We start from the raw sequence: 44,157 nt of genomic DNA, 5'->3' as shown, positions 1-44,157 counted from the left end.
AATGCAGGATTATACTGTTTATGTGACTAATTTCTAGTCATGAAAAGCCCCTGGGGTTTCCTCTAATAAACTGATTTGTTTACTTACAGCAGCAGCTGACACATCCAACGCTTTTGCGGCAGCACTAAAATTGGCACATTGAGCTACCTTACAAAATGTCTGAATTAAGCCCAGGGTATTCATGTTGTATTCCTAAACATATCGCCAATTATCTCATGATAAGTATATAATAGCGCACCATATAGAACTTAGACTACTCCAGGAGCAGAAATGCGTGCATCCCAATGGTTTTTAGCGACCAAAAAAGAAACACCCAGCGACGCTGAAATCACTTCTCATCAATTAATGCTAAGAGCAGGTATGATTCGTAAACTGGGCTCAGGACTTTATACCTGGATGCCTCTTGGACTTAGAGTACTGCGCAAAGTAGAACAGATTGTTCGCGAAGAAATGAATCGCTCTCTTGCGATGGAAGTGCTTATGCCGGCTGTACAACCTGCTGAATTATGGCAAGAAACAGGGCGTTGGGAAACTTTTGGCGGACAATTACTGACAATGAGTGACAGCAATGAAAGAGAATATTGTTTCGGACCTACCCATGAAGAAGTCATCACCGATATTATGCGTAACGAGCTGCAATCGTATAAACAATTGCCCGCTAATTTTTATCAGATCCAAACCAAATTCCGTGATGAAATAAGACCTCGTTTCGGGGTGATGAGAGCACGTGAATTTATAATGAAAGATGCCTACTCTTTTCACGTAAGTCAGGAGAGTTTGCAGTCGACCTACAATGACATGTATCAGGCTTATAGTCGGATATTTGATCGCATGGGATTAAAATACCGAGCTGTTGAAGCAGACACTGGCGCAATTGGCGGTTCAGCGTCCCATGAATTCCAGGTACTGGCCGATTCAGGCGAAGATTTGATTTTTTATAGCGATATGAGTGATTATGCTGCCAATGTTGAACAGGCAACCAGTCTAAAACCAGCCAAGACTACAAGTACTGACGAACCCATTCAGCTTGTTGATACCCCCAATAAAAAAACCATTGCGGAAGTAGCACAGTTCTTGAATGTTGAAAGCAATCAAACCATCAAAACCTTGATTGTTCAAGGCATAGAACACCCAATGGTCGCATTGGTACTAAAAGGAGACGATGAGCTCAATGAAGTAAAAGCAATAAAACATCCTCTGATTCATTCGCCATTAATCATGATTGATGAGGAAGCTATTTTAAAAGCGTTGAACGCTCCTGTAGGTTCGTTAGGACCAGTTAGCCTGAACATTCCGATAATAGTAGACCATCATGCATTAGCAATGCCTTCTTTCATTTGTGGGGCCAATCAATCAGACAAGCACTACATCAATGCTGCCTGGGATAGAGATGCTCGTTATGATGAAGCCTTTGATTTACGTAATGTAAAAGATGGGGACATCAGCCCTGATGGAAAAGGTACTCTTCGTTCTTGCCGTGGTATAGAGGTTGGTCATGTATTCCAGCTGGGCGATAAATACGCAAAAGCCATGAATGCTTCCGTCATTAACGAACAAGGTCAACTACAGACCATGTTAATGGGATGTTATGGTTTAGGAATTAGCCGCGTTGTTGCCGCAGCCATAGAGCAACATCATGATGAGTACGGCATCATCTGGCCCCAAGCGATTGCGCCGTTTCAACTGGTGATAGTTCCTATCAATGGACATAGATCGCAACAGGTTAAAGAGCAGGCAGAAAGTTTATACCAACAATTTGCCGCTTTAGGCATAGATGTGTTGCTTGATGATAGAAACGAAAGACCAGGCGTGCTTTTTGCGGACAATGATTTAATTGGTATTCCTCATCGTTTGGTGGTCAGCGATAGAAATCTGGAACAAAGTTGTGTGGAATATAAAGCAAGATCAGCCAGTGAATCACAACAGCTAAGCATCAATAGCGTAGTGGAATTCATTAAACAGTCGCTGACGTAATAGCGTTGAAACTGGCTAGTTCTTCATGCCAAATCTACGTCCCGCGCCCTATGCGCGGGATCTATTAATTTAAAAACACTCACCAGTTCTTCGTCTGTATCTACGTGATAGACGTTGCTTGCCGTCCCCTGCAACAGGACCTCTCTTTAATTGTTTTTGCTTCTTTTTATATTTCTTCGCGATTAACAGTCACGCAGCAAAGTGCAGTAATACTTGGTTTAGCTGCTTTGGAATCATCTTAACGTAAAAGAGGTGATGTAAATTTCCTATAAAATGAACTATATTTATCCAAAAGGAAACTATGGTACAATAGATGCTGCAAGGCACAAGACCGTAGTAAACAATGGAACCCAAAATGCAGAACTTTTCCTGTTATCTCATAGGCGATGATCATTTACTGATCCAGTGTGCGGAAATTCTTTTGAAAAAAGAGTGTCGCATTTTAGGAATCATTTCAGCACTTGATGCCGCTCAAAAAATGGCTGAATCGCACAATATCAAGCACTACACTTGTTTACATGAGGCAACTGAATCGTTACTTGCAACCGATTTTGATTATTTATTTAGTATTATCAATAGCACCATTATACCCAAAACACTCATTGAGCGTGCACGCCACCTAGCCATTAACTTTCATAACGCACCACTGCCCCGATACGCCGGTGTTCATGCACTGTCATGGGCTATTTTAAACAATGAATCAGAACATGGCGTCACCTGGCATGTAATGAATGAACAGATTGATGGCGGAGACATACTCAAACAAATCCACTTTGCTATAGATGCACAGGAAACAGCATTGAGCTTAAGTTTAAAATGCTACGCTCATTCACTGTCTTTATTTAACGAACTGATTGATGAGCTGAAATACGCATCCATTACTCCAATCCCCCAGAACATCTCACAAAGCAGTTATTACAGTTTCAGGCAAAAGCCACCAGGTAACGGATGGCTGAGTTGGGAACAACCAGCGTGCGACATCATGAGGATAGTACATGCATTGGATTTAGGCCACTATCATCATAATCGCCTGGCCACACCAAAAATTCAAATTGGCAACACCATGTATCTTGTTGCACGGATGCATTTGCTTGACAGGATATCAGAAGAGCGTCCAGGGACAGTAGTAGCATTGCATCCTCATGCCTGGCATATTTGCACCAAGACACAGCTCATCAGTTTAGAACAAGTAATGCTGCTTGATGGAACGCCTTGCACACTTTCAAATGTAGCCGCGCAGCATCAGCTCAAAAAAGGGGCTCATTTCTCCTCCCCTACCCCACATCAACACAATCAATTTCATTATTTTAGTGAACAATACGCACCCGCAGAGCTTTACTGGGTACAGGAATTAAGAACGTTTCAACCAGCACACTTACCATTTCAACCACAAAATAACGAGCAATGCACTCATGATACCTTAATTCCCATTTCGCAGCTCGCTGTCAATAACACACTGATATCACAATGGCCGAAATTACCAGAAAATGTTGAGGCCGCGGATGTGCTTATAGCGACCTTGTTTATTTATCTGTATCGGTTGGGAAATAAGGAACAATGCAGTATTTGGTTACGTGAACCACACACATGCGAGTTACCTGATGAGCTCACAGAATTTTTCGCACCATTCGTCCCCTGTTCATTACCGATTGATAACTCTTATACTTATGAGCAAACCATCCAACAGATTCATCTGATGCGAACATCATACAAAAAAAGAGGACCTTTTTTACGCGATGTCTATTATCGTTACCCTGAACTTGCTCAAGCGGAACATCAATACTCTTTAGCCCTTTATGTAGGCACAGACGAGCAATGCGCTTCAACACAAAGCTCCTCTAGTGCTTCGGTGCTTATTACAATTGCATCAGATACAAACACCATCACCTGGCGGATTAAAGAATCGTTGATGTCCCCAGAAGCGCCACTTACTTCGGTGATAAAAAATGCAACACAGCACCTAAACTACCTGATGCACAATTTAAAGATGACGCTTTATCATCCCATTGATACACTGTCGCTGATGGACGAGAGCGAACGTCACCGCATGCTGAATATGGGAATACCCAAGCCCTTTGCGTATCCTCGAGATAAAACAATAGTCCAGGTATTTGAAGCGCAGGCTCAAGCCACCCCAAATCACACTGCGGTGGTGTATGGAAAAAAATCACTAACCTATGAGTCACTGAATCATCAAGCCAATCAATTAGCACGCTGTCTGCAAAGCCACGGCGTCATGCCCCATACTTATGCAGCCATATGTACTACTCAGGAACTTCACTTAATTATTGGTTTATTAGCTATCTTAAAAGCAGGGGCAGCATACATTCCAATCGATGCAAGCTATCCCAAACAGCATATTTATTCCATATTGCATGATAGTAAACCCAATCTGTTATTGGCATCTCATCACCTTAGCCAACGTATTGAGGACGACTGTACTGAACTGGATATTCCTATTGTCCTTTTTGATGAACTGGCCTTATTTATGGAAAAACAATCATCAATAAATTTGGACCATGTAAACATACTCCCCTCAAGCATTGCACATATTATTTACACATCCGGCACCACAGGCAAACCGAAGGGCGTGATGATTCCCCACCAAGGCGTCACTCGCCTGGTAAAAAACACCAATTACATTGAACTTAAGGAACACGATAAGGTGGCACAAGCTGCCAGTATTAGCTTTGATGCAGCAACGTTTGAAATTTGGGGGGCTCTTTTAAATGGTGCGGAACTTGTTGCTGTACCTCATGCGGTCTTGCTCGATCCCTGCAAGTTTGCCCCTTTTTTAGAAAGAAAACGCATTACTGTATTGTGGCTCACTTCCGCTTTATTTAATCAACTTGCAGCTCAGAACGTCGCCATGTTCCGTCATCTCACCTACCTTCTTGTAGGAGGTGATGTGCTGAATAAAGAGCGTATTATGAGTGTGATTCAGTGTGAACAAGGCGCTCCTGAATATGTTTTAAATGGATATGGCCCTACAGAAAGCACCACGTTTACTACAACCTATCCCATCACCAAACAGGATTCATCACATGAAACCATCCCCATTGGAACACCCATTGCTAACACCTTTGTGTATGTCCTTGATGAACAACTGCAACCTACTCCGGTAGGTGCTATTGGCGAGCTTTATATCGGTGGTGATGGATTAGCTCACGGCTATTTAAATCGACCGGAATTAACATCACAAAAATTCATTCAAAACCCTTTTCAGACCAGTACTGTTTCTATTCTTTACAAAACAGGGGACAATGTTCGTTGGCTGCCCAATGGGGCCATTGACTATTTAGGACGCCAAGACAATCAAATTAAAATAAGAGGCTTTCGAGTAGAACTTGAGGCGATACAGGCTCATTTAATACATCATCATGCCATCAGCCAATGTGCCGTCATTGCCCAAGAATGTACCAATCGAACTAAAATTTTGGTTGCATTTATTGTATGTACTGAGGAAGTTAACGATGAGGAAATTCGTACCTTCTTAAAAAATGAACTCCCCGTATACATGATTCCAAACTTCTTCGTTCGTCTGGATAAGCTGCCTTTAACACCTAATGGCAAAGTCAATTATAAAAAATTACCAGCACCGGATATCACCAAAACGTCTTTGGGGAACACTTATTGTGCGCCTGTAACCCCTATAGAGCACACATTAGTGGATCTTTGGAGCTCGTTACTGGGCATTGCAAGGATTGGTGTAGAAGATAATTTTTTTGATTTAGGCGGCCATTCCTTATTGCTGACTCAATTGTTATTAAAAGCTAAAGAACTGTATCACACCGATTTTTCTCTGCCTGAATTCCTTGAAAATCCAACCATCAGACACTTAAATCAATTGATTAACGGAGATACATCGACACGCAGTACCACCAATCAAAACATGCTATATGATAGATTTTTACCCAAAGAATTATCCATATCTGCGTCTATTTCACGAGCTTATACAACAAATAATGTGTTACTGACGGGAGCATCTGGTTTTCTTGGCGCCCACCTACTGCACAGTTTGTATCACAACTCTAAAGCAACCATCTATTGCTTGATTCGAGCCCAAAATGAACACGAAGCTGTAGAGAAACTCAATGCAACCATGGCCAAATATCATTTTGATTTACACTGTAACGAACGAATTATTCCCTTGGTAGGAGATTTAGCAAGTCCTCATTTAGGTCTCTCTCCTACTCATCTGTCACAACTGTCTGAATCGATTGATGTCATTGTTCATAATGGCGCTGCAGTAAATCATCTGTACCCCTATGAGCAGCTGCGCGCAACTAATGTACGAAGCACTCTTGACCTCATCGCTTTTGCCATGCAAAACAAAGTCAAACCCATCCATTTTATTTCTACGTTATCAGCTGCAAGTCATTTTCTCGATGAGTCACAATGCATCTTGGAAGATTTTATGAAAGCTGACAATGCCATCACCCCACCCCAAGATGGGTACAGTCAAACCAAATGGGTAGCAGAGCAGCTTCTTTCCGAAGCAGCACATCGAGGCTTATGGATTAATATTTACCGCCCAGGGTGGATTGTCGGTCATAGTAAAACAGGGGCATTTAACGCGCAAAGCAATCACTTGTTCATGTTGCTCAAAGGATGCATTCAACTTCAAGTCGCTCCTGATTGGGATTTCATGCTGGATATGTTACCTGTAGATACTCTCAGTAACGTCATTGTAGAAACAGCCCTTCAGGAAAAACAGACCAACAGTGTCTTTAATCTAATTAATCCAAACAAAATTTCCTGGAGGCAGTTAATTCACTATATCAATCAACGAGGTTACTCGGTATCATTAATTGATCCCGAACAATGGAAGCAAGAACATATTCGATTTATCAAAGAGGACAATGCCCTGTATAGCCTTTATTCATTATACGTTAACAACCAGAATGATGATTGGATGAAAGGATTGGCCACCATTTCTCGCGCCAACAGCTATAATACAAATAATGCATTTAATGAGGCCGGACAAATAATGCCCCCATTAGATAAAAAACTCCTGGATATTTATTTTAATTATCTGGAAAAAGAAGACTTTATAAATCCCTCTCTGAATCATTAATATCGATTAAAAGAACCATAGAATGGAGAGCTGCTTTTGAACAAGAACGAATCACAACAGGTGTATCTTAAATTTTTACTCAAAAACTCAAACGATGTGGTTATTTTTTTATCCCATGATGAACGTATTGATGAAATAAGTCCTCAAGTAGAAGCATATTATTCTTGGAATTTAACCGAAATGAAAGGAATTGAATTCCCTCATTTATTTTTAAAAAAGGATAGGGTGACACCCTTTACTTTTCCGGATTATAAAAGCATGCGAGACAACGGGACATCTATAGAAACCGTTGTACACCACAACCGTCTTAAAATTTACCTGTCCTGGTCTGTCATTCCTTTAACGGATGCTTTTGGCTGGCTGCTCTTAGGCCGTGATGTTTCGGACAAGAAAAATAATGAAACTCATCTCCGTACTCTTTATTCACAACTAGAACAAATATCAGCAGGTGTTCCAGGGAATTTCTATTGGAAAAATACAGAAGCTGAATACTTAGGATGCAATAACACCTTACTTAAAACATTAGGTCTTACTTCTATCAAAGACATTATAGGAAAAACAGACAAAGATTTATGGCCTGCACAAGCAGACATTCTGAAGAAAAACGATCAGCGAGTCATCCAAACGGGAGAAACCTTATTTTTAGAAGAAAAAGTGACAATCCACGACCAGGAAAATCGCTATTTTACGGTCATTAAAATGCCATTATTGGATGAAAAGGGAACCATCATTGGCATTTTAGGAAATTCTCTTGACATTACAGAGCTTAAAAATACTCAAGACGCACTGCAAATTGCAATTGATAAGGCAGAAGCAGCGAGCCTTGCGAAAACCGAATTCATCGCTAACATGAGCCATGACATCCGCACCCCACTTACAGGAGTTATAGGCTTATCAGAACTGTTAGAACACTCTCTGGAAAATGATGCAGACAGGGAAAAAGTGCATTTATTGCATGACAGTGGTAAAGAACTACTGCATATGCTCAATGAAATTTTAGATGCTGCACGCGTAGGCAATTTACGGGAAACGGATATTAAAAAAGAATCATTTGATGTATATCAATGCATCCATGAATTAATTCGCCTGGAATTACCCACCACGACATTAAAGAATTTGGAGCTTAAAGCAGATATAGCACCGGATGTACCTCGGTATCTACTCAGTGACCGCAATAAAATCCATCGAATATTACTCAATTTACTGGGTAATGCTATAAAATTCACTCAAACAGGCAGTATTACCCTGGCTATTGAATGCCTGCAGAAGGACAACACAAAAGCACACTTGAAATTTAGTGTTTCAGATACAGGAATAGGCATACCAGAAGAAGCTCAATCCCAGGTGTTTAATCGTTTTTTTAAAGTCAGCTCGTCATACAAAGGAGTCTATACAGGGAATGGATTAGGTTTACACATCGTTCAGTCTTATGTCGCTTTATTAGGTGGCCATCTTACATTAACCAGTAAGGAAGGTCAGGGCAGTACGTTTAGTTTTGATTTGGAATGTGAGTTAGGTGATTCCCCTGCTGCGAAATCCCCTTCCATACAGTTACAAGAACCCAATGTAGAAAAACAGCAAAGATCTCTTCATTTGTTACTGGTAGAAGATAATGCCATCTCCTTGAAAACGCTGGAATTTCTTCTGTCACAGAAAGGATACACATTTCATTCAACAACCACAGGAGAAGAAGCCATTGCTTTATTTCAGAAACATTCTTTTGATTTAATCATTACGGATATAGGATTGCCTGGAATTTCAGGAGGCGAATTAAGCCAGCGTATTCGAGCTCAATCTACCATTCCCATCATTGCCCTTACAGGCCATGTGAATAAGGAAGCTAAAGAAGAATATAACAACTGTGGGATTGATGAAGTCCTATCCAAACCTACCCAAAGCGAAGTACTACACGAATGCATTCAAAAGCTCTCGCATCGTTCAGCACAACCATTACAAAATGAATTATCAAACAATCAGCAAAAATGTCCTGTAGTTCTGGACTTACTTGATACTGAGGATGAATTATTTCAATTAGACCACTACCCTTTATTCGATGAAGAATTAGCGTTAAAGCAACTTGCTGATAAATCTTTGCTCATTTCTTTATTGCACTCCTATCTTTCAGATTCAATGCAACAAGACATACATCAGTTGAAAGAACACTACAAAAATAATGATTGGGAGGACGTAGAAAAAACAGCCCACAAAATAAAAGGCGGTTCTGTATACCTTGGTACACAGAAAATGCATTTTGCCTGCCAATACTTTGAACGTTATTACAAAACTGGCCATCGCAAATTGCTCAAACCTTTATATCAGCAAATCATCAAAGTGAATGAAGAAACCATCACCTATATTAAGCTCTGGCTGCGTCAGCAATCCTAAGAAATGACTCTAAACAACTTTTTACGTAAGTGTTTTCAATAACACATAAAATTCAAATTAACTCAAATGCGAACATTAAGAGTATTTTTTAATCAGAATCCAGGCCGAACCGCTATGTCATCTTCATCAATAAGCACCACATCTTCGTCAGAATGAATGTGCTCCTTATCACCCCCAGCTCCATACACAGGCTCTTTAACAGATACCTTCGGTGCTGTTTCAACATACTGCCTTAAATTATTCTCAAACTCATAAAGCTGGCCTATAGAATCAAAACGTCGAATGATAGTCCCGTTACTTCTCATGCGTTCTCTTTCAATTGCTTCGTCAAGAAAAGCGATTTTCTGGTCAAGAATATCAAGGTTATCAACCTCAATCTGGTGTTCTCTTACTAATTCAGTAGTTAAACATTCAAGACGAGCACTAATGTAGGGCTTAAAAAATGCAGCCAGATGAGATTGTGGTGTGGCTTTCAAATCAGCAAATAAATGCCTCCAATCCTCTTCAAATTCCGATAATCGCAAAGTACTGGACATACCTGAAACAAGATTCAAAGCACCTGAGGCAACATAAGACAACAATGTTTTTGGGTGCCACCATGATGAGGATGGTTTTTCTTCTACTATTGGAGGATGTACTTTATTATATAACGCTTTAAGTTCAGTTCTTAAATATTGATTTTTTATCGTGTCTATTTGCTGCAATATCAATTCTGCGCCTTTAGAGTCCTCAGGTACTCTATTAAAAAATTGTTCCGTATCCAAAGAGTTAATTACTTCTCGGTCAAAAAAGAAATTTTGGATTTCTGGGGAAAACTCATCCATTTGTGCAGGTGTTTCCCCCGTAACATAGCTCTGCAATGTCAGAATTACAGTTATATTATCCTGCATGCTCTGAGGAAATAAACCAATGTTTACTTCCTGCCATTTGCCCGCATTAATCAATGGTAATTGTTGCTTAATGAGTTCATCTACATTGACATGTTCAGATTTAGGTAAATCAAACAGTGATTGTACTGCGGCTCTCTCTTCTTGCAGCTCCTGCAGCTGAGAGTTATAACTCGTAAAATGCTCTAATATTGGTACTGTTCCTTTGCCCTTTATAACTAAATCATAATGTTCACTTACACCATTAGTCCCCGCCAACAACTCTATATTATTCACCTCATAACCAGGAATCTGTGCCAAATTATTTCTTATTTGTTCTGCTTTAAACCCAAAATGCACCGACTCATCCAACAACTCTTTATGTTGATGCATCACATCGTGCCAAAGGCTGCGTAAAGTACCTCTTGCATGAATTAAGGGATTGATGATCTGAGACTGAGATTGACTCAACTCGTCGCATTTTCGGGATATAAAATGATACATCTCATTAATAGCATACAACGAAGGGTTCTCGTTCTGAATGCGCTCAAGTGTTCCAATAATCTCCTTCCACTCATTACTATTTTTTAACCAATTATTACGCTCTTCCAATTTTTTAATAGCAGTATTAAATCGTTGCTTGGCTAAGTTGCTATGCGCCTCTTCTTTACACTCATGCATAAAATCTGAACTCAACTCATCCCTGCCATTTCCAATAACGGTCAAGTTATTTAAAGTCTGGAGAGTTTGATTAATCAAAGTGCGCGTATTTTTATGCCCAAATGAAAATATCCATTTCCCTTCCAGTTGAGCTTGGTGATATATCAAAACACTGTACAGATTTTTTAATGCCGTTTTTTTCATTCCCTGATTTGGGGCATATTTAACATCATCAACCGCATTAAGTATATCAATAGCCGCATCCTGGACTTCAGAGCGCTCTATAAGATACCAAATACCTCTGTTTTCATTTCTGGCCCATGACAATGCATGATCCAAGTCCTCAATAAGATCATTCGCAGCATTATCTAAATAAATATTTTTTAAAACCAATAATTGCTCGTCTGCTTCTATTCCGGCAAATTGATGGATACGCAATAATTCATTGATTACAGGCTGCATAAGGTATTTATCAGATTTAGTATCTGACTGGGACCATATCTCTTCATAATCAATTAACACCAGCTCCAACAAAAACAGATTATCTGCATTCAAAGCCCTATTCCTCAAAGTTTCTTTATTTTGTGAGGATAAAGAGGACCTGTTTATTTGCTTGCAGATATCCAATGCAAGTAACCTAAGTTGGTGATTAATGAACGAGTGCTGATATAAATCGACATTACCTTCAGCGTATTTAAATAGTGCACCATTAACATCAAGTGCCGACTTTACCAATCGACTTGCTTTTTTCTTATCACGCTGTAAGTTTTTTACACTTTCTCTTGTTATTACTTTATCAAGTGCCAATTGCTCTTGAAGATTAGTTTGTTCCAGATACTTGCTCCGTAATGCATTAACAGAATCAGGAGTAATTTTATCGGTTGTTTTTTCTTTAAGAAGTCCTCGAACGGAATTCCATAAACTATCGGTATTAACTACATAAGCCTTTAAAGCCTGATCTAAAATGACCGTATCCAGATGATTACTTGCATTTCTACGAATGTAAGGATTAGGGTAAGTTTGCCCAGGATCTGTTGCTACTAAAAGTTGAGCCCAATTTAATTCCATTTTTGTTATGAAGTCCTGACGGGCTAGCAACAGTTCTCTGTCTAATTGTTTCCACTCTGAAGCAGGATATATCAAATGTAAAAATGCCTGCCATTCATCAAACTGACTTAATGCAACTCGTTGAATGGTTATTACTGATTGAAGGTAATATTGCTCAATTATTTGTTCTTGAGCTCTGTTCCGTTTGTCTGCACCAATCGACTCAATTATATGCTTTTTATCGTCTTCAGATGCCAAGGAACGAGACAGAACTGACAGGATTCCATTTTCTTCATGAATTGCTACAAAATGGCTACTTTTACCAAAACTCGAAACATTAGTAATAATTTTTTTCGCGTCAACAATGCCATCCATATAAGTTTGAATAGCAAGACACCCATCAGAATGATGTATATTAAATTCCTTATTGTTAGCAAGTTCTGGAATCGTAATTGCAATTTTTAGATGTTTTGATTTACTGTCGTTAAACCATTGATGTCTGATTTTTTCAGATTCAACTCCAGTAAAAACATCCATCTCAACCGCTGTATTTTGATTTTTCAGATACAGGGCTAAATCCTCATTCAGTTTCTTAGCTTGAGTTTCATTTCTTGCTATCAGCAACACAGGCTGTCCTGGTTCCACCATATTTAAAGCAATTGATATTCTTTGTAAATAGTCCTGACTGTATTTTACTAGCTCCTGTTGATTGCTTTTTTTATGTGCCGGCACTCTATAAGCCTGCTCAACATCTGCTTTTCTACTCAATCCAGCCAACTCAGGTTTAACAATTCCGGTATTAGGTTTTTCCTCACTTATATTCGCCTCAAGTATCTGTGCAGGCATACCGATGAATGCAAAAAAATCTTTCGTTCCCTTATATTTAAAGTCTTTAGCAAGTAATTCGTTAGGATCATGGTTCAATGCCCATTGCATTGCAGCCAGAATAGCTTTTGTATGAAATTGATGTTTATCAGCCGCCAGCTCAACAAAACCGTTATGATTAAGATTGTTTAATGATAATAAAATTGATAACAGTTGGGTCGTATTCAAAAATACACCTGTAGTTCGGAAATACTGTTCTCGCATTACAGCCAGCATATTGAGCTGGGCTTTAATACGTCCATTTCTGCCCAAAACAGGATCATTGGCTTGTTTGATTAACACGCCAGATAGTTTTTTTAACGACTCTCTACTTGTAGCAGTCAGATCCAAAAGATTGTTTTGTTTTATCGTAAGCGGAAACTCTTTACCTACTGCATTAATGTAAATAACCTGCTGCGTAAGGTTATATTGTTGCTGAGGAGATAAATTTGAACCATCTACCAAATTTTGAACACCTGCGATTACATGTTTAAGAGAAGAGGTATCAAATTGTTCTTCAAGAATCTGTTCCGCTGATTTGGCAGTTCTGTCTTTTTTATTTAATTGGGGCGCTCGGCCTGTTTTGGGATCTTTATCATACAGTTCAAGATAGCTCTGCAGCTGTAATGAATTTTTTTTAAGTTGAGCAGCAAAATTATCTAAATCAGGATATGGCAAGTAGTCAAGAAGGCTGGCAATATCTCGCAATAAAACACGGTGAACTTTAAGATTGTTTTTAATTTCAGTTAATAACGACAACTGATCTTCAGTAGCCTCTTTACCCAACGTCATTAAAATTTTTACGGTACATTTTAAATCCTCAGTTAGGGTTGTATCCTGTTCATTTAAAGTGCGTAATTGCTCATTGAACTCAACAACATTCTTGTATAATAATTTATCTACAACGCTCTTCATGCAACAAGATCTCCTAAAATATATAAGGATGAGGTGCTAGCTATTATTTTATATTGCGCGAAATATAACACAACAATACTTAAGTAAACCTGAAGGATTTAAACTACATCTAAAACAGCGGATAATAATTGCCGGGTGTAATGGTGTTCTGGATGCTTTAATACTTGTTCACAAGCGCCGTATTCTACAGCTAAACCGTCTTTCATAACCAGCACCTCATCAGCAATATAAGATACCACCCCCATATTATGGGTAATGAACAAATAGGAAATACCATTTTCTTGCTGTAATTCCTTTAATAAATTTAAAATTTGTGCTTGAACAGAAACGTCCAACGCGCTGGTTGGTTCATCACAAATTAAAATATCCGGCTCTGTAGCTAAAGCTCTGGCGATGCAAATACGTTGTCGCTGCCCTCCTGAAAACTGATGCGGGTATCGATGTAAACTAGTAGTAGGCAGATTGACCTGGTTAATCAGTTGTCTTTGTTTTTGAGAAATGACAGAGGATTTCATTCCTTGGGCGTACATACCTTCTGCCAATATCTCGCCTACGGTCATACGCGGATTCATCGAAGAAAAAGGATCCTGAAATATAATTTGTACTTTTTTTCTATACTGCCTTAACCTTTTACCTCTCAAAGACAAAACATCCACTCCTCGGTAATTAATTTCTCCTCCAGCGACTGGAATCAATCGAAGTAATGCTCGACTGGCAGTGGTTTTCCCACAGCCAGACTCTCCGACTATCGCGAGTGTTTTACCTTGTTGTAGATTAAATCCAAGGCCATCTACCGCTTTAAACACCGAGTGATTGCGGCTAAACACTCTTTTTTTATGGATGAATTGAACGGATAAATTATTCACTGTAAAAATAGTGTCGGCTTTTTCATCAGAAACATTCCAGCTTAATTTATTTTTTTCCAGCAGAGGAAGCTCGTTTAAATCAGGGTATAAATGACATCTCAAAGATCTATCTGTAATATTCTGTAATTGCGGCTCTTCATTTCGACATCGGTCAAAAGCATAAATACAGCGAGGATGAAATCTGCATCCGGCTGGTAAAACATCTAACGCCGGCACACTTCCAGTGATAATAGATAACTTTTCCTCGCGCTTGGCAAATGAAGGTAAAGAAGCTAATAACTGCTGCACGTAAGGGTGTCTTATTTTTGAGAAAAAATCACTGACATTGGACTGCTCTACCACTTGACCGGCATACATCACACAAACTCGATCAGCCATAGCTTTGGCAACACCTAGATCGTGAGTGATTAATAACAGACTCATTTTATGTTTGCTTTGCAATTTTTTTAACAGAGCGAGTATTTGTGCTTGTATAGTGACATCAAGGGCAGTAGTGGGTTCATCTGCTATTAAAATATCAGGATTACATGCCAGAGCCATTGCAATGACTACCCGTTGCTTTTGCCCACCAGATAATTGATGTGGATACTGATTAATTCGTGTATGAGGTTGCGGCATCTCAACTTCTGTTAACAATGAAATTAATGCCTCATTAACCGCTGGTGGCGCTAAAGCATTATGCCTTATTAATACTTCAGATATTTGAGCTCCAATCGTCATTACAGGATTCAAAGCAGTCATAGGCTCCTGAAAAATCATAGCCAATTTGCGTCCTCTTAACTGCCTCATCATTTGTTCCGGTAGATTTAAAATATCATCACCATCAACATTGATTTGGCTCTCGACACCGTACACTCCTGATTTGGGTAAAAGCCGCATCAGTGCTAACGATGTCAACGACTTGCCACATCCCGATTCTCCGAGCAAAACCAGAGTTTCTCCTGGATACAAATTGAAACTGACTTTATCCAAAGCCAAAATCGTTTTGGCTGAACTTTGAAACGCAACTGATAACTGGTTAATTTCAGCAGTATTATGCATAAAATAAGCTGTAAAGAGAAAATCATACACTGTACCAAGAGAACTGAGTAACTGGCAACTAACCCCTTGATGTCGACTCTAAATAGTCGAAGCCTAAGCGTTGCAACAAAAGATAAAATGAGTGCCGTTTTGCATTAAAAGATATCTGAAATGATGACAAAAATCAGATAAACTCCCTTTTAACCTCAAATATTCGTATTATTTTTTCCAATTTTCGCCTATCCCGCCCAGTTTATTAATGATGTATGCTAAAATGGTTCTAGTTACTATTTGAGTGAATATCTATGTCAGAAAACTACACTGCGGAAGCGATTGAAGTATTAAACGGTCTTGAGCCAGTTCAACGACGCCCGGGTATGTATACCGACACCACACGTCCCAACCATTTGGCTCAGGAAGTTATCGATAACAGCGTGGATGAGGTCCTTGCCGGCTTCGCCAGCAAAATCATTGTAACTCTTCATGAAGACGGCTCGGTCGAAGTGGAAGACAATGGCCGAGGCATGCCTGTTGATTTACACCCTCAATTAGGATTAAGTGGTGTGGAAGTTATTATGACGCGCCTGCATGCTGGTGGTAAGTTTTCCGATAAAAACTACAGCTTCTCCGGAGGATTACATGGAGTGGGGGTTTCAGTAGTAAACGCCCTATCGGATAGGCTGGATGTAACCATAAAACGTAATGGCGTAATCTATCAGATGTCCTTTTCTAATGGTGATAAACTGTGTGAATTACAAGAAACCGGAATTGCCAAAAAACGAGATACAGGAACCATAATACGATTCTGGCCTAATGAAAAATATTTTGACACCACGAAAATTTCATTAAAACACTTAACTCATGTGTTAAGGGCAAAAGCGGTACTTTGTACTGGTCTGTCGATGACCTTCATTAATAAAGCCACAAACGAGCAAACACATTGGTGCTATGAGCATGGGCTAACGGATTATCTGATCCAAACACTTCCTTCTGAGTACCTGCCTGAAGAACCTTTTTCTGGTGAATTTAAAAGTGATGAAGCGACTGTTGATTGGGCTTTAGTCTGGTCAGGGGTGGTGAACAGCAGTTTGAATGAAAGCTATGTCAATCTAATACCTACCGCTCAGGGGGGCACGCACGTCAATGGTCTACGCTCTGGCTTATTCGATGCTATGGCTGAATTTTGCGAATTAAGAAACCTGCTTCCTCGTGGTGTAAAGCTTGCAGCAGATGATCTTTGGGAGCCGTGTCAATACGTTTTATCAGTAAAAATGAAAGAGCCCCAGTTTGCAGGACAAACCAAAGAGCGTCTAAGCTCTCGCCAAACCTCTGCTTTTGTTTCCAACGTCATTAAAGATGCTTTTTCTCTTTGGCTAAACCAACATCGCAACCAGGGCGAAGCCATCGCAGCTCTGGCGATAGAACGAGCGCAGAAGCGATTGAAACAAGCCAAACAAGTGGCACGTAAACGCGTCAGCCAAGGCCCGGCTTTACCTGGAAAATTAGCTGATTGTCTGCAAACTGATTTAAGCCAGGCAGAATTATTTTTAGTTGAAGGAGACTCAGCAGGAGGTTCTGCAAAACAAGCGAGAAATAAAGACTTCCAGGCAATATTACCTTTACGAGGAAAGATTCTTAACTCGTGGGAAGTTGATTCGTCTCAAGTGCTGGCTTCGCAGGAAATTCATGATATTTCAGTAGCAATCGGAGTTGATCCAGGTTCTGAAGATCTTAATGGGCTGCGCTACGGTAAAATATGTATTCTTGCCGATGCCGATTCAGACGGAGCACACATTGCCACCTTAATCTGTGCCCTGTTCCTGCGCCATTTCAAACCGCTGGTTAAAGCGGGCCATGTGTACGTTGCCATGCCACCACTGTATCGAATAGATGCAGGAAAAGTAGTGCATTATGCATTGGATGATGAAGAAAAAATACGAATTACCAATCATCTAACCCAAACCAGCAGAGCCAAAATAAACGTTCAACGGTTTAAAGGTCTTGGCGAAATGAACCCCATGCAATTAAGGGAAACAACCATGGATCCTGATACCCGGCGTTTGGTGCAATTAACTCTCGATAATGAGGAATCAACTGAAGCCGTTATGGATATGATGCTGAATAAAAAACGAGCCGGAGACAGAAAAATCTGGTTAGAATCAAAAGGAAATCTTGCAGAAGTCTGATTGTTAATGACCAATACCACTGCTCTTCACGTAGGCTAGTGAGAGAACCAATAGGCTGGTGCTGAGCATCGCGAAGCCCAGCACACAAACATGAATACCCCAAATGCCGGGCTGCACTTCGTTTAGCCCAGCATACAAATCACATTACCACTTTAACAATGGAATGATATTAGAATAATCATCTGTCCATAATAACTGGTTATTATCTGCAACAAAGCGCCAGCCACTGCCGTTCATTAGTTTATTTGCCAGAACCTGATCATTAGTCAACAAACCCCATTCAGAGTCGAATTGCCCTAATTTAGGAACTCCCTTATGAACCAGATTGAGCAGCATCATATCCAAAGAGCGTGCTATTGAATTGAGCACGGGCAGTATTTTGAGATGCCTGTTGCTCAGATTAACTAATATAACCCCATTGTCAGTAAGCTTTTGCTTATAAAGAGTGAATGCTTCCAAAGTCATTAAATGAACAGGAATTGCATCTGAATTAAATGCATCCAAGATAATAAGCTGTTGTGAAGCATCCGGGATTTTATCTACAGCCAATCGACCATCATTTTTTATAATATCCGCTTTGGGAGGACAATCGCGTATGAAAGTGAATAACTTGGGATCTGATGCCAAATCAATAACCTGCTCATCAATTTCAATAATCTTTACTTGATCGTCATTACGGAATTGACAAATCATCGTTCCCGCTCCCAACCCCAATATGGTCACAGATAATGAAGAATGCTCCTCTTTCAAAGCCTCAACGGCTTGCTTTATAGCACCATAATAGGCTCTGAACCCGTTGATAGGTTTCTCCTCGCCAAGTAACTGATAACCATGGACAGTGGATTGGCTGATAAATACATGTGTGTTCTGTTTCAATAGAACCTGTTTCACGCCATAAAAATTTCGTTCTTGTAATAAAATATTTTTATCCAGAAAAATTGGAGAATAAAGAAATGCGAATAAAATAAACAAAGACAGAATAAGCCCTGTTTTACTTTTATGGTTTAACACAATAACAAGTAAGGCAATTAGAGCAGTAATCTGAAATGTAGTAAATCCCGCATACCAGTTAATTGGTGGTATAAAATAATGTAAAAGTAATAAACAGAGCACCACCAGGGGTACCCACCAATCCTTTGCCGTTAGAGGTAAAGACAGTACAAAGAGACTTAATAAAATCGCCAGTGGGTATTCATAGATCTGATTAAATATATGAGTGGCCAAAATACCATTAAATATCCCTGCCAATACACCACCGAAAGCCAGACAAAAATAAAATAAGGTCAATAGTTGAGGTTGGGGTCGACGTTCAAATAATTGTCTGTGGCAAAGTAAAGCTAATATAAAAAAACTTGCTAAATTAGCCAGTATAATTTGCCATACCCGAGCCTGGTTTGCATTTAAAATAAAGGCAAGAATGGTAAATACCAAAAAGAAAATACAATTTCTATTAATCCAGGCAGTGGAGATCAGTGGTTTCGTCGTGAATGTGAAGACAAAAGAAAGTAAATATAAAGCCAAAGGCAATACCCAGAATAGAGGCGTAGGAGCTACATCGGTAGAAATATATAAAGTAACCCCTAACATCAAACTGCAAGGCACAAAGCTCAGAAAGACCCAATACATCATCGAACGCCAGGGCCAGACTTTAGCATCCTCATGCCGGTTTTCTAACGGTTTATAACGAGAACAATATAAAACAAACAACAATAATAATAGGTAAACCAGATACCCCATGCTCCATATATGGAATTGTAAGGTTAACCCCCAAAAATGCTCTATTATCCAGGGATAAAGCAATAAAGAAATTAAACTGCCCAGATTACTGGCAATGTATAAAAAATAAGGATCAGCAGCCCCCTTCCCTGTTGTTTGGCTGTATGCAAATTGCAATAAAGGGGCAGATGAACCAATAATTAATAAAGGCAAACCTACTTGCTTTAATAAATCAGATAAAATATTCCATTCCGGATACTCCCCCATCATAGAAGGATGGAACAACAAGGGAATGGCAATAATGCTCAATGCAATAAAAGCGGTATGTACCCAACGCCACAAAATTGGTTTTTTAATCAGGCTGAGTAACCAAACATAACCATAGGAGACTAACAATACTCCCTGAAAAAAAAGCATGCACACAGTCCAAACAGCAGGGGTTCCTCCGTAAACAGGAAGAGTTGCTTTAGCTACCATCGGTTGGATGCTGAATAAAAGAACGGCGCTTAAGAACAAACAGGTAGGGTATAGAAAACGTAACACAGAGCAATCCTTCGCTAAAAATTAAATTAAAGGAAAAGTAAAAATCCATAAACATTTGTTGTAACTGATTCATATCATAGGGAATGTTATTGGTGGATACAATAGTTTTGTTGCGTTCTACCCTGAACAGGGTAATTTGAAAAGCGATGAGTGCAATAATTCCAAACCATCTGGATTGTTCCGCCGCAGCCCTAATGACAACGGCGGTTAAAATCATATTGTGAACAACATATTATAATTATTTTATATCCATTGATGCCGCCAACATCCAATGAGCTTTTTGATGTGCAGCAATACGATCACTCAATAAGGTTACAGTTCCCTCATCATTATTATCTTGAGCAATTTTTATGGCCTCGTTTAAATCGTTGACCAGTGCACTGTTATCATTCGCTAATTCAGTGACCATATCATTGGCGCTTAAACTTGAATTGCCATCTTTTATCGTTTTCAATTTATTGTATTCGTTAAAAGTAGCCGGAGCCTTATGTCCCATAATTAAAATACGCTCCGCTACTTCGTCTACAGCCAGAGCCAATTCTTTATATTGCATTTCAAACAATTCATGCAAACTTTTGAACTGGGGACCTTTTACATGCCAGTGATAATTTTGCGTTTTAAGATATAAAGCATAAGTATCTGCCAAAGCAACTTCCAGTTTATTAATTACAGTACTCATCGTTCTTCCCTTATTTTTTGATGATGATAATAATCATAGTTTAAAATAATAAATTCGCACAGTTTATTTACTTCCAGAATGTAAAGGCTAAAAATGATTCTCAAAAAAACCCCGCCATAAGGCGGGTTTTTAAAAGGAAGCAGGGACGCTTACATCATGCCGCCCATGCCACCCATACCGCCCATGCCGCCCATATCGCCAGCACCAGCCGCATCATCTTTCTTAGGTAAATCAGCAACCATACATTCTGTTGTTAACATTAAGCTAGCTACAGAAGCTGCATTTTGTAATGCCATACGAGTTACTTTAGTTGGATCCAGGATACCCATATCCACCATATCACCGTATTCACCAGTTGCAGCATTGAATCCATAATTGTCTTTGTGTTCTGCTACTTTGTTCACAACAACAGAAGACTCATAACCAGCGTTAGAAACGATCTGACGCATTGGAGATTCAATAGCACGACGCAGGATATTGATACCCATTGTTTGATCGTCGTTATCGCCTTTTAATGCATCCAATGCTTTTTGAGCACGAATCAGGGCAACACCACCACCAGCAACAATACCTTCTTCTACTGCAGCACGAGTAGCATGAAGAGCATCTTCTACACGAGCTTTCTTCTCTTTCATTTCAACTTCAGTAGCAGCGCCAACTTTGATTACTGCAACGCCACCAGCTAATTTAGCAACACGCTCTTGTAATTTCTCACGATCGTAATCAGAAGTTGTTTCTTCCATTTGAGCACGAATTTGAGTAATGCGTGAATTAATTTCAGCAGCTTTACCTTCACCATCAATGATAGTAGTGTTTTCTTTAGTAACTACTACGCGTTTAGCAGTACCGAGATCTTCTAAAGTAGCAGCTTCTAAGCTCTTGCCAATTTCTTCAGAAATTACTTGGCCACTGGTTAAAATAGCGATGTCTTGTAACATTGCTTTACGGCGATCGCCAAAGCCAGGTGCTTTAACTGCACATACTTTAACAATACCACGCATGTTGTTAACAACCAGAGTTGCTAAAGCTTCGCCTTCAACATCTTCTGCAATGATTAATAATGGACGACCAGATTTTGCAACACCTTCCAGTACAGACAACATGTCACGAATACTGGAAACTTTCTTGTCAACTAACAGAATGAACGGGTGTTCCAGTTCACAAGTCATGTTTTGTTGGTTGTTAATGAAGTATGGAGAAATATAACCGCGGTCAAATTGCATTCCTTCAACAACAGATAATTCATTCTCAAGGCCATTACCGTCTTCAACAGTGATCACGCCTTCTTTACCTACTTTTTCCATTGCTTCAGCAATGATAGAACCAATTGCTTCGTCAGAGTTAGCAGAAATAGTACCAACTTGAGCGATTGCTTTAGTGTCTTTGCAAGGCTTTGACATAGATTGCAGTTTTTTAGTAACTGCTAATACCGCTTTGTCTATACCGCGTTTCAGATCCATAGGATTCATGCCCGCAGCAACAGCTTTGTTCCCTTCAACAAGAATAGAACGTGCTAATACAGTAGCAGTAGTTGTACCATCACCAGCAGTATCAGAAGTTTTAGAAGCAACTTCTTTAACCATTTGAGCACCCATATTCATGAAACGGTGTTCAAATTCAATTTCTTTAGCAACAGACACACCGTCTTTAGTTACAGTAGGCGCACCATAAGATTTTTCTAAAACAACATTACGACCACGTGGACCCATAGTCACTTGAACCGCATCAGCCAATGCATTAACACCAGCAAGCATTTGTAGGCGAGCATCATCACCAAAACGTAATTCTTTAGCCATTACTCAATCTCCTTAAACAATTAGATTAGATTACTTCTCAATCACACCCATGATGTCGTCTTCACGCATCACAACTAATTCTTTGCCATCAACTTTAACTTCAGTACCAGAATACTTGCCAAACAATACTACATCACCAACTGTCACAGCTAAAGCACGAACATCCCCATTATCCAGTACTTTGCCGGCGCCCACAGCGATGATTTCACCACGCATAGGCTTTTCAGTAGCACTATCTGGAATAACAATACCACCAGCTGTGGTACGTTCTTCTTCCATACGACGAACAACAACGCGATCGTGTAAAGGACGAATTTTCATACTTTTATCTCCTGATTTTAATTAAACTATGATTCACGAGTTTTGCCTGTTCGAACACAAACAATCCTGATGTCTGACATATGGGGACAGGAACAAAACTTTCAAGGGTTAAAATAAAAAATATTTTTGTTTTACCATTACTCGCACTACAATGGATGCTACTTGTTTATAGTACCTGGGCTTAGAATGAAAAAATGGCTATTATTATCAATAATTTACTTTCTTAGTTCGGTAGTTCATGCCGATCCATTACCTGCTGCAGAAGTATTTCAGGCAGGTGTAAATAAAATTGACCCCAATACTTTTGTCCTCAACTGGCAAATAAAAGAAGGTTATTTTTTATACAAAGATCGCATCAAATTAACGGAACAACCAGACAGCAATCTCCATTTAGGGGCACTTCGCTTTCCCCCCGCGCTGAAAAAGACCGACAAACAAGGACGTACATTTACAATTTATCGTAATACTTTATCAATACCTGTAGCTATATTAGGGGAAACCCCTGGGGAAACGTTACTCAATCTTCATTATCAAGGCTGCTCCAACGAGGGTTTTTGCTACCCACCAGAAGAAAGGCAAATCAAAGTAGCTATTAATGACAAACTTGAATTAGCGATGGTAGATCTCGAACCAGAACACATCGCTGCAGAACCTCAAGAAGAAATTAAGCCACAGAGTCAAATATCACAGGTCTTTGCATCACATAATTGGCTCACTGTATTGTTCATCTTTTATGGATTTGGCTTATTGCTCTCTTTTACCCCGTGCATATTACCGATGGTCCCCGTACTCTCAGGAATTATTATCGGACACGGCAAAGACATCACCACGAAGAAAGCGTTCTTCCTCTCTTTAAGTTATGTGCTGAGCATGTCAATCACTTATGCAATTGTTGGCGCCCTGGTCGCCCTCTTGGGTGCCAATCTGCAAATCAGCATGCAATCTCCATGGGCAATAAGCTTGTTTAGTATGATATTTATAATGCTGGCTTTATCCATGTTTGGATTTTATGAATTTAAACTCCCAAATTCCTGGCAAGCTAAAATAACAGGCTCAAGCCGCAATCAAAGAGGCGGACATTATATCGGAGCTGCCATTATGGGCTGTCTGTCGACCTTGATTTTATCTCCTTGTGTTACCGCCCCGTTGATTGGCGTATTAACATACATTGCCCAATCCGGAAATGTACTTTCAGGGACATTAACCTTATTCTTTTTAAGCCTGGGAATGGGCACTCCATTACTTCTGATAGGCACCTCAGCAGGCAAATGGCTGCCTGAGTCAGGAAACTGGATGAATGCGGTTAAAGCCTTTTTCGGAGTACTGCTTATTGCAGTCGCCATTTACCTGATGGAGCGCATAATACCATCAGGCGTAACCATGGCTCTCTGGGGAAGTTTGCTGATATTTTCAGGCATCTATACAGGGGCATTAACTCACTCTGCTACCAGCCAGGAAAAATTCTGTCAGGGAGCAGGGATAATCATGCTGGTTTATGGTTTATTGATCTTGGTTGGAGCAAGCATGGGCTCGACTAATCCGTTACAACCCTTGGCAAACATACAGGCGGCCACGGTTACTCCTGCAGCTCTGCAATCCAATAAACCGCAAACCCTTGCTAGCATAAAAAGAGAAATAAACAATGCTCAAGGGAAGCCTGTTATGCTCGATTTTTATGCTGACTGGTGTGCCTCCTGCAAAGCAATGGAAGCCACTACATTCAAAGATGCCCGGGTTCAAGAAGCACTGAGCCGTTTTACAGTCATAAAAATTGATGTGACGGCCAACAATGCTGAAAACAAGGCCATCATGAAAGAATTTAAGGTCGTTGCTCCACCTACGTTTATATTTTTTAATGCTCAAGGACAACAGTTAAACGACTCTAATTTGGTAGGGGAACGTTCAGCAAAAGACTTTTTACACAGTCTAAATCACGTAGAACAGGCTTCCTGACTAACGAACTAATCTACTCCAGAACTCACTTAAGATTCTGAGTGATTTTTAAGTTGATTATTGAATACATCGAAATATAGTACCAGCGGAACCGATATGGCCAACAACAGCTTGATGGATGTACAAACCTTAACTTCCGGTGTATTGGGCATATTGTCTTGCGCGTTAGTTCCTTCCCCTTGATGGCGCTGAGGAGTATTGAAAGAGAGGCGTGGCGGAGACACTCCGCGACGCTTTTTCAAATACGGCATGAAGCGATGCGAATGACACCGTCATGTTCCATCCTAAATCACCCAAAAGAGAAGCAAGAGCCAATCCCCTCTCTAACAACACCAAGCTCTCCGATACTCTTGCTTCATAAATAACTAGTTAAAAATCCTAATTGCTACATAGCCATATCTTTTAAAACTCTTCACAATCAGATTCAGGACCACCATTAGAGGAGCATTGTGATTTAGGCGAGCTATTATTGACCGCAGTAGTCGATGCTATAGGTATCGCTGCGATATCGCCAGATGCGGATACATGGGACTCCCCATTTCCTTCAAAAACAATCATATTGGCGGCATAAACGCCATATCCCTCTCCGCTACCAGCTAAGGCGTTGACAGTGGAATTAATAACGGTTGCATTATTGGAATACGCAGCAATGCCCAGCACTAACCCATCATCACTATTTGCAGTGACTGTGGAGTTAGATACCAAAGCATCAAAAACACCGAATATACCGATGGTTTGTCCAACACCTGTTGCATTAACGGTGGAGTTATTTATCATAACATTATTAGTAGTGCTACCCACACCAGCAGTAGCTCCTTCGCCGATGGCACGAACGTTAGAACCCTCTACAGTGACCTTGTTAACAGCTTGTACTCCCTGGGTTAAATCACCAGCACCAAAGACTTGTATGTTAGAGTTACCTATCATCAAATTATTGTCTCCAGTCACCCCTAAAGCATTTGCTTCACTAACAGCCTTAATGATGGAATTAGTAACACTACCATCATTTTTACTCAATATCCCAACAGTCCCGGTAACACTAGCAGCATTAATAATAGAGTTATCCATTATCAAGTTGCTGCCAACTACCGCAAGAGTATTGCTTTCACTAGCGGTGTTAATAGTAGAATTGATGACAGTGGCATCATTGACCCCATCTATTCCGACAGTCTGTCCTTTACCAATAGCGCTTATGTTAGAGTTTCCTATCATCAAATTATTGCCCCCATACACTCCATAGGTACTATCTCCTGCTCCGGAAACATTAATGATCGAATTATTAATGGTTCCATTGCCTAAAGCATTGATGCCATAAGCATTGACGTCCACAAGGGCAAACCTTTGCTCTGCTATGACATTAATGACGCTTTGAGTCATGAGACTGTCGTTACCAGTATAAAGACCGTATGCTTGTGATCGAGTATGCTGAAGATTTATATCTGAGTTAGTTACTGTGCTATTATTGCGGGCATAGATTCCATATTGCACACCAACCCCATCTAAACTCATTATGGACGAGATAAGGCTGGGATTGTGTTCCGCATAAACTCCAAATAAGGTTGCGTAATTAGTTCCTTTGACATCCAAAACAGAAGTGAGTACAACCGCATCCTGGTCCGCTTTAACTGCAAAAACACTACCTAAACCTGTACTAGTAGAGGTAATATTAGAATTAGTTACTATCACCTTATCTTTGCCGTAGACCTCCGCCATACCCTTATACATCTGAAAATAATACGCAAATTCTGCTAAGAGAAAATCAAAACTTCTTTAATAATACAATTGCCCCAAACTCTTATGACATTGCTCAAGCGAATAGCTATGCGACTACAGGAACGATTGGCCTCGCTTGGTTCAGGAGTGCCTGTGATCCTCTGACTAAAGCTAGTGGTGCCAGCATAAATAGTAATACATCAATTTTTGGTAATATGTACGTCCTTGCACATGAAATAGGGCACCAACTCGGCGCAGCCCATACTCAAAATAATCAATGCAAACGCTCCCCATACTCTTCGGTAGAAACAGGTAACGGAGTCACTCTCATGAGTTATGCTGGACGTCGTTGTCCTCCGTTTGTCACTGACAATGAGTATTCTTTTTTTCATGCCTTCTCGACACAAGAAATTGCAGCTTATCTAGCTACTCTCCCCAGTCCACCTACATGCGGTTCAAATACCTCTGCCTTACCTATACCGGCTCCGACGATTAACTCGACAAATGGCAATTCAGTTATCCCAATAAATACGCCTTTTGCTCTCGCAGGAAATGTTACTCCAGGAGTACCATCCCAGACTTTAGATTATATTTGGGAACAAATGGATATAGAAATAACTCCTCAACCACCGGTTAACAGCGCCATAGGAGGTCCTAATTTTAGAGATTTTATTCCTAGCGGGTCACCTATACGTTATTTCCCTAACCCAAATGATTTGGCGAAAGGAGGACCTTTTACCTGGGAAGTGTTGCCTTCTGTTTCACGAACACTTAACTTTAGACTCACCGCTCGCCAAATTAACCCCTCACCTGGCGCAGGCTCCTGCAACGCGTTTACTGATGTTACAGTAACGACTGATGCAAATTCAGGCCCTTTTCTTTTAACTTACCCTAACCGTAGCGACATTATCTGGGATCAAGGATCCAATCAGAATATTACTTGGGATGTTGCTAATACAAACAATGTTCCCGTTAATGCACCTTTCGTTGATATTCTGCTCTCAGTAAATGGTGGCTTAAACTTCCCATATGTATTAGCCAAGCAGATCCCTAATTCAGGAAGTGCCAACATCAAAGTCCCATCTGTGAGTACATCAACAGCACGTATTATGGTCATGGCCTCAGATATACGTTTTTTTACAGTACCAGGAAAAAATTTCACTATAAAATAAGAAGAACAGTGCATTACAAAAATAAAACGAGCTATTCTAGAATAGCTCGTTTTAGAATAAAAATCGTGAGCCCCTCTCAATAAGGAACAGTTTAGCTCAAAAGTTAAATCGACGGCATGCCTGTTGCTCCATACCGTGTAAGCAGCTCCTGGAAGCAGAGGAATATCAAATACGATTCATTTAAATTGACGTTTGAATCGAATCGTAGCTAGAGTAATCATGAACAGGCAATAAAGCAAAAGTGGCCATAAATAAATCCAGATGTCGCTAAACACATTTCCTTTGAGCATCACACCAAACAGAATTTTAAAAAAATGCGTCAATGGCAAAAATAATCCCGTAATTTGCGCCCATTCCGGCATGGCAAAAATAGGGAACACAAAACCGGTCAGGATGATTGAAAAAGCAATAAAAACATTCACCACCTGCGCCGCTTCAAATTGCGACTTGCAAAAGGTAGCAATGCTTAACCCAAGTGATAATTCTGCAACAATGTAAGGCAGAGCACAAAAATATAACAAGACTGGGTTACCGACAAAAGGGATATGAAACAAATAATGGGCAAGAACCAGTCCAAGCGTTAATTGAACGTAACCAACAATAATATAAGAAATAATCTCACCTAATAAAATTTCAGCAGGACGGGTGGGGGATGCCAGCAAATAGTGTATCGTTCCACCCTGTACGTCTCTAAAGGCAATAATCACCGTGATCAACAACATGGTCAACATCAATACCAGGCCAATCATTCCGGGAACTACATAAACCTGAGTAATCCTGGCCGCATCATAGAGACGATGGGTAACAATCTGAAATGAAGGAACCAGATGCTGATTATGCAGGGACAGCGGAAATAATTGCTCTAACAAGCGCTGCTTTAATCCGGCCAGGGCAACAAGAGCGCGTCCTGTTGAAAGTGAGTCAATACTGCCGTCTTCTAACAATAATTCAGGGCGTTCATGACGATACAAAGCCTGGGAAAAATCGGCTGGAATAGTCAGGATAAATAATGCCTTTCCAGTTTTAAGTAAATGATAGGCTTCGTCAGGATTACGGGTTGAGCCAATAAACGAAAAATATCCGGTATGTTCCATGCCCCGGATTAATTCCCTGCTGACCTCGCTGTTATCTAAATTAATTAAAACGGTAGGTACTTTTTCAGGATAAGTATTCACTGCATACCCCGCCATGCATACCAATATTAAGGGTAAAACTGCCATGATAATCAAAGTAGCAGGATCGCGTTTCATTAAAATGAATTCTTTGCGGATGATGGCCCAAAGGCGGTGAATGGAGAACCCCATCATGAGGTAACACGCCCTTCATGTTGCATTTTAAAAATGAACACATCCTCCAAGGTAGTGTCTGTTGCTTCAATGTTATAATGACTCAATTGAGACGGCTCAAACTGACTCAATACATCAGCATGTAATGAACTGAGCCGAATTTCATTTCCTTTTTCAATAAGTTGTATTGCTGCTGAGTGTTTGCTTAATAATGTTTTCAGCTCGGTTAAATTGTTCCCTTTAATCCGCCAGGAAAATAACCGGGTTGAGTCTATAATCTCTGCTGCAGAGCCATGAGCAATCATTTCCCCATAAGACATATAAGCCAATTGATGGCAACGTTCTGCTTCATCCATAAAATGCGTGCTTAATAATACCGTGACGCCCTGCCCGGCCATATCCTGAATATAAGACCAGATTGATAAACGCGATTGTGGATCGATACCTGATGTAGGCTCATCGAGTAACAGCAGTCGCGGCTGATGTAATAAAGCTGCAGCCAAAGCAACGCGCTGTTTCCATCCTCCGGACAAAGTACAGGACAGCTGATTACTTTTCTCGGTTAATTGAAGTAAGTCAATCAGCTCCTTTAATCGGGCTTTGTGGTTCTTGATGTCATAAATTCGCCCGATAAAATCCAGATTTTCATAAACCGTTAAATTCTGATACAAACAAAACTGTTGCGGCATATGACCAATGCTTGCCTGAATCCTTTTGGTTTCGGTCAATAAGTCATAGCCAAGACATTTACCTTTTCCCTTGTCTGGTGCTATCAAGCCACTGAGTAACCTTAGACTGGTTGTTTTACCGCTTCCGTTAGCGCCCAAAAAACCAAAAATAGTTCCGGGTTGAATATGCAGCGATAAATTAACTACCGCATTAATCCCATTAAACGATTTTGCCAGACCAGTGACATCAATAACCGGTTGTGTTGCATTATTCATAATTCACCTCCATTGTCTGGCCAATTTTTAATAATTGCCGTAAACCTGGAGCACTAACATCCGCTTTCACTTTATAGACGGACTTATCGTTGTTTTTTTCACTAAATAATGCATCGGGCGTATATTCAGCCTGATTGGCAATATAAGTAATTTTTACTGAGTATTTTTGTTTCTGGATGAATACAGAGACGGGTTCCCCTAACTTAATTCGGTCTAAATGACGTTCTGGAATATAAAATATAATCCGCATCTGAGAGGGAAGTAACAAACTGACCACTGGGTGGTTAGGAGGAACAAATTCATTCAATTGATAGAATACTTCATGTACGGTGGCACTCGCAGGAGCCTTGATGGGTGCCTGGCCTTCCAAAGTTAAAATCAACTCACCTTTAGACAAAGATTGGCCTTCATTAACAAAAAGTTTTTTTAAATGACCTCCAGTGCCGCTTGTTACAAAAAAGGGAGCTGACTCGACATAAGCAATGGTTTGATATGATGGTTTTTGCGGTTTACACGAATTAAGAAATGGACAAATAAATAAAATAAGGAGCAGCACCCATATCGTTTGACGTGTCATAGTTCGTTCCCTTGCATAAATGACAGCCTTCAAAAGGATCTCCGTATTTGGCAATATGACTCTGATTAATAAAGTATAACTCTTAAATTGAATTGCAGGCAAACACTGAGTATTTATATGATTTAAAGCGAATAATTATGAATTGATGTCGACAACCACGGGTGTTAAGCGGTATAATTCGTTCACTTTTTTTACAGATAGAAATTTATGAATCATAAAGTAGGGTTTGTTAGTTTAGGTTGTCCAAAAGCCTTGGTGGATTCAGAACGAATCATTACGCAATTAAGAGCACAAGGATATGAGTTAGTTTCCAGCTATCAGGATGCCGGTGTTGTGGTCATTAATACCTGTGGCTTTATTGACAGCGCGGTCAAAGAATCACTGGATACGATAAAAGAAGCCATGGCAGAAAACGGTCGGGTTATTGTAACCGGATGTCTTGGTGCCAAAGCCGATATCATCAAGGAAGCATGTCCTGATGTACTTCATATCAGTGGTGCTCACGCTTATGAAGAAGTGGTTAATGCCGTGCATCAGCATTTACCGCCACCAGCGGATCCCTTTACTCAACTGATTCCGCCTCAGGGAATCAAATTAACGCCTCGTCATTTTGCCTATTTGAAAATATCAGAGGGCTGCAATCAAAAGTGCACTTTTTGTATTATTCCGACCATGCGCGGTAAATTACAAAGTTATCCAATGACTCAGATTCTTACCGAAGCTAAAAAACTAAAAGAAGCAGGGGTCAACGAAATTCTGGTTATATCCCAGGATACCAGCGCCTACGGAATTGATACTAAATATCAACCCATTGAATGGCAAGGAAAAACAATTAACACCCGTTTTTATGAGTTATGCGAGCAATTAGGCGAATTAGGAATTTGGGTACGTTTGCATTATGTATACCCCTACCCTCATGTTGATGGCATCATCCCATTGATGCGTGACAACCTGATTCTTCCTTATCTGGACATCCCGTTACAACATGCCAATAGTCGTATTTTGAAAGCGATGAAAAGACCTGCCAGTAGTGAAAACACCTTATTGCGCATTGCTTCATGGCGAGAAGTCTGTCCCGATATTACGTTACGTTCCACCTTTATTGTCGGATTTCCTGGTGAAACGGAAGATGAATTTAATGAACTCCTGGACTTCCTTGAAGAAGCACAATTGGATAGAGTCGGCTGTTTCAAATATTCTCCCGTCGAAGGTGCTAGAGCTAATGATTTGGCTGATCCTGTTCCCGAGGAAATAAAAGAAGAACGTTATCATCGCTTCATGCAACTGCAGGCAGAAATCAGCAGAACGAAACTGAAAAACAAAATTGGCAGCACTCAAACAGTGCTTGTTGATGAAATAACTGCGGAACATATCATTGCGCGAAGTAAAGCGGATGCACCGGAAATCGATGGTCTGGTATATCTTCCACTAACTGCCAATATAAAAGTAGGTGATTTTGTTGAAGCTCGTATTACCGATAGCGACGATTACGACTTATATGCTGAAATAAAGTAAGAGTGAGTCCCAGCATTCAGGTGAATGCTGAAGTGTCAGTCCCGATTGGATCGGGTTTACCTTCTCCCGCCATTAAGAAGGATTTGGCCGTCATCCTGAGGAGCTAGCAACGAAGGATCTCCCAGGATTCAGGAGATCCTTCGCCATGCTCAGGATGACGTACTTTTCTTAACTAAAATGGCAGTGAGGGCTGGGGAGAGGGCGAGCATTCATAGATCAAGCAATCGAATTTAAAATAACTGTTTACTGATAAAGCGCTTCACATACTCGAATCACTTGCTCCTGCATTTCACCATTATATTCCACCCCTGGCTGAAGAATTTTTTGATGCAGTACATGATGATAATCCTCATAGGCCTTTATCAACAGAATCAATTGTTCTTTAGTTATACGCTGGCTTAAAAACAAATGCTGCAACTGGCTTAAAGTATGAGTATATCGAGCAAAACCAGGATCTCCTTGATTCAATACCAAAAATTGAATCAGAAACTCCAAATCCAGTAAACCACCACGAATATGTTTGACAGGATCTGGCTCTTGATGTTGATCCATTCTGGCTCTCATCGCAAGCACGTCTTGTTGTAGATCCTTCTTTTTATTTGAAGACAACAACACTGTTTTTTTCAAACGCATAAATTCCTGCTTTATTGTGCGATTTCCTGTTATGATTCGTGCTCTCAATAAGGCTTGATGCTCCCATGTCCAGGCTTGTGTTTTTTGATACTCCACAAATGCATCTATAGGACTAACTAATAAACCAGCAGCACCAGAAGGCCTGAGTCTCGTATCAACAGTATACAAGACTCCAGATTGAGTTCTTGTAGTCAGCATATGTAAAATTTTTTGGGTTAAACGTGTAACCAAAGCTTCTTTAGAAGAATTAGCCCTATGAAGAAAAACCAAATCCAGATCAGACATATAACTCATTTCACGGCTGCCTAATTTACCATAAGCGATAATGGCAAATGACGACTTGATGTGCGTCAGTTCCGAATTGCGAACACTAAGCTGCTGGCAGGCAATATCCAATACCCGGGTTACAATTACCTGAGCAACATCTGCTAAAAATTTCCCAATGCGAACGGCATTGCTCACGCCATACAACTCAGCACGCGCAGCTAACAACCAATTAGTTAATTTAAACTGACGTAAAATATCTGCTTGCAGTTCAATATCTTCCGTATATGATAGTTTTTTTGAAATGCTCGACTCCAATTGGGCCAGAGAGCCAGGCCGCCAATCACTCTCCTGATCAAGTAATACCTCCAATAAAAACGGTTGATTAACAAACAAGGAAGTAATAAATGGGCTATTAGCAAACCAGAATAATAACTCACGTAACGCAGGAGGATTTTCTGTCAATAAAGCCAAATAAGCACTACGCCCCATAATATTTTCAAGAAGGTGTATCACCTGTAATAATACTTCATCCGTATTATTAAAAAGCGTTAATTCGGTAAGCAACATCACCATAAAACGATCCAGCCTGATGCGTGCCCCCTGAGGCAATCGCCTACAACGCGAGCCATGTCTAAGGGCATGAATCATCTGATAGCAATGTTCTGCATTTTCAAAACCTAAACTGGTCAATAAATTAATTGCCATACTGCTTTCTACATGACCTTGCCATAGGCTGGATAATTGATTTGCCAAAAGCCTTTTCTCATCTTCATAGGCATCTACTTTACCCAGAACAGAATGAAATGAGTGGGAAATGATACGTTGATATTGTTGTAATTTGGCCAACAGTTCATCCCATTGCATGAATCCCATAGCTAAAGTGATTTGTGCTTGCTTGGTTGCATCATCTGGCATGGAATGCGTCTGTTGATCGCCTTGGCTTTGCAAAGCATTTTCCAATTTTCTAAGAAACAGATAAGCTTGTTTCAAGGCATCACTACGAGGTAATAATTGCTCCTGCTTTAAGACATCAAGAGCGGTCATGGTGTTTTGAACTTGTAAACGAGGCAATCTCCCTCCACGAATCAGCTGAAAATTCTGAATAATAAATTCAACCTCTCGAATCCCCCCTTTCCCACGCTTGATATCATCCAAGCGAGGATTTAACTGCACTTCTCTCTCGATCATCGATTTCATACTACGCAAGGATTCAATAACACTAAAGTCCACATAGCGTCGATAAACAAAAGGCACGATTAAACGCTCAAACCATGGAACAATCTCATCCAGAGATTCAGACACCACTCTGGCCTTGACCATGGCGTATCGCTCCCAATCCCGACCTTGTTCCTGATAATAGGTTTCCATAGCTGCCAAGCTTGAAACCAAAGGGCCACTATCACCGTTGGGCCGTAATCTTAAATCGACTCTGAAGGCAAAGCCATCCGCAGTAACATTTTGTACTACTTGAATAAATTGTTGGGCTACTTTGCTAAAATACTGTTGATTGCTAATAGACTCCTCTCCATCGGTCAAACCTACGGCATCAAAAGCAAAAATCAAATCAATATCTGAAGAGTAATTAAGCTCCCGTCCGCCCAGTTTTCCCATAGCCAGAGTATGTATATGAACTTCTTGACCAAACTCATCTCGCGGAATTCCATATCGTACTGATAAAACGTGCTTACAATAGTTTAGGGCATGTAAAATGATTGCATCAGCACAATCAGACCAAGAGCGCATCACCTCGTCAGTACTGGCCCTCCCTGCAAGCTCAAGGAGTAAGAGCCTTAAAAACTGGGTATGGCGATAATGACGCAACTCGCGCAAATACAGTGCCTGCGGTAACTCTAAATTAATTTGAGTGATAATTGAAAAATAATCACTCCTGGAAAATAAAGAACGGCATTCATCATTTTGTAACAATACCTCCAATAACCTGATTTGCCTGCAGGCATAATCACTGATTAACGCCAGTTTTTTAACCTGTTCTTTTAAAGGATGTATTAAATTGGAAACATGCTTTTCCAGAAACCATGCTTTTGCAGAATACAGCTCTTCGATTGCGTCGAATTGGGACATAGGTATCATCATAAAAAGAATAAAAGATTATCTTATGTATGAGATAAAAGGCAAACACTCCCCAGGTATATAAGCACCGGTTTTTTATATCCAACAGTCTAAAATCTAATAGATAGCTTATCCATTGACGCCATTATTTGAACAAAAAATAACTATTAATATTAATTTAATAATTACCAATTATAATCAAAATGTACACATATACTGAGGTTTTAATATAATGAAAATTAAAACAGATGCAATTGCCATCCCCAAAGACGTAGAATTGTTACTGGAGGAAGAACAGGATCAACCAAGTGATACTATGAAAGAGGATGTACAAGCAAATAAGTATGCAATAAGAGAGTACATCGCATCAGCTCGCCAACATATGGAAGGACTTAAAGCAGAGCTTTATAAAGTGCTGGATGCAGGTTACGACAGTGCAGAACATTATAGCCCTGTTAAACCAATGCCAAAAATATTTGGGGATAAGCCCTCAGTCTTTATCGAAAGGGCATACACAATACAAGTTTATGATGAGAATGGAGCACCCTGTGAGAATCGGAGGCAAGATTATATACAGGCAGGTCTAGATTATTCTAAATATTGTGAGACTAATGCTCAAATACTCAAGGCGCCAATGGCGCACAGGCCGACTACGTCGGCGACTTGTCAGGTTCTGTGTTACACTAAGGCACTGTATTTAAGCTTTTCTTTGTATGCACCTTACTCTCAAAAAACTTCTACTAAAAGATGAGAACTGGTACCGCTACCGTCAGTTTTATTCAGAGCAAGGAGGGATAAGAGAGAGCGTGGACTACAGCATCAATAAAATATTAAGCTGTCGTCATTACATGCGAGGGCATGCGCATTACCACTGCTCCAATCCATCGTGTACGCATGAAAAAAGAGTACATTTTAGTTGCAAAGACCGAGGCTGTAGTGCCTGTGGCAAAATAGCGACCGATAACTGGTTACAAAAGAATAAAGAACTTCTACCGCCCTGCCCCTGGCAGCATATTACCTTTACCATGCCCAAAGCGTTAAGTGATTTATTTCTGGTAAACCGCCGCCTGCTCAATCAATTGCCAGCACTGGCCGGGAATATCCTGAATAAACTAGCTAAAGCAAAAGGACTTAAACTTGGCATCTTTATGGCCCTGCATACTTTTGGTAGAACCCTCAACTGGCATGTACACCTTCACGTGTCTGCAACGCAGGGCGGATTAACTGATGACTTGCAATGGAAAAGCCTCTTTTTCAAAAAGAATACCCTGATGACGATGTGGCGCTACGCACTTATCACTTTTTTAAGACAACACCATCGGCAAGGAGCTCTAATTAAATCTCCAGAGATGGGAAACCAAAGCATGAGCTTCATGCTGGCACAACAATACGCTAAATACTGGCAAGTTCATTGTGCCAAACCCCATAAAAATCCTAAAAAAGACATCGAATACTTAGGGCGCTACATTAAACGACCAGCCATTGCCAACTCTCGCCTGACTCACTACAACGGAACGTCCCTGCTCTTTAAGTTTCTAAATCATCGCACCAAACAAACTCAATACACCGAGCTTCATCCTTTTGATTTTATTACCCGATTTATTCAACATCTGCCTGAGAAAGGTTTTCGACTCATTCGCTACTTTGGATTTCTGGCTAATCGCTTACGAGCCAAATTACTGCCTGTTGTCTCGTCTCTATTTGACCACCAACCCAATCCAAAACAACTCTCTTGGCCTTTGCGGGTAAAACACCGCTCCGGAACCAATCCGCTCGACTGCATCCTTTGTAAAAACACTATGCGTTTGTCTTTCCTGCTCTTTAAGCTCTCGTCAAAACAGCTCATGAATTACACCTCGCAAATCGCCCTGCAAAAACACATTCGCATCAACTAACGGGATAACTCCGTCTTTTTTTCAAAAATCCGTCCTTTTGTAATCCTTTTTGAATTAAATTTACTCTTCGGTCTATTCCTTTTCCTGGCATCACAACAAAAACATGGATAAAACATACCAATTTTACTGGGTAAAATTAATCCTTTTGCCTTTTGAATTTCCTATAACCTAAATGATGATCAATTACTTTTAAATGACGCGGGTAAAATAATAGGTGCAATTAATTCAGCTATAAGTCAATTAAATAGAGTTGAGGCTTGCCTGATAAAAGCACAAAATAATAGCATTGAATATGAAATTGCCGGTGGCGCATTGCAAATATCTCTAAAATGTATTGAGACCGTTCTAGATCAGTCGAGAGCATCAAAACTGGTTGAACTTGTACCAAATCAGAATATCATTGAAAAATTTTTATCTGCATTATCAGATATTGTATCCAGTATTGGGAATTTTTTTGCGAATATAGGAAAATCAGAAGAACAGCAAAATAAAGAAAAATTTGCCTCGTATAAAGAAAAATATAAAGCGCAACAACCCCTGCCTGTTGATACTTTGGAGTCGACAGAAGAAAGCGAATTAAATGAAGTTCAAGAACCGGATGCTGAAGAACATTCATCTTTTACCCTAAAATAAATAGCTCGTCCTCATCAACATTCAATTTATGGGTTGGTGCTTGAATACAAGCAAGTATCAGCCCCATCGAGCTGATTTATTTTATTGCTTACAAAAACAAATGAAACAGTTCGAAAAACTTATGGAATATCTTCTTATATACTCGCTATACTAAAATATATGATCAAATACTAAATGAAGATCAATATGAAATTAATCCAGCGAATATTGTTATTAACTATTATTTTTTTATTGTCTTCTGTACATGCTGCAGGAGAGCCGTTAAACGTTGGTGTCGACAGTTATACTCCCCCCTTTGTCATGGAGGGCAATGCCAAAAAACTCTATGGCTTTGACATCGATATGATGACTGCTCTATGCAAATTAATGCAAAGAACCTGTCATTATGTCCCGATGAAATTTGAAAATCTTCTTAATGCAGTGGCTACTAAAAAAGTAGATGTTGCGGTCAGTTCCATCACAATAACGGCTAATCGAGCTAAAGATGTAAATTTTAGCACTCCTTATTTATTAAGCTATTCTCGATTTCTTACCATTCATACCGAGGAGACACACCAGCCCTTTACTTTGGAATTATTAAAAAATAAAAGAATCGGGGTAGTAGTAGCCACAGTATTTAAAGAGCAAATAAAAGATATGGGGGTAATTAATCCGACGGTTATTGAATACCCTAATACAGAAGTGATGCTCGAAGCAATGAGAAATAAAAAATTAGATTATGTCCTCTTCGATAATCCTACCGCCCTGTATTGGGAAGCAAATTCTTCAGGAGCCTTCACAGTAATAGGAAAACCTTATTTATATGGGTATGGATTAGGTATAGCAGTAAACCCTACTGAGAACAATTTATTAACCAACATCAATCAAGCTCTACTGCAATTCCAAAAATCAGCTGAATTCAATATGGCTTACGCCCAATATATTGAAAATTTTTAATTATTCATAATTCCTTACAAGACAATAACGCCGAATTTCTTTAGGAGTTATTGTCTGGCAGGATGCATCACAAACAGAATTGAATATCTGCTGCAAGATCCTCATCCCTCCAAAGGAGACAGAAGTCGTTTTCTCACCTACTTGACAACGATCATTGCTTGTAAATACAAACCAAGAGATTATCATTTAATCCAAAAGAAAAATTTTAAACCATAATGGATAAAATTGGACTATACTTGATAAATGCTATTAAATTAAACGTTTCATGGAAGAAGCATGATTAGTATGGGTATAATCAATGAAACGTATCGATGTAAAAGAAAAGTTCCCTCCTCAAATATCTCGTGAAGAACGCATCCAAAAAATTACCAAGCATTCTATTTTTTGCTTATTGAGTCCGACGTCTGTAAACCAATTGGCCTTATTAATGGAAGAGATTCATGTCGCTGAAAATGAGGTTATTGTTCATGAAGGCGATTACTTCAATGGATTTTTTCTGATTGTTTCAGGACAGGCAGCACTCACCAGATCGCTAAAAAGGATCCAAAAAACAAATCCGAAGCACATTGTCAATTTAGGTCCAGAACATGCTATTGGTTTGGGAGAAGCAGGTTATTTCGGCCAAAATGGAAGACATAACACAACGGTCACCAGCTTATCTCCAATGCTCTTACTTTATATGGATCTATTCAAATTTTATCATTTCCTGACAAAACATGGTTCTATCTACCCTGCACTGAAAAAAACAAGTGAGAACTATTTATTTCAATACCTAATCCATAAAAAACCACAGATTGCTTCCTTGTTACAACCTCTCACTGCACATCAGGAAGAGAACGACACAGGGTCTCCTGATGCTCTCTCCCCACACACCATAAAAACCGAATCCAATATTTCTCTCAGAGAACAGATGATTTTTGAACAAACTAATGCTAAAAATAACTTAGACGATATGTTAAAAACGGGGATACATGATCTTGATTTAATTACCAATCAAATACCCCCAAAACCAACGTTGGTTTTAAAAAAATTAACCAGGAAAGTGGTTCGTTATTGGAAAAGGAAAATTCCGTGTGAAAGCAACGACTAGATACGCCATTCTACTCATCATTTTAGGTACTTGTGCCCTGCTTGCGAATTGCAACAAAGAAAAACAAGTATCATTTCCTGGCTATGTTCAAGGTAAATTTACCTACATCTCCACATACTATACTGGAATATTGAAAAGCATCAGCGTAAATCCCGGTGATACGGTAAAAAAAGGACAAGTATTATTTATGCTTGAACCTTATCCAGAAAATGCAGAGCTTCGGGCTGCGAATGCACATGTGCAACAAGCAATGGATGAGCGTAATAAGCACGAAGCAAATTACCGCGTGCAAAAGGAAAATCATCAGCGCAATCTGATTTTGTTCAAAAGGAAGGTCATTTCAAAAGAAGAATTAGAACAAAGTACGGGAAATTTTCATTCGGCTGAAGCCACTAGAAAGGCTGCTCAAGCCAATTTGAGTGCCGAACAAGCCAATCAAAGCAAAGCTGAGTGGCTTACACAACAAAAAACGGTAAGCGCACCAATAGATGCCTTGGTATTTGATACCTACTACTCAGCTTATGAGAAAATCAGTGAAGGAAAGCCCATCTTGTCTTTACTCGCAACAGATGCGATAAAAATTATTTTCTTTATACCGGAAAATAATTTAAGTACCTTACAGTTAAATGAAGAAATAACGGTACTTTTCGATGGTTCTCAACACTCTATTAAAGCGAAAATAACCTACATCTCCCCTAAAGAAGAATACACCCCACCCGTTATTTACAGTGAAACAGAACGACAACGATTAGTATTCCGTGTTGAAGCACGCCCCCTAACCAACAACACTCATTTAAAAATACATCCAGGCCAACCAGTTACCGTACTGCTTGCCCCTGCTCATCATGGGGCGCCAAAATAAATGAGCGATGATAATCTTATTATCAATGTTAAAAATTTAAGTAAAAAATTTGCAGGTCATACTGCTGTTACAGGAGTAGACCTCCAGGTAAAGCCAGGAGAAATCTATGGCTTCTTAGGCCCTAATGGCTCTGGAAAAACAACAACTATTCGCATGCTTTGTGGTTTATTAACACCTGATTCTGGCTCTGGTACGTGTCTTGGCTATAACATTCTGACTCAATCAAAAACCATTCGAAAACACGTAGGCTATCTGCCGCAGTTTTTTAGCCTGTACAAACAACTTACTGTTTATGAAAACATCTTATTCATGGCTGAACTCTACGGTGTATTAGATCGTGAGCAAGCAACCCAAAATCTCATGAAACACCTGGGACTTAGCGCCAAAAAAGACCACCATGCAGGTGGATTATCAGGAGGTTGGAAACAACGTCTGGCCTTGGCTTGTGCCTTGATTCATCAGCCGTTTTTACTCTTGCTTGATGAGCCAACCGCTAGCGTTGACGCTGAATCACGCATGGATTTTTGGGAAATTATGCGTGATTTATCCGCAGAAGGAATGACGATTCTTCTCAGTTCACATAACATGGATGAAATTGAACGTTGTCATCGCATTTCTTATATTTCTAATGGCCATTTGCTCTCAAGTGGCCATATAAAAGAAATTATTAAAAACATCAATTTACTCACCTGGGAAGTGCAAGGCAGTAATCTCTTATTGCTGGCAAAACAACTTGAAATCACCGCCGGAGTTGATCAAGTGACTATCCTGCGTGATTCCTTACATATAAGCAGCAAAGATCATGAGGCCCTTAATAAAGCAATTCAACCCTATCAAGCCAATCCCAATTTCAGCTGGAACATTATTGAACCACTTTTAGACGATGTATTTGTATGGATCACTAAAAATCAATCAAGGACCTAGAACATGCGCTTTAAACATTATCGTTCATTACGTTTATGGAGTATGTTCAAGAAGGAATTAACCGTTATACGCCGTGATTACCGTACTTATGTCTTTGTTCTAATATCGCCTTTTATCCAAGCCTTGCTGTTTGGCCTCATCATCAATAACGATGCCAAACATATTCCTACAATAGTCGTAGCCAAAGACAGTTCCCCATTTACAGATCGTATTATCCAGACATTTCGTAATACAGAATATTTTGACGTCAAAAGCATTACTCAAGATGAACATGCAGCAGAACGTGCCATACAACGTGGTGAAGTTAAATTCGTTATCCATATCCCGGAGCATTTTAGCCGAGACTTAGTGAGAAATGAATCACCTCATATTCTTCTGGAAGGCGATGCCAGTGATCCGGTAATTGTTAATAATGCTTTCCACGCGTCATCGGTGGTTGCGAAACGAGCATTAGATGGGCTTGCCGAAGGTCCTCTCCATTATTTAGCAACCAAAAATGGCAGCTTTGTCATTGATACCCATGCCAAATATAATCCTGCTGTAAAAGCGCAATACCATACTCTTCCCGGCTTGTTAGCAACTATATTAACAGTCTCTCTCGCACTGCTTATGGCTATTTCAATTAGCGGAGAATATGAAAGTGGGACGATGGAAATGTTATTAATTACCCCTATCAATCCACTGGAGGTAATCATTGGTAAATTACTCCCCAATATCCTTTTAGGATATATCCTGTTTTTTGCGATTATTATTATTTCTTATAGTTTATTCCACGTGCCTTTTTATGGGAGTGTGTTGTTATTATCACTCGCCGCCTTCCCTTTCATTATCGCTAATTTATCTTTTGGTATCGCAACTTCGTGTATAGCAAAAACTCAGTTCCAGGCGGCACAAATTGCAGGAACATATACCTTGCCAGCTATTTTATTTTCAGGATTTTTATTTCCACGCGATTCAATGCCCATATGGGCCCAATGGTTAAGTGATTTATTTCCTAGCACTTATTTCCTTAAAATCAGCAGCGATGTCATGTTAAAAGCATCAGGTTTTAGAGATATTTTGCCCAATATCTGGCCCATGGTACTCTTTTCGATCGTAATGATTCTGATTAGCTATAAGTTTTATCGTAAAACGCTGGATTAGGGTGAATAATACTTAATAAGCGAATCAATCTAAGTTATACCTTCTTCCCATTCATGTTATGCAACCAATTGTTCACGGCTAACAAATCCTGAGTGCTTAATGTCCCGGCTTCTTTTTTAAGTCGTAATAAATACATAATGTAATCATAGCGTGCCGACTCATATTGCATTTGCGCCTCTAATAACTTCGATTGTTCTGTCAACACATCAGTTAAATTCCCTGAACCCGTCGCATAACGCTCTTTTAAACCATCAAGAGAACTTTGCGCGGATAAAATGGCATCTTGTTGGTATTGAATTTTTTTTATACTGGCAACTACTTGTCGGTAATTGTCCCGCACATGATATTTTACTTTACGGAGTGAATGCTCTAATTTCTGTTGAGCAATGCGGAAATGATATCGTTCCTTTTGAGTGGTCGCGACCACCAGACCACCAGAAAAAATAGGAACATTCACATTAAGCATGGCCACTGAATTGCGGAATCGACTAGAGCCAGCAGTAACAATAAGGCTGCTTTGCGTATAGTGAAGAGGATGATCATCATACAATAATTTAGCATTTACTGTCGGCAGATGATCCGCATAGCTTTGTTTTATTTTTTCATGTGCTGCCTGCAGCTTTAATTGATTGGCTTTGACATTCCAATTCCCCTGCACGGCCTTTTCGACCCACTTATCGGCATTTGCAGGTTGCGGAGACAGCAAAGGAATTTTATTATTGAGTTCCGCGAGTGAATGATAATCAGTGGCGGTTAATTCCGTTAAATATTCTTTATCTGCATCCAATTGAATTTCAGCAGAAATAAGATCAGATTCCGCGGCACTGTATGAGGATTTGGCAGTATAGACATAGCTATTGGTTGTTTTACCCGTCTGGTATTTTTGCTGAACATCATACAATTGCTGTGCCAAAGCCTGCTTGTTTGCGCGAAAATAAGATACCTTCTTCTCACTGCGCAGCACATTAAAATATGCTTCGCTCACACGAATCATTAAATCCTGTAAGTCTGCATTCAAACGTGCCATAGCGGATCTGGCATTAACTTTAGCTGCCTTGTACCGTGAAAAAATAGCCACATTAAATATAGGTTGTGACAGGCTTAAACGCATATCATAACTACGAACAGAGTTATACGGTGGTTGGATTTGTGGCACCATAGCCCCTGAGTTTGATTGTCGATCAAGTAATGGTTGGGCTTCAAGTTGTGCATTGGGCAATAAATAGGAGCGACTAATAGCTACATTTTCTTTATAGACTGAGGCGTTAAGCAACGCTTCTTGATAAACATTATCATTGCTTAATGCGTTCTGAAAAACATTCATCAGATCGGCTGCGTTACAGTTGATGGACACCAATAGAACAGTAATAAAAGCCAATTGTTTGTTCACGTCATCTAATCCCTGTGTTTGCGTACACAATGCAGCCGTTGCAGCTTAAATTAACCAATAAATTTAAATAACTTTTTAACTGGAAGGTAAAAATACCTTATTTTTGTAAAAAAACACCCTCTGTCACAAAAAAGTTATGAACGTAAAGTATTCGTTTGGAGGTCCAACCATGTAGCAAGTCCAGAAACGGTTACAAAATGTTTTGTTCTGAAGGTTTAGATTTAGAGCAGATAAAGAAT

General features: G+C 39.9%; 28 protein-coding genes and 1 pseudogene. 15 read left to right on the top strand and 14 right to left on the bottom strand.

The window, feature by feature from the left end:
- Positions 1-33 precede the first annotated feature (33 nt).
- Positions 34-183, bottom strand: a complete 150-nt coding sequence (locus Q0495_RS16280; RefSeq protein ID WP_298628242.1) for a LysR family transcriptional regulator — start codon at positions 181-183, stop codon at positions 34-36.
- Between the two features lie 87 nt (positions 184-270).
- Between Q0495_RS16280 and Q0495_RS16275 the strand changes: the two genes are divergently transcribed.
- The 3 genes from Q0495_RS16275 to Q0495_RS16265 all read left to right on the top strand — a co-directional run bounded on the left by Q0495_RS16275 (position 271) and on the right by Q0495_RS16265 (position 9,436).
- Positions 271-1,974 (top strand): proline--tRNA ligase, encoded by a 1,704-nt coding sequence (locus tag Q0495_RS16275; RefSeq protein ID WP_298628240.1) that lies wholly within the window; start codon positions 271-273, stop codon positions 1,972-1,974.
- A gap of 355 nt (positions 1,975-2,329) precedes the next feature.
- Positions 2,330-7,051 (top strand): amino acid adenylation domain-containing protein, encoded by a 4,722-nt coding sequence (locus Q0495_RS16270; protein WP_298628237.1) that lies wholly within the window; start codon positions 2,330-2,332, stop codon positions 7,049-7,051.
- Between the two features lie 36 nt (positions 7,052-7,087).
- Positions 7,088-9,436: an ATP-binding protein gene (locus tag Q0495_RS16265; protein ID WP_298628234.1), complete on the top strand. Its 2,349-nt coding sequence runs from the start codon at positions 7,088-7,090 to the stop codon at positions 9,434-9,436.
- 92 nt (positions 9,437-9,528) lie between these two features.
- Here Q0495_RS16265 and Q0495_RS16260 read toward each other — a convergent pair whose 3' ends face one another.
- On the bottom strand, positions 9,529-13,788 hold the full coding sequence (locus Q0495_RS16260) for a hypothetical protein (protein ID WP_298628231.1): 4,260 nt from the start codon (positions 13,786-13,788) through the stop codon (positions 9,529-9,531).
- Between the two features lie 98 nt (positions 13,789-13,886).
- Positions 13,887-15,695, bottom strand: coding sequence for an ABC transporter ATP-binding protein (locus tag Q0495_RS16255; RefSeq protein ID WP_298628229.1), 1,809 nt, complete (start codon positions 15,693-15,695; stop codon positions 13,887-13,889).
- 284 nt (positions 15,696-15,979) lie between these two features.
- Here Q0495_RS16255 and parE point away from each other — a divergent pair, with 284 nt between their 5' ends.
- Positions 15,980-17,860, top strand: coding sequence for a DNA topoisomerase IV subunit B (parE, locus tag Q0495_RS16250; RefSeq protein WP_298628228.1), 1,881 nt, complete (start codon positions 15,980-15,982; stop codon positions 17,858-17,860).
- Positions 17,861-18,004: 144 nt separating this feature from the next.
- Here parE and Q0495_RS16245 read toward each other — a convergent pair whose 3' ends face one another.
- From Q0495_RS16245 to groES, 5 genes are all read right to left on the bottom strand, one after another.
- Complete coding sequence (locus Q0495_RS16245) at positions 18,005-20,119, bottom strand: spermidine synthase (protein ID WP_298628226.1); 2,115 nt, start codon at positions 20,117-20,119, stop codon at positions 18,005-18,007.
- Positions 20,043-20,336 (bottom strand): hypothetical protein, encoded by a 294-nt coding sequence (locus tag Q0495_RS16240; protein WP_298628223.1) that lies wholly within the window; start codon positions 20,334-20,336, stop codon positions 20,043-20,045. The genes Q0495_RS16245 and Q0495_RS16240 overlap by 77 nt, the downstream gene beginning before the upstream one ends.
- A gap of 21 nt (positions 20,337-20,357) precedes the next feature.
- A complete protein-coding gene (locus Q0495_RS16235) occupies positions 20,358-20,798 on the bottom strand; it encodes a DNA starvation/stationary phase protection protein (protein WP_298628220.1) in 441 nt (146 codons plus the stop codon).
- A 149-nt stretch (positions 20,799-20,947) separates the two neighbouring features.
- Positions 20,948-22,594 carry a chaperonin GroEL gene (gene groL, locus Q0495_RS16230; RefSeq protein WP_298628218.1) on the bottom strand — a complete coding sequence of 549 codons (1,647 nt, stop codon included), beginning with the start codon at positions 22,592-22,594 and terminating at the stop codon, positions 20,948-20,950.
- Between the two features lie 30 nt (positions 22,595-22,624).
- Positions 22,625-22,915, bottom strand: a complete 291-nt coding sequence (groES, locus tag Q0495_RS16225; RefSeq protein ID WP_298628216.1) for a co-chaperone GroES — start codon at positions 22,913-22,915, stop codon at positions 22,625-22,627.
- 186 nt (positions 22,916-23,101) lie between these two features.
- Here groES and dsbD point away from each other — a divergent pair, with 186 nt between their 5' ends.
- Positions 23,102-24,868, top strand: coding sequence for a protein-disulfide reductase DsbD (dsbD, locus tag Q0495_RS16220; protein WP_298628213.1), 1,767 nt, complete (start codon positions 23,102-23,104; stop codon positions 24,866-24,868).
- A 402-nt stretch (positions 24,869-25,270) separates the two neighbouring features.
- On the opposite strand, the gene Q0495_RS16215 is transcribed toward dsbD, so the two are convergent.
- Positions 25,271-26,581 carry a hypothetical protein gene (locus Q0495_RS16215; RefSeq protein ID WP_298628212.1) on the bottom strand — a complete coding sequence of 437 codons (1,311 nt, stop codon included), beginning with the start codon at positions 26,579-26,581 and terminating at the stop codon, positions 25,271-25,273.
- 14 nt (positions 26,582-26,595) lie between these two features.
- Here Q0495_RS16215 and Q0495_RS16210 point away from each other — a divergent pair.
- Positions 26,596-27,753 (top strand): annotated as a pseudogene (locus Q0495_RS16210) (reprolysin-like metallopeptidase); the annotation flags it as partial.
- 176 nt (positions 27,754-27,929) lie between these two features.
- On the opposite strand, the gene Q0495_RS16205 reads toward Q0495_RS16210, so the two are convergent.
- Genes Q0495_RS16205 through Q0495_RS16195 form a run of 3 tightly spaced genes read right to left on the bottom strand, consistent with a single transcriptional unit; the run spans position 27,930 to position 30,560 of the window.
- The gene (locus tag Q0495_RS16205; protein WP_298628245.1) at positions 27,930-29,057 is read right to left on the bottom strand and encodes an ABC transporter permease; all 1,128 of its coding nucleotides are present in this window, start codon (positions 29,055-29,057) and stop codon (positions 27,930-27,932) included.
- The gene (locus Q0495_RS16200; RefSeq protein ID WP_298628209.1) at positions 29,057-29,983 is read right to left on the bottom strand and encodes an ABC transporter ATP-binding protein; all 927 of its coding nucleotides are present in this window, start codon (positions 29,981-29,983) and stop codon (positions 29,057-29,059) included. The genes Q0495_RS16205 and Q0495_RS16200 overlap by 1 nt, the downstream gene beginning before the upstream one ends.
- Complete coding sequence (locus Q0495_RS16195) at positions 29,976-30,560, bottom strand: HlyD family efflux transporter periplasmic adaptor subunit (RefSeq protein WP_298628207.1); 585 nt, start codon at positions 30,558-30,560, stop codon at positions 29,976-29,978. Before Q0495_RS16195 ends, Q0495_RS16200 begins: the two co-directional genes overlap by 8 nt.
- 207 nt (positions 30,561-30,767) lie before the next feature.
- Between Q0495_RS16195 and rimO the strand changes: the two genes are divergently transcribed.
- On the top strand, positions 30,768-32,075 hold the full coding sequence (gene rimO, locus Q0495_RS16190; RefSeq protein WP_298628206.1) for a 30S ribosomal protein S12 methylthiotransferase RimO: 1,308 nt from the start codon (positions 30,768-30,770) through the stop codon (positions 32,073-32,075).
- A gap of 243 nt (positions 32,076-32,318) precedes the next feature.
- Here rimO and glnE read toward each other — a convergent pair whose 3' ends face one another.
- Positions 32,319-35,057: a bifunctional [glutamate--ammonia ligase]-adenylyl-L-tyrosine phosphorylase/[glutamate--ammonia-ligase] adenylyltransferase gene (gene glnE / locus Q0495_RS16185; RefSeq protein ID WP_298628204.1), complete on the bottom strand. Its 2,739-nt coding sequence runs from the start codon at positions 35,055-35,057 to the stop codon at positions 32,319-32,321.
- A gap of 220 nt (positions 35,058-35,277) precedes the next feature.
- Here glnE and Q0495_RS16180 point away from each other — a divergent pair, with 220 nt between their 5' ends.
- From Q0495_RS16180 to Q0495_RS16145, 8 genes are all read left to right on the top strand, one after another.
- Positions 35,278-35,796 carry a hypothetical protein gene (locus Q0495_RS16180; RefSeq protein WP_298628202.1) on the top strand — a complete coding sequence of 173 codons (519 nt, stop codon included), beginning with the start codon at positions 35,278-35,280 and terminating at the stop codon, positions 35,794-35,796.
- Complete coding sequence (locus Q0495_RS16175; RefSeq protein WP_298628200.1) at positions 35,759-36,940, top strand: IS91 family transposase; 1,182 nt, start codon at positions 35,759-35,761, stop codon at positions 36,938-36,940. The genes Q0495_RS16180 and Q0495_RS16175 overlap by 38 nt, the downstream gene beginning before the upstream one ends.
- Positions 36,941-37,252: 312 nt before the next feature.
- Entirely contained in the window at positions 37,253-37,573 is a 321-nt protein-coding gene (locus tag Q0495_RS16170) for a hypothetical protein (RefSeq protein ID WP_298628198.1), read from the top strand.
- Positions 37,574-37,759: 186 nt separating this feature from the next.
- On the top strand, positions 37,760-38,509 hold the full coding sequence (locus Q0495_RS16165) for a transporter substrate-binding domain-containing protein (RefSeq protein ID WP_298628195.1): 750 nt from the start codon (positions 37,760-37,762) through the stop codon (positions 38,507-38,509).
- A 298-nt stretch (positions 38,510-38,807) separates the two neighbouring features.
- Entirely contained in the window at positions 38,808-39,599 is a 792-nt protein-coding gene (locus Q0495_RS16160) for a cyclic nucleotide-binding domain-containing protein (RefSeq protein ID WP_298628193.1), read from the top strand.
- Positions 39,583-40,461: an HlyD family secretion protein gene (locus tag Q0495_RS16155; protein ID WP_298628191.1), complete on the top strand. Its 879-nt coding sequence runs from the start codon at positions 39,583-39,585 to the stop codon at positions 40,459-40,461. Before Q0495_RS16160 ends, Q0495_RS16155 begins: the two co-directional genes overlap by 17 nt.
- Positions 40,462-41,385: an ABC transporter ATP-binding protein gene (locus tag Q0495_RS16150; protein WP_298628188.1), complete on the top strand. Its 924-nt coding sequence runs from the start codon at positions 40,462-40,464 to the stop codon at positions 41,383-41,385.
- Positions 41,386-41,388: 3 nt separating this feature from the next.
- Positions 41,389-42,528: an ABC transporter permease gene (locus tag Q0495_RS16145; protein WP_298628187.1), complete on the top strand. Its 1,140-nt coding sequence runs from the start codon at positions 41,389-41,391 to the stop codon at positions 42,526-42,528.
- A 34-nt stretch (positions 42,529-42,562) separates the two neighbouring features.
- On the opposite strand, the gene Q0495_RS16140 is transcribed toward Q0495_RS16145, so the two are convergent.
- Positions 42,563-43,918, bottom strand: a complete 1,356-nt coding sequence (locus Q0495_RS16140) for a TolC family outer membrane protein (protein ID WP_298628184.1) — start codon at positions 43,916-43,918, stop codon at positions 42,563-42,565.
- Between the last annotated feature and the right edge of the window lie 239 nt (positions 43,919-44,157).

The organism is uncultured Legionella sp. (assembly GCF_937871865.1).
Classification (GTDB): domain Bacteria; phylum Pseudomonadota; class Gammaproteobacteria; order Legionellales; family Legionellaceae; genus Legionella.
Note: the sequence above shows the minus strand (reverse complement) of the source record. Positions and strands in the feature narration are given on the sequence as shown.

Excerpts from the sequence above, each read along its gene's own strand:
- Q0495_RS16280 (WP_298628242.1), bottom strand. The coding sequence starts at position 183 with ATGAATACCCTGGGCTTAATTCAGACATTTTGTAAGGTAGCTCAATGT.
- Q0495_RS16275 (WP_298628240.1), top strand. The coding sequence starts at position 271 with ATGCGTGCATCCCAATGGTTTTTAGCGACCAAAAAAGAAACACCCAGC.
- Q0495_RS16270 (WP_298628237.1), top strand. The coding sequence starts at position 2,330 with ATGCAGAACTTTTCCTGTTATCTCATAGGCGATGATCATTTACTGATC.
- Q0495_RS16260 (WP_298628231.1), bottom strand. The coding sequence starts at position 13,788 with ATGAAGAGCGTTGTAGATAAATTATTATACAAGAATGTTGTTGAGTTC.
- Q0495_RS16255 (WP_298628229.1), bottom strand. The coding sequence starts at position 15,695 with ATGCATAATACTGCTGAAATTAACCAGTTATCAGTTGCGTTTCAAAGT.
- parE (WP_298628228.1), top strand. The coding sequence starts at position 15,980 with ATGTCAGAAAACTACACTGCGGAAGCGATTGAAGTATTAAACGGTCTT.
- Q0495_RS16240 (WP_298628223.1), bottom strand. The coding sequence starts at position 20,336 with ATGATTTTAACCGCCGTTGTCATTAGGGCTGCGGCGGAACAATCCAGA.
- Q0495_RS16235 (WP_298628220.1), bottom strand. The coding sequence starts at position 20,798 with ATGAGTACTGTAATTAATAAACTGGAAGTTGCTTTGGCAGATACTTAT.
- groL (WP_298628218.1), bottom strand. The coding sequence starts at position 22,594 with ATGGCTAAAGAATTACGTTTTGGTGATGATGCTCGCCTACAAATGCTT.
- groES (WP_298628216.1), bottom strand. The coding sequence starts at position 22,915 with ATGAAAATTCGTCCTTTACACGATCGCGTTGTTGTTCGTCGTATGGAA.
- dsbD (WP_298628213.1), top strand. The coding sequence starts at position 23,102 with ATGAAAAAATGGCTATTATTATCAATAATTTACTTTCTTAGTTCGGTA.
- Q0495_RS16215 (WP_298628212.1), bottom strand. The coding sequence starts at position 26,581 with ATGGCGGAGGTCTACGGCAAAGATAAGGTGATAGTAACTAATTCTAAT.
- Q0495_RS16205 (WP_298628245.1), bottom strand. The coding sequence starts at position 29,057 with ATGGGGTTCTCCATTCACCGCCTTTGGGCCATCATCCGCAAAGAATTC.
- Q0495_RS16200 (WP_298628209.1), bottom strand. The coding sequence starts at position 29,983 with ATGAATAATGCAACACAACCGGTTATTGATGTCACTGGTCTGGCAAAA.
- Q0495_RS16195 (WP_298628207.1), bottom strand. The coding sequence starts at position 30,560 with ATGACACGTCAAACGATATGGGTGCTGCTCCTTATTTTATTTATTTGT.
- rimO (WP_298628206.1), top strand. The coding sequence starts at position 30,768 with ATGAATCATAAAGTAGGGTTTGTTAGTTTAGGTTGTCCAAAAGCCTTG.
- glnE (WP_298628204.1), bottom strand. The coding sequence starts at position 35,057 with ATGTCCCAATTCGACGCAATCGAAGAGCTGTATTCTGCAAAAGCATGG.
- Q0495_RS16180 (WP_298628202.1), top strand. The coding sequence starts at position 35,278 with ATGAAAATTAAAACAGATGCAATTGCCATCCCCAAAGACGTAGAATTG.
- Q0495_RS16175 (WP_298628200.1), top strand. The coding sequence starts at position 35,759 with ATGCACCTTACTCTCAAAAAACTTCTACTAAAAGATGAGAACTGGTAC.
- Q0495_RS16165 (WP_298628195.1), top strand. The coding sequence starts at position 37,760 with ATGAAATTAATCCAGCGAATATTGTTATTAACTATTATTTTTTTATTG.
- Q0495_RS16160 (WP_298628193.1), top strand. The coding sequence starts at position 38,808 with ATGAAACGTATCGATGTAAAAGAAAAGTTCCCTCCTCAAATATCTCGT.
- Q0495_RS16150 (WP_298628188.1), top strand. The coding sequence starts at position 40,462 with ATGAGCGATGATAATCTTATTATCAATGTTAAAAATTTAAGTAAAAAA.
- Q0495_RS16145 (WP_298628187.1), top strand. The coding sequence starts at position 41,389 with ATGCGCTTTAAACATTATCGTTCATTACGTTTATGGAGTATGTTCAAG.